This is a genomic window from Nocardiopsis valliformis DSM 45023, assembly GCF_000340985.1.
Lineage (GTDB): Bacteria > Actinomycetota > Actinomycetes > Streptosporangiales > Streptosporangiaceae > Nocardiopsis > Nocardiopsis exhalans.
This window is the reverse complement of sequence record NZ_ANAZ01000008.1, coordinates 115,344-168,110: the sequence shown is the minus strand read 5'-3', so window position 1 is coordinate 168,110 and position 52,767 is coordinate 115,344. Positions and strand designations below refer to the sequence as shown.

Here is a 52,767-nt window from a genome sequence, read left to right as displayed (position 1 = left end):
CAGGCCGGGGTCGGTCACCGTGTGGATCGGAAACGTGTAACCCCCTCGGTAGCGGACGAAGTGGTCCGCCTCTAGCGGCTGTGACCAGCGCATTTCGCCCTCGGTCTCGCATGTGGGCTGATCGTCTTCGCCTTGCCCCTCCTGACCGTCATCCGGAAGGCACAGCTGCTCTTGGTCGGGGCTGATCTCGGAGCTGGTGGGGGAGTAGCCCCGCTCCTCCACGTACTCGACCACCGGGCCGGGGGCGGGCCAGGTGATGGGGGTGTCCTCGGGAGGTTCCGAGCAGGCAGTGGCGGCAAGGACGGCAATGGCCAGCAGGGTGCTGGGGAGCGGGGAAGGGCGACGCATGCGAGGCAGAATATCCATGTCCGATCGCCGGGACCGCGGAGGCAACGCCTGGGATCTGCGTGCCCTGTCTCTGCCGCAGGCGACCCCGTCGCGGTTCGATTGAACGCTCTCGCTAGGGTCATCCCGACCGGACGGCAATCGGGATGGAAAGCGTGGCATGGCAGAGCAATCGGAACCCGAGCGCCCCCCGAAGTCTCCGCTTGCGCAGCGTAATCTGACCCCCGACCCGGGGTTGCCCTCGCTGCCACACCCGAGTGTGTACGTGCTGGTTCTCGCGATCTTCGCGGTTCCCCTACTGCCCTGGGCGCTGATCGCCGCGCTGGTGGCGCCGGGATTCGTTGCCGACAACGGTGTGTTCATCGACGGTGAGCCGTGGCTGTTCGCGCCGCTCGGCGAGCTGGTTTCCACATGGGTGTTCTGGACGGTGGGCCTGGGCCTTGCGATGACCGTGGCTCTTTCCTGGGGAACGGCCGCTCGGCTTCTTACGGACGCGACCATGGGGCGTGTGCCGCGGATCAACCCGGCGTTGACGAGGTCGCTGCAAGGGCTGCCCCTGACGCTGGGCGCCGCCGCGCTGACCGGCACGGTGCTGTACGGGGCCGACCGCGCGTTGCTGACGGTGTTCGAGGATGTCCCCGGGTTCTGGCGCTACTTCCTGGGCACGGTGCTCCTGGCCTACCTGGCACCGCTCTGGTACCCGACCGTGTTCGCGCATGTGGGCGAGGGGACGGTGTGGGGAAGCCAGAGCTGGTCCCGCTTGCGTCAGGCAGGGCTGCTCACCGGATGGGAGTCTGTGGGCTGGGTCCTGCTCGCACCGCTGGGCGCGTTGCCTCCGGTACTCATGCTGAACCACGCGCTGTCTCTGCCGTGGGTGCTGTTCGGCGCCCTGGCCGCCCTGCTGGCACTGGCCTCGGCGTTGGTCGGGTTCACCTTCGCGGCACTGCGTACCCGGACTGGTTTTCCCGTCCCCGAACCCCTGGTGACACCGAAGGTGTGGGGCAGCACGGCCGGGGTGCTCGTGGCCTGTGTGATCCTGCCTGCCGGTGTGTACGCCCAGGCGCAACCGGACGATCGCGGGCAGGGCCCGACCATGGAACGGGAGTCGACCGACTTCAGGCTCGGTGTCTTGCCGCAGACCTTCCACCTACCGAAGGACGGGGCCTACGCCGTCGTCGGGGACAGCCTGTTCCTCTGCGAGGACAACAGGTGCGCGGACATCGCTGACGGTGCCAGGTGGACCAGCTCGGAGGGAGGACCGACGAAACCGGACCCGATCGCCGTCGGGGTGTCGGGCAACGCGGTCGTCACCGCTTCCCTGCCGGACACGCGTGGGGACGAAGGTTACGCCGACGGTTCGGTGGTGCTGGAGAACGTGTGTGTCGAGACGATGCCCTGTGCTCTCGGCGGCCCCTGGGAGTTGGAGGCGGCTGCCGAGCCGGAGGGAAGGTGGAACCTGCGGGAGCAGCCGGAGTTCGAGTCCACCGAGCGCACCTGGCAGGGGGAGACCGAGCTCTGGGGAACGGTCAGCGGAGAGCACACACTGGTGGTCGCCACCCTGCCCGTCTCCACCAGCTCCGACGATGCGCACCTGACCCTGTACGGATGCCTGACGCAGGGGTGCTCCGAACCCTTCTCCGCGGTGCTGGACGTGTTGGGGTCCCACCAGCTGAATGACCGCGAGCTCGCCCGGCGCCAGGATCCCGGTGCCCTAAGCCGGAACTACCCGGGACTGGTGGACGCGGCGATCTCCTCCGAGGGAGATCGGGTCAGCGTCACCGTCAGCGAGCCCGCGAACGGGGCCGTGACCCTGTACAGCTGCGAACTACCCGGATGCGATCAGGTTACCGAGACTGAGCTGGTCGCCGCCTCCGCCGCCAGCACGATTGAGAGCCTCTGGCAGTCCAGCGCGAACACGCACATAGGCGCTTCGGTGGAGGTGCGCCCGGACAGGACCCCGGTGGTGGTGTACCTGGACCGTACGGACGGATCGGTGCAGTTGGTGGACTGCGGCGATGGCGCGTGCTCGGACTTCACGACGATCGAGTTGTTCGGCCCCTCCTGGGAACGAACCCCGCCCGCCTTGGCCCTGGATTCGGCCGGGCTGCCGCAGATCGCGACCCATGACGTGGCCTCACGGGAGCTGGTCTACCTGGCGTGCGCGGACGCGGAGTGCGCGGAGTACGAGCGGTCCGTGGTGGACAACATCCCGGCACGCCCCGGGTGGGTGGCGCTGGAAATGGATGAGCGGGACCGTCCTCACCTGGCCTGGTACCGGAATCCCGGCGGGCGCGAGGACGGCACGGTGGAGGTCGCACGCTGCGAGCAGGCCCACTGCGCGGGCTGAACCCGGCCGGACCGCGTCGCTCCAGGAACCCGCCCGGCAGCCTTCCGAAAGTCGGTGTGCCGGGGGGCGGGCCTGGCCTCGATTGCGAACGCTCATACATGGCGCCCATGGCCGCCCCGGAGAGGTTTTCGCGCTCCTCGGGGGTGCCGTATGTGAGTGTGCGCTAGTGGTTGACCGCGTACAGGCGGGCACCCTCGCAGGGCACGCCGGGGGAGGGCTGTTCCGGGCTGGCCTCACCCATCCCGTCGGGCACACAGGCGACCGCGATGGCGATGCCGTTGTCCTGCTCGTCCGCTTCCTCGACCGGGACGGAGATCAATGGAATGGTGCCCAGGCCGGGCGGGCCACGGTGGTAGTCGGTCGCCAGGGCGGTGAAGGGGCCCTCGTCCACGGCCTCCACGTCGAGGAGGCCGCGGTGGAGGCTGCTGGTGAGCGGCGCTTCGGTGAGGTCCTCGTCGAAGGCCCGCCGGTTGCCGGTGGTCCGCTCACCGGTGTCGAAGCGGAAGATGCTGGAGGAGTTGTTTCCGCAGTTTCCGAGGACGACCTCCTGATCTGAGGCGTACTCCAGGTCCCCCTGGCAGTCGAGCAGCAGGACGCTGTCCAGGAAGTCGCCGTCCTGGGTCAGCCGGATGAGACCGCCCTCGAAGTGCAGGATCAGGTGGTCTTCGGTGGCGTTGGCCGAGCGCAGGCCGGTTCCGAGGAAACCGATCCGCTCGCGTTCCTCGGGTTCCCCTGAGGCGGCCTCCTCGTGGAGGTCCTTGGTCCACAGCAACTCACCGGTGGCGGGATCCACCATGCGCAGCAGGGTGTTCTCGGCGTACAGGAGTCCGGCGGGGGTGGCCACCGCGTGGAAGTCTCCGGTTCTGCTCCGGCTGTCGTCGGTGGGCACGGTGCCGGTCGCCGGGTGGGACAGCATGGAGTAGCCCATGAAGAAGTAGTCGCCTTCCAGCGGAAGCGACCAGCGCAGTTCACCGCCGGACTCGCATTCGGTCCGGTCGTTGGCGGCGGGGTCGTCACCGCTCGGATCTTCCATCCCGTCCGCTCCTTCGATTCCTTCGCCCGGCAAGCACAGCTGTGCTTCGTCGGGGCTGATCTCGGAGCTGGTGGGGGAGTATCCGTGCTCCTCCAGGTACATGACCCCCGAATCGGGGCGGGGGCCAGCGGCGGGAGCGTCCTCGGGAAGCACCGAGCAGGCGGTGGCGGTCAGGATGGAAACGGCCAGCAGTACGCAGGGGAGTGGAGAGGGACGGGGCATGCGAGGCAGAATATCCATGCCGGATCGCCGCCCGACCCCCGGGAGGAGGTGCACGTGTTCTTCTTCTATAACAGCCGCTGGGGCTGCATGACGTCCCTGCTAGTCTCGGCAGCTGTGACCTTGCTGCTGCTGTACCTGCTGGGCTGGATCTGACTCGGCCCGGCCCCAGGAGCCCCTCCCTCAGGGATCTTCCTGGCAAAGGCGCTCATCCCGGGACCCCGGGTAGGCCGTCGATGCTGGCGGCGTTGCGTTCGCGCCAGTAGTCGTCGAAGTACTGCGGGTCGCGGCGCTCCTGGGCGCGGTCCAGGATGTCGCGGTCACCACGCAGGTCCATCAGAGGCACGGACCACCCGCAGGAGTCCGAGATCCGTTGGACGTCCACGACGACCACCGAGCGCTGGCCGAGGGTGCGCTCCTTGGTGAATCGGGCGCGCAGTTCGGCGAACTCGGGGTCGGCGGGCAGGACGGCGCGGCCGCGCCCGTGCAGGCGGACGATGTTGGGCGGCCCTTCGAAGGCGCAGAACATCAGCACGACGCGGCCGTTCTCGCGCAGGTGGGCGATGGTCTCGGTGCCCGAGCCGGTGTAGTCGAGGTAGGCCACCCGGTGCTGGTCCAGAACGGCGAAGGTGCCGCCCATGCCCTTGGGGGAGACGTTGACGTGGCCGTCGGCGTCCAGGGGCGCGGTGCCGACGAAGAACACCGGTTGGTTGAGAAGGAACTGTTCCAGCCGGGGGCCGATGGAGTCGTGGATTTTTCCCATGGCGGTCAGTCTGGCACGCGGGTGTTCCCCGGGCCCAGGGCTTATTCGCCGGACGCGTTCACCCCCCGGAGGCGGTGTCGATGCGGTGCTGCATGCCGTCCAGCAGGGCGTCGAGGCCGAACTGGAAGGACTCCCAGGCCTCCTGTTCCAGGTAGGGCTCATCGGGGTCGATGTTGTCGAAGGCACCGCTCTGGGTCATCAGGGCCAGGGTGGGGAAGCGCTCGGCGAAGTCGTCGGAGACCTCCTCCAACTGCGCGGAGCGGGCATACCACCACTCGTCATCGGGCACGCCGGTGACGGTCGCGGAGTGGCGGGCCTCGGCGGCGGTGCGGACCATGCCGCGGAGCAGGTTGAGGATGCTGCCGTAGGCGCCGCTGATGGCCTTGGGCGGCAGTCCGGCGCGGTGCAGCACCGCGGCCATGGATTCGTAGTGCCGGTACTCGTTGGGGCCCAGGACCGGGCGGGCCTGGGAGATCTCCAGGACCCAGGAGTGTCGCAGGTAGAAGCGCCACAGGTCGCCGGCCTGGGCCAGGACTTCTTCGCGCCACCCGGTTTTGTCGGTGGTGGTACCTAGGCTCGGGGTGTGGGGCGACCGGTCTTCCCGCTCGCGGACCAGCTCGGCGAAGGCGTGGTCGTACATGAGGTCGATGAGTTCGTTCTTGCTGGCCACGTAGGTGTACAGGGACATGGCGGTGCGGTCCAGGCGTTCGCCCACGGCGCGCATGGACAGGGCCTGCATGCCCTCGGTGTCGGCGACCTCGATGGCGGTCTCCACCACCAGGTCCACGCTGAGCTGCGATTTGGGGCCGGGGCCAGTGCGTTCGGTTCCTTCGTGGTCACGCCACAGCAGAGCCATGGAGCGGCGCGGGTCACCCTGCCCGGCGTAGATCACCACTTTCATCTCCTTGCGGAATAAACTAATGTTCGCTGGCTGTTAGTTTACCGCATAAGGATTTCTTCGGCCCTCTGAGGAGCAGCTTGTCTTCCGAATCCACCACCACGGCGGACACCCACGACACCATCCAGGTCCGCGGGGCCAGGGAGAACAACCTCGACAACGTCTCCGTCGACATCCCCAAGCGGAGGCTGAGCGTCTTCACCGGGCTGTCCGGCTCGGGTAAGTCCTCGCTGGTCTTCGGCACGATCGCTGCCGAGTCCCAGCGGCTCATCAACGAGACCTATACGGCGTTCCTGCAGTCCTTCATGCCCAGCGTGGGCCGCCCCGACGTGGACTCGCTGCGCAACCTCAGCGCGGCGATCATCGTGGACCAGGAGCGCATGGGCGCCAACTCGCGCTCCACGGTCGGCACCGCCACCGACGCCCACGCCATGCTGCGCATCGTCTACAGCCGAGTGGGCACCCCGCGCCTGGAGCCCTCCAGCGTGTTCAGCTTCAACAACTCCGAGGGCATGTGCCCTGAGTGCGAGGGGCTGGGCCGCACCAACCAGGTCGACCTCGACGAGCTCTACGACCGCGAACTGTCCCTGAACGAGGGCGCCATCACCGTCCCCGGGTTCGCGGTGGACAACTGGTACTGGCAGATCTTCGCGAACTCGGGCCTGCTGGACGCGGACAAGAAGCTGCGCGACTACACCGACCAGGAGTGGCAGGACTTCCTGCACAAGCCGATCACCAAGGTCAAGGTCGGCACCAGCAACCTGACCTACGAGGGCTTGGTCCCCAAGATCAAGCGGACCTACCTGGCCAAGGACCGCGAGAAGATGCAGTCCGCCATCCGCGCCTTCGTGGACCGGGCCGTGGTCTTCTCGGTCTGCCCCGAATGCGAGGGCACCCGGCTCAACGCCGCCGCCCGGGAAGTCAAGGTCAACGGGCGCACCATCACCGAGTGCGCGTCCATGCAGATCAGCGACCTGGCCGAGTTCGTCCGCGAGATCGACGAGCCTGCCGTCAAGCCGCTCGTGGACACACTCGGCCACACCCTAGAGTCGCTGGTGGAGGTGGGACTGGGCTACCTCAGCCTGGAGCGGGAGTCGGGCACGCTGTCCGGCGGTGAGGCCCAACGGGTCAAGATGGTGCGCCATCTCGGCTCCAGCCTCAGCGACGTCACCTACGTCTTCGACGAACCCACCGTGGGCCTGCACCCGCACGACATCGAGCGGATGAACAACCTCCTGCTCAGCCTGCGCGACAAGGGAAACACCGTGCTGGTGGTCGAGCACAAGCCCGAGACCATCGCCATCGCCGACTACGTCGTGGACCTGGGCCCGGGCGCCGGGCCCACCGGCGGCACCGTCACCTACACCGGCGACGTGGCCGGGCTGCGCGCCTCGGGCACCCTGACCGGCGACCACCTGGACCACCGGGCCCAACTGCGGGAGAGCGTGCGCACCCCCACCGGGAGCATCCCGATCCGTGGGGCCAGCACCCACAACCTCCAGGACGTGTCCGTGGACATCCCCCTGGGCGTGCTCACCGTGGTCACCGGGGTGGCGGGTTCGGGCAAGAGCTCACTCATCCACGGGGCGCTGCCCGGCCGCGAGGGCGTGGTGGTCGTCGACCAGTCCGCCATCCGGGGTTCGCGCCGCTCCAATCCGGCCACCTACACCGGGCTGCTGGACCCTATCCGTACCGCCTTCGCCCGCGCCAACAAGGTGAAGTCCTCCCTGTTCAGCGCAAACTCCGAGGGGGCGTGCGCCGAGTGCAAGGGCGCCGGGGTGATCTACACCGACCTGGCCATGATGGCCGGGGTCGCCTCCACCTGCGAGCGGTGCGAGGGGCGCCGGTTCAAGGGCGAGGTGCTCGAACACAAGCTGCGCGGCAAGGACATCAGCCAGGTCCTGGCCATGTCCGTGGTGGAGGCGCGCGACTTCTTCACCTCCGGCCAGGCCCGCACCATTCTGGACCGGATGTACGACGTCGGCCTGGGCTACCTGGGGTTGGGCCAGCCGCTGACCACCCTGTCCGGCGGTGAGCGCCAGCGCCTGAAGCTGGCCATCTCCATGGCCAAGAAGGGTGCGGTGTACGTGCTGGACGAGCCGACCACCGGCCTGCACCTGGCCGACGTGGACCGGCTGCTGGCGCTGCTGGACCGTCTGGTGCGGGACGGCAACACGGTGGTGGTGATCGAGCACCACCAGGCGGTCATGGCCCACGCCGATCACCTGATCGACCTGGGCCCGGGCGCCGGACACGACGGCGGCCACGTGGTCTTCGAGGGCACCCCGGCCGAACTGGTGGAGCGGGGCCAGACCCTGACCGCCCGTCACCTGCGCACCTACCTGGGGCTTTAGGGGCAACAGTTCAGGGAGCAACAGGCAGAGCCGATCGGGGCCGCCGCCGGAGGTCTTCCGGTGGCGGGCCCGTCCTCGTGCCAGGGGTGGAGGTCAGGAGGTCACCGGCGCGGCCTTGCGGGCGCGGGCGATCGTGTAGTGCAGGTCGTTCAGATTGAACAGTGGTTTCATGGTTCTCAGAACAATCGCAGCTGCAATATCAACCAAGAGAGCGTCAGTACTCCGGTTTGACCAATGATGTTTTTCGGTGGTTTTCACGGACAGGCGGGCGATCTAACCGGTAGAGTACCGTACTAGATCGGCATCCTTGTTTTTGGCCTAACGCACGGCCTCGTGCAGTCGACGGACGGAATCCTCCGTTTTTCCTATGCCCCATTCTCTTCGTTATTTTAAAATTTTGCGAACGGAAACGTATGTAACGCTACATGTGATCCCAGGAACAGCGATGATCATATGATGCGGCCATGTTGAGACGTCGACACAGCACGTAGTAGTCGCAGATCGTAAAGGGATCCCAACCCGAAGGAACTGGGCTTTCAACCTCCGTGGTTGAGTGCTGCCTTTACCAGACCCAGCCATCACCACCTAAGGAGGTGACCTTGATGGCTACGTTTCACACAGGACAGAAGACCCACCAAGCCGTGCTTCCTCAGCGGCCTGCTCTGGAATCCGTGCCAGCAGACACTCCCCGGATCGGGAACGAAACGGGGCACGGACACTACTGCCACGCGGTGGTACCCGGTGTGGAACATGGTCGAGGGGAGACCACCAGCACCTCACCTGGTGCCGGTGGCGTCACCCCCGAGCCCGCAGGGGCCGGGGAGCCGCACCGTGAGGTGCGCACCATTCACCCGTTCGTGTTCGTCCTCGACAAACACGGCCGTCCCTTGCAACCCTGCTCACCTGCCAGAGCCCGCAAACTCCTGGCGAAGGGCCGGGCCGTTGTCGCCCGCCGTACCCCGTTCACGATCCGGCTCAAAGACCGCACGGTCGCTGAGTCCGAAGCCGACGGTGTGGAGGTCGGTATCGACCCGTGCTCCCAGCACACCGGCATCGCCGTATTCACCAACCAAGCAGGGGAACGTCGAGGCCGCTTCAGCCTCCAGCTCGAACACCGCGGCGCCCGAATCAAAAAGAAAATGGGCCAGCGCGCCGCATACCGGCGGCGTCGGGGTGCGAACCTGCGCTACCGAGTGCCCCGGTTCGACAACCGCACCCGCCCCAAGGGGTGGTTGCCCCCGTCCCTGAAACACCGGGTGGACACGACTGTCGCGTGGGTGGATCGGCTTAGCCGGTGGGCGCCCGGGCGGGCAGCGCCGCCGTCACCCGCAGGCCGGGGATGAACTACTTCGAGTCCGTGTACCCGCCCGGCGCCTACTCCAGCCAGAACGCCGAGTACGTGCGCCACCAGGGCCACGAGATCGGCAACGTCGTCAGCGGGGTGCTCACCGTGGACCTCGGCTTCGACACCTACGAACTCCACCCGGGTGACTCCATCACCTACCCGTCCACCACCCCGCACCGCATCTCCAACCAGGGCACCCAGGACGCCGTGGCCATCTGGCTCAACCTGGACTGACGCTGTCGGCCGACGTGCCCGAAAAATCGCGGGCGCGCGTCCGGGGCTTTCTGGAATGCTGTCCGGATGCTGATCAGAGAAGCCGAAGCCTCGGACTGGGCCCAGATCTGGCCCTTCATGCACCGGATCGTCGCGGCGGGGGACACCTTCACCTACCCGGCGGACATGGACGAGAAGCAGGCGCACGACGGGTGGCTGCTGGCCTCGCCCGACCGGACGGTGGTCGCGGTGGACGACACCGGGACGGTACTGGGTACCGCCAAGATGAACCGCAACCACATGGGCAACGCCGCGCACATCGCCTCGGCCAGTTACATGGTCGATCCCGCCCACTCTGGGCAGGGGGTGGGCCGGGCTCTGTGTGAGTACTCGCTGGAGTGGGCTCGCGATCAGGGCTACCGGGCCATGCAGTTCAACGCGGTGGTGGAGACCAACACCCGCGCGGTGCGGCTGTACGAGTCACTGGGCTTCGGGGTGGCGGGCACCCTCCAGGAGGGTTTCCGCCACCCCGAGCACGGATACGTGGGGCTGCACATCATGTACCGCACGCTCTGAGCTGACGCTGGGGCGTTCGGCCGGGTCAGGTGTGTTCGTCGAAGCGCTCGCGGGCCCGCTCGACCTCGGGCATGGTGACCGTGGTCCAGCGCAGGAGCGCGTCGATGAGGTCCTGGAGCGTTTTGCCCAGCAGCGAGATCCGGTACTCCACGGCCAGGGGACGCGTGTTCACGACGACCCGGTCCACCATCCCGTTGCGCTCCAGGCGCCGCAGGGTCGCGGTGAGCGACTTCTGGGTGATGACCGGGATCGCCCGGCGAAGCTCGTTGAAGCGGGAAGGGCTTTCACACAGGCGGTCCAGGACCTGCAGCGACCACTTGTCGAGTACCTGGTCGAGGAGTTCGCGGTGCTGCGCGGTGATCTGGGTGGTGGGCTGGGGCGGGGTGGTTTCCGGCATGATACCTAGTCTCGTTGAGGTTCCCTTCGGCTACCAAGTAGACATGGGATACCTACTCGGTGCCAACGGAAGGACTTCCCATGACCGTGCAACTGCTGACCCCCGAGGGCATGTTCCAGCCCGTCCCCTACCATCACGTCTCGATCGGTACCGGGGCCCGCCAGGTGCACGTGGCCGGGCAGATTGCCCGCGACGGTGACAACGGACCCGTCGCCACCGGTGACCTCACCGGCCAGGTCGAACAGGTCCTGCGCAACGCCGCGCGCGGCCTGGCAGGTGCCGGGGCGACCTTCGCCGATGTCGTGCGCCTGCGGTTCTTCCTCACCGACTGGGGCCCCGACACCAGCGAGAAGAAGCTGGGCGAGTTCATGCGGGGCATCGAGAATGTCACCGACGAACTCGGCATCCCGCGGCCGCTGCCTCCCGTGTCGGCCATCGGGGTGAGCTACCTCTTCGAGCCCGACGTCCTCGTCGAGGTTGAGGCCTACGCCGTCCTGGACTGATCCCGGAGGCGGCCCCCGGTTCAGGTGAGACCGGGGGCCGCCCCGCCATACTGGCGCCCATGACGACTCCCGCCATGTCTTCCCCTGACGAACCCGCGCCGTTCTCCCGCGTCAAGATCCGGGTCGGGGCTCTGGTGTTCTGCGGAAACGAGGTCGCCCTGATCCGCCGCGACCGGCCCTCCTCGGTCCACTACACACCGCCCGGCGGCAACGTCGAACCCGGCGAGGACCTGGCGGCCGCTCTCCGCCGCGAACTGGCCGAAGAACTGGATCTGCGCCCGGACCAGGCCAGCGCACCGGAGCTGCTGTGGGTGGTGGACCAGCGGGTCAGCCGCCCCGGACCGACCCCGCCGCCGCGCAAGCTGCACCTGATCTACCGTCTGCACGTGACGTCTGAGGTTCGTCAGGGGCTGGCGGTGGAGGAGTACGACGAACTGCCCGGCGGCGGCCACGAGGTCGGCATCGTCGAATGGGTGGACCACCGCCGGGCCGCGGACCTTCCGCTCTTCCCGCTGATCGGACCGGCCCTGGCCGCCCTGCCCGACCCGCACGCGGTGGTCGCCGACGCCGCTCTGGCGGCGGTCACCGATGACAACTACGTCTGGGTCTAGTACGGGGTGTTCCCAGCGGCCCGAAGAAGCCCTTCGGGTGGGCAGGGCGGCCGGGAGCCGACCGACCCCTAGCTCTCCAGGAGCTTCTTGAGGTCGGCGAGCCAGGTGCGCCAGTCGGTTTTCCACTCGGTGGCGCGCTCGGCGGAGCCGATGCGGGTGTGTTCGATGCCGGCTATCGACTTCGCCTCGCCCTTGGTCTGGAAGGTGGCGGTGATGCGGGTGTCCTCGGGCAGGTCGGCGGTGAACCTCTTGCCCGGCTTGGCCGTGCGCTCGGAAGCCTCCACGGGCAGCCAGCGGGAGCGCAGCTCGGGGTCGGCGAAGGCCGCGAACAGCCGTTCCACCGGGACGTTCACGGTCTTGCTGGCGCTGGCGGCGAAGCCGTCCTTTTTCTGGCCCGGCACCCGCAGACCGCGCTGCTGCTCATAGGCGACGGTGACGGTCTGGGCCCACCAGCCGTTCACGTCGTGCTCCTGGACCAGCCACGCGGCGATCTCGGTGTGCGTGCGGGTGGTGGCCTCCCAGGCGTCCAGCAGCGCGAACCACGTGTCGTAGTCGCGGCCGGTGGCCTCGGCGAGCTTGGCGTCGGAGACGCGTTCGCGGATGGTGGCGGCGCCGGTGCCCGTGGGCTGGTCGGCGGGGGAAGCCGGTGCCGGCTCGGGGTCCGTGATCAGGTGGGCGCGGGCGGCGGTGTAGCTCTCGCCGGTCTTGTCCATGCGGGCGCGCACGCTGCTCTTGAAGGACTTGTTGCTGGTCATGGCGGCTCCTCGGCGGTCCGCGACGAAACCCACGCTCCCGTCGCCCCGCCGGAAGGGCTGCACACGTCAGACCGGCGTCCCGAGAACTCCAGGGTCCCCTTTGCCTCCGCGGGGCCGACGGCGTGGGCGCCGGGGCCGGAGGTTGGGCGCGGGACCGCGCCGCCTTCCACGTTACTCCGGCAGCCGCCGGGCCACCACCCCCGAGCGGTCGGACGGGTCCCGGTCAGCGTGTGCGCCGGGCCCTGAGGACGGTGTCGTGGGTGTGGTGTGAACCAGGCGGCGGGGGGACGACCCGGGGACGGGTCTCATTGACGGTGACGGTCCAGTCCGCGTCCAGGAGTTCGGCGATCTCGGCGGGCTGGTAGTAGTCGGCGGGGACGTGGCCGTCGTCCAGGCGTTCGGGCAGGCCGGTGATGTCGTGTCCGACGAACAGGAGGGTGCCGCCCGGGGCCACGGCGGAGAGCAGGCCGCGCAGTGCGAGGTGGTCGTCCTGTCGGGGAAGCGGGAAGTAGTGGACCGAGACCAGGTCGAAGGCGTTGGCCGGGGGCGGCGCGGTGGTCAGGTCGCCGCGTTTCCACGACACCCGCCCCTTGACGTCCGCTCCAGCTGTGGCCGCGCGCTTCAGGGCGACCTGGGAGATGTCGACCGCGGTGACCAGCCAGCCCCGTCGGGCCAGCCACAGCGCGTCCGCGCCCTCGCCGCAGCCCACGTCGAGCGCCTGTCCGGGCGGCAGGTCGGTCAGTTCCGTGAGCAGGACGCCGTTGGGGTTGCCGCTGAAGAGCTGGGGCTGGCTGCCGTACCTGTTGTCCCAGAACTGTGCGTCCATGATGGGTCTCCTCGGTGGTGGGGCGAACGGGGCGGGTTGGCCCGCTCCGCCACCAAGGTGCCCCGACCGTGGGGGTAGCGGCAAAGTTTGTTGCGGGAACGGCAAAGACGGGGGTCAGGCGGGATGGTCGTAGACCAGGGTGTGGCGCCAGAACAGGCGTCTGCGCACGCGTGCGCCGGGCAGTTCCCGGGCGGCAGCGGCGCGGATCCGGGCGAGGGTCTCCGGTGGTTCCGCGGTGGGCGCGCGCATGTGCGGCGGCGGTTCGGCGGCCGGGGCGGGATGTTTGAGCAGGCCGATGAGCGGGTTGAGCAGGAGTGAGACCAGACCGGTCAGTTGGTCGGCCGGTCCTTCGTCGCGATGGCAGCCCACGACCACCAGCCGCCCGCCGGGGTTCAGGCTGGCGCGCAGCTCGCGCAGGGTCGGTTCCAGGGGCAGGTGGTGCAGGACGGCGACCAGGGTGATGGCGTCCCAGCGCCGTTCGGGGTCTCGGCCCTCGAAGCCCGCCCGGTTGACGGTCACCCCGGGGGTGTCCGCGAAGCGGGCCGAGGCGATGGCGGCGGTGCCCGGATCGGGTTCTAGTCCTATGACCGAATCCGCCCGGCGGCGCAGGAGGGCGAGCAGGTTCCCGGTGCCGCATCCAACGTCCAGGACCTCGCGCGCCCCGCTGGCCGCGACCTTGCGCACCACCCACGGCGCGTAGAGGTCGTTGTGGCTCCACGGATGGCGTTGGTTGAAGCGGTCCAGCCGGGTGATGAGGGTTGTCAGCAGGGACATGCGGTCAGGGTAGAGGCGCACGGGACGTTCGGCTGGCGCGGTCAGGTCCAGCCGAACCGGGCCCAGCCCCCGGCGAGGTTGGCCGACGAGAGGAACCCGAAAGCGCCAACGGGCTGTTCAGGGGCTGTGGAGCGTAGTATGCCGGTTGGCGCTCAGGGCCATGGGGTGGCGGAGAGCTGTTCGATCAGGGGAGGGCCGGTAGTGACCGGAGGGGCGTGGAGGTGGCGCGGGACCATCGACGTCTGGCTGGTGGTCGCCGCGGGCGGAGCCATAGGCGGAATCGCCCGCTACGGGCTGCTCGTGCTGTTCCCGCGTACCGGTACCGGTTTTCCCTGGGCCACGTTCTTCGAGAACGTTGCGGGCTCCTTTGCGATTGGGGTCATGATCGTTCTGATCACCGAGTTCATACGTCCGCACCGGCTCCTGAGGCCTTTTCTGGGGGTAGGGGTACTGGGAGGGTTCACCACCTTCTCCACCTACGCCGTGGACGTGGTCTCCCTGGTGGACGCGGGCGCGCCACGTACCGCCCTGGTCTATTTGTTCGTGACTTTGGCCGCGGCGTTGCCGGCGGCCTGGGCGGGGATGACCCTCACCCGCGCCACCGCTGCCTACCGCCGCAACCGAACCGCACGCAAGGTGAAGGAGCCCCGCTGATGGAGCTGTCCGGACCGGCACTGCGCCTGACCGTCTACATCGGTGACAGCGACACCTGGCACCACAAGCCGCTCTACACCGAGATCGTGCACCGCGCCCACGCCGCTGGGCTCGCCGGAGCCAGCGTCTTCCAGGGGCTGGAGGGGTTCGGGGCCTCCAACCACATCCACACCACGCGGATCGTGTCGCTGTCGCAGGACCTGCCCTTGGCCGTGGTCATCATCGACGAGCCCGAACGCGTGCGCGCTTTCCTGCCCCAGCTCGACGAGCTGGTCACCGAGGGGATGGTCACCTTGGACGAGGTCGAAATCGTCCGCTACACCGGGCGCGGCGGCGAACGGTGATCGCCGAGTTCGCGGTCGTCGGGGCGGGCGCGGCGGTGGGGGCCGTCCTGCGCTACGTGCTCGACCAAGCAGTGCAGCGCCGCAATGACTCGGTGATGCCCTGGGGGACCTTCACCGTCAACGTCATCGGCTCCCTGGTCTTTGGGTTCCTCATGGCGGGGATGCTCGCCGGAGCGGTACCGGAGTTGGTGGTGCTGGCGGTGGGGACCGGCTTGTGCGGGGCACTGACCACCTTCAGTACCTTCAGCTACGAGACGCTGCGTCTGGCCGAGTCCGGGGCCCGCGTGTACGCGCTGGTCAACATCGCCGTCACGGTCCTGGCCGGGTTGGGCGCCGCGGTACTGGGATGGACGGCGGCGCTCGCGGTGTGGCCTCAGCCCTCACCGCTCTGACCTCGGCCCTCCGCGACGGGTGGCCGGAGCCGAAGGCGCCTGCGCCGTCTGGGGAAATCCCCTGGTCCGCCCGCTGCGAGCACCTCTAGGGTCTGGACATGGCCCGACTGCGCGACATCGTCCTGGACTGCCGCCATCCCGCCTCGCTGGCCCGGTTCTGGGCCGCGGCGATGGAGGGGTACGCCGTGGCGCCCTATGACGAGGAGGAGCTGGCCCGGCTGCGCTCGGTAGGGGTGTTCGACCCCGAGGACGACCCCCAGGTGATGGTGGAGGGTCCGCCCGGGAGCCCGTCCTTCTTCTTCCAGAAGGTTCCCGATCCCAAGGCCGTCAAGAACCGCATGCACGTTGACCTGGTCGGCGACGGTGCGGAGCTGGAGCGGCTGCTGGCTCTGGGCGCCTCGGTGGTGGCCCGCCACCCCGATCTGGTGGTGCTGGCCGACCCCGAGGGCAACGAGTTCTGCCTGATCGACGACTAGCTCGCCCCGAGGGCCAGGGGATCCGGTTCAGGGTGTGTTCAGGGCCATCCCCCATGGCATTCTGGCCGTTCGTGTTAGATTCTGGCCATGCAGTCAGAAAATAAGCCAGATGGCCAGAAGCGGTCCTTCATCGAGGAGGCGCGGCGGGCGCAGATCATCGAGGCGGCGATCGAGACCATCGCCGAGGTGGGCTACCCCAACGCCTCCCTGGCCCGGATCGCGCGGACGGCGGGGATCAGCAAAGGCGTGATCTCCTACCACTTCAACGGCAAGGACGAGCTGATGGATCAGGTGGTGACGGGCGTCTACACGGAGATCGCGGAGACGGTCGTCCCCCGGATCCTGGCCCAGGACAGCGCCTCGGCGATGCTGCGCACACACGTGCGGAGCGTGGCCGAGTACGGACTGGCACACCGCGGTCGCCTGGCGGCCGTCGCCCAGGTCTTCATCCACGCGCGTGACGCCGAAGGCAACCCCCGGTTCGGGGGACGCCAGGCCGAACCGCTCTACGAGTCCCTGGAGGGGCTCTACCGGAGAGGCCAGGAGAGCGGGGAGCTCCGCGACTTCGACGCGCGGGTGATGGCGGTCAGCCAACAGGCGTCCATCGACGCCATGTTCGAGTACTGGCGGGTCAACCCCGACCACGACCTGCTCGCGCACGCCGACGAACTGGGCGAACTCCTGGTCCGTGCCACCCGAGCCGACTGAACGCCACTGGCCCTCGCACACCCCGACCAACGAGGGCGTCATGACACAGCAGAAGGCACCACCAACCACCATGGCTCCGGGGCCGACCACCCGGGCGCGCCTGTTCTTCGTCGACAACCTGCGGGTCGTGCTGACCGTCCTGGTCGTCCTGCACCACGCGGCTCTCACCTACAGCAACATCCCGCTCTGGTTCTACATCGAGCCCGCGCAGGACCCCAGCGGGCATGCTCTGGACCTGTTCATCATCCTCAACCAGACCTTCTTCATGGGCATGTTCTTCCTGCTCGCCGGTTACTTCGTACCCGGGGCGGCGGATCGCCGGGGCCGACGCGGGTTCACGCGTGAACGCCTGGTGCGCCTGGGCGTGCCCCTGCTGCTGTTCGTAATCCTGCTGCGCCCTCTGGCCTCGGCGCCCAGTTACACGACACTGCTGGCCACCGAGCCCGACCTGCCGTACTGGCTGTTCTACCTGTTCACGATCGCCCCCGGGCCGCTGTGGTTCGCCGAGGTCCTGCTGGTGATGAGCCTGGTCTACGTGCTGATCCGCCGATTCCGCGAGCGCCGCTCCACCACGGTGGTCGACGTGACCGGGTTCGACGCGGGGGCCGGGGTGGCGGCGCGGGCGGAGCGTCCCGCCAACACCGCCCCGCTGAACTGGTTTGGCATGGGCTGGTTCGTCCCGTTCATGCTCTTCGCGGTGGGCCTGGCCCTGGTCACCATCGCCTGGCGGTACGCCTTCCCCGCCTCGTACTGGCCGATCGTGGGGCTGCCCAGCCCGGGCTACCTGCCCCAGTACGCCGCCCTGTTCGCCCTGGGTGTGTTCGCCTACCGCCGGAACTGGCTGATTCGGCTGCCGAACTCGGCCGGCTGGGGCGGCCTGGCCGTCGCGTTGGTGAGCCTGATCGGCCTGGGGGCGTCGGTGATCGTCCTCGGTGAGGCGGCCATGGTCCCCCGCACCTGGCAGTCGATGGTCGGCGTCCCGGTGGAGACCTTCTTCGCCATGGGCGTGATGTTGGCGCTGGTGGTGTTCTTCCGGCGCTTCCTCAACCGGAGCAACCGCTTCCTGAAGTTCCTCGCCGACAACGCCTTCGCGGTTTACGTCCTTCACTCCGTGGTGCTGGTCTGGGTCGGGGTGGCACTGAGCGGCTGGGAGGCCGGCGCTCTGGTCAAGTTCTTCGGGCTGGCCGCCCTGTCCGTGCCCCTGTGCTGGGCCGTTGCCGGTGCCGTCCGCGCGATCCCGGGGGTCAAGCGCATCCTGTGATCCCGGAACCGGCCTGAGCCCCTCCACCCGTGCCCGCCCTGTTCAGGGTCCCGGGCGCAGGTGGAGTTCGGTGATCTGGGCGTCGCGCGGCAGATCCAGGGCCTGGACGACGGCCCGGGCCAGGGTGGCGGGCTGGATGCACGCCGCGGGGTCGTAGTCGCGTCCGAACGCACCGCGGACCTCGCGCAGCAGTTCGGTGGCGGTTGCGCCGGGGTGGACGCTGGTCACCCGGACCCCGTGCGGTCCCTCCTCCTGGCGCAGGGAGCCCGCCAGCTCGCTCAGGCCCGCCTTGCTCGCGGCGAAGGCCGACCAGTCCGGCACCGCGTGCAGGCCGGGGGAGGCGTTGACCAGGACCACGTGCCCTCGGTTGGCGCGCAGGGCGGGCAGCAGCAGGCGGGTGAGTTCGGCGGCCGAGACCAGGTTGACCGCCAGTACCTCCCACCACAGATCCGCCGGGGAGTCCGCGACCGAGGCGACCGGGGAGACCCCGGCGCAGTGCACGAACGCGTCCAGTTCCGCCAGTTCCGGGAGGTCGGCCACCACATCGGCGAGGGACTCGGGGTGGCGCAGGTCGGCGCGCAGCGGGCGCACCAGCGAATGCTCATCAGAGAGCTCGGCGAGGCGGTCGGCGTCACGGCCCAGAGCCACCACCGTCCTCCCCTTCCGGATCAGAGCCTCCACCAGCGCCGTGCCGATCCCGCCCGTCGCCCCGCTCACCAGGACGGTGCCCCCGGCAGAGGGTGTCTCTCGTGCCTCGTTCGCCTGCATGACGGGCATCCTGGCACATGGCTCAGCCCAGGGCCACGGGTTTGGGGGCGTACGGTCACACCGCTGGAAGGGCCCGTGGCCAGTCGAGAGGAACGCATGCTCGCCGGTGGGCTCTACCGCGCCGACGACCCCGAGAAGCACGCCAAGGACGTGGCCGACCACGCCGGCGAGGCAGGCACGGGGCGACGGATCTTAGGGGCAGCGGGTCAGGTGGGCCGGGGTGACCTCGCAGACCACCTCCCAACCCAGGTGTTCGTACAGGCCGTGGCCGTCCTCGGTGGCCACCAGCAGACCGGTGTACACGCCCTGGGCCCGGGCTGTGCGGCCCAGGGCGTTCATGACCGCCCTGGCCAGGCCGTGCCGCTGGTGCTCGGGTTCGGTGATCACCTTGTCGAAGACCGCCGTGTCCTCGTGGGTCGACATCAGCGCGCTGGCCGCCGTGGTGCCCTCGGGGGTCAGCACCCGGCCCCGGCGGTGGGTGCCGTTGCGGTTGGGCCGGTAGGCGTAGGGCTCCGGTACCGGTACCGGAACGGGTGAGAGTTCCACACACATGAGGTACTCGGGCCCCCCGACCCGCCAGCGCGGGTCCAGGGCCGCGAGGGCCTCCTCCCGCGGTCCGCACACCTTGAGCCAGCTGTCCGGGGCAGACAGGAAACGGGAGAGCTCAGCCGCACGGCGGGCATCGGGCAGTACGTGCCGGACACGGTGGCCGGGCACCCCCACGTCGAGCCGGTGTCCGTGCGGAACCCGTACCGGGGCGGGTACGCCCCGGGTCAGGGCCCAGCCGTGTACCCAGTGTCCGACCAGTCGGCGGACCCGGGAGGAGGCGCGGGAAGAGGACGAGGAGGGGGAGAAGGGGCGACGGGGCGGTGCGGAAGGGCGTGGTGCGCTCGAGGCCATGCCTCCATCCTCCCCACCGGGCCCGCTCCGTGGTCGCCCGTGGCCGAACATGGCCGTCCCCCGGTGTGGCCGCCACCGGGGGACGGGAACCGTGCGCGGGCTCTGGGAGGCCCCTACCCGGTCGTGACCGGCTCGGGGTCGCCGCTGGCGAACTGGGTCCGGTGGAGTTCGGCGTAGCGTCCGCCGCGGGCCAGCAGCTCGGTGTGGGTGCCGCGCTCGACGATCCGTCCGGCCTCGACCACGAGGATGGCGTCGGCGGCGCGGATGGTGGACAGCCGGTGGGCGATGACCAGGGCGGTGCGCCCCTCCAGGGCTTCGGCCAGGGCAGCCTGGACGGCGGCCTCGGAGGTGGAGTCCAGGGCGGAGGTGGCCTCGTCGAGGATGACCACCTCGGGTCCGGCCAGGAGGAGCCGGGCGATGGTCAGGCGCTGGCGTTCGCCGCCGGAGAAGCGGTAGCCGCGTTCGCCGACCACCGTGTCCAGGCCGTCGGGCAGGTCGGCGACCAGGGTGGCCAGGCGGGCGCGGCGCAGGGCGTCCCAGATCTGTTCGTCGCTGGCTTCGGGGGCGCCCAGGCGCAGGTTGGCGCGGATGGACTCGTGGAACAGGTGGCCGTCCTGGGTGACCATGCCCAGGGTGGCTCGGATGGAGTCGAAGGTGAGGTCGCGCACGTCCGTTCCGGCCAGGCGGACGGTGCCCTCGTCGACGTCGTACAGGCGCGGGGTGAGCTGGGCGATGGTGGATTTTCCCGCGCCGGAGGAGCCGACCAGGGCCACGGTCTGGCCGGGTTCGACGCGGAAGGACACCTCGCGCAGGACCGGGCCGTGTTCGGTGGTGTCCAGGGTGGCGACCTCCTCCAGAGAGGCCAGGGAGACCTTGTCGGCGGTGGGGTAGCCGAAGGTGACGTCGTCGAACTCCAGGGAGACCGGTCCGGCGGGGACCGGGCGCGCGTCCGGTTTCTCGTCCACCAGCGGTTCGAGGTCGAGGACTTCGAAGACCCGGCTGAAGCTGACCAGGGCGCTCATGACCTCCACCCGGGCGCTGGCCAGGGCGGTCAAGGGGGCGTACAGGCGGGTGAGGAGCATGCCCATGGCCACGACGGTTCCGGCGTCGAGCTGGCCGCGCAGGGCGTAGAAGCCGCCCAGGCCGTAGACCAGGGCGAGGGCGAGCGCGGAGACCAGGGTCAGGGCGGTGAAGAACACCTCCTGGACCATGGCCGTGCGCACGCCGATGTCGCGGACGCGGCTGGCGCGGCGGGCGAACTCGGCGGACTCCTCGTCGGGTCGGCCGAAGAGCTTGACCAGGGTGGCGCCGGGCGCGGAGAAGCGCTCGGTCATCTGGGTGCCCATGGCGGCGTTGTGGATGGTGCGTTCGCGTTCGATCCTGGCCAGGCGGGCGCCCATGCGGCGGGCGGGCAGGACGAAGACCGGCAGGAGCAGGAGCGCGATCAGGGTGATCTGCCAGGACAGGGTCATCATGACGACCAGGGCCAGGAGCAGGGTGACGAGGTTGCTCATCACCCCGGACAGGACGTCGCTGAAGGCGCGTTGGGCGCCGATGACGTCGTTGTTGAGCCGGCTGACCAGGGCGCCGGTGCGGGTCCGGGTGAAGAAGGCGACCGGCATGCTTTGGACGTGGTCGTAGACGGTGGTGCGCAGGTCCAGGATGAGGCCTTCGCCGATGCGGGCGGACAGCCACCGCACGATCAGGGCCAGTCCGGCTTCGGCGATCGCGACCAGGGCGATGAGCCCGGCCAGGAAGAGGATGGGGTTGAGGGCCGATCCGCCGACGATGGCGTTGACGACCTCACCTGCCAGCAGCGGAGAGGCCACGGCGAGGGCGGCCATGAACACGCTCAGGGCGAGGAACCAGCCGAGTTGGCGGGAGTGGGGGCGGGCGAAGGAGGCGATTCTGCGTAGGACCGGCAGGGAGAAGGGCCGCTGGTCCTCTTGCGCGTGCATTGCGTGGTAGATCGAGTTCCACGCTGCCATTTCCATGCTCATGGGGTTCACCGGTCCGTTCGTTTGGTTACCCCTGAACCGTAAGACCTCAACATTAGTTGAGGTCAACCGCCAAAGAAGATTCCCTTTAATTCCCTTTGCGTCTCTCATTCAGGGAAGGTTAGAGTATTTTTAGGAACTATAGAGAGGTCGCATGGCATGAGTTCGATCTATCGAACCGAGGCTGCGGGGCTACGGCTCCAGGAGCGGTACCGCCAGGCCCTGGCTGACGGACCGGTCCCTGCCCGACAGCTGTACGTGCCCACCCGGGAGGGAAGGACCTTCGTGCTCGCCTGCGGCGCCGAGCAGGCCGCGCCACTGGTGCTGCTGCACGGTTCGGGAGCCAACAGCAGCGCCTGGTTCGCGGACCTGCCCGCCTGGTCGGAGCACTTCCGGGTGTACGCGGTGGACCTGGTCGGCGAACCCGGCCTGAGTGCACCCTCCCGCCCCGACCTGTCCGCCGGCGCCAGCGCACTGTGGCTGGACGACGTCTTCGCGGGGCTCGGTCTGGAGAGCGCCGCGCTGGTGGGGGTGTCCCTGGGTGGCTGGACGGCGCTCGACTACGCGATCCGCCGCCCCGGCCGGCTCACCCGGCTGTCTCTGTTGTGCCCTGGAGGAGTGGGTGCCCAGCGGCAGTGGCGGATACTGGGCGCGGCCCTGCTGAGCCTGTTCGGCCACCGGGGCAAACGCCTGTCCGCCCGGTTGATGACCGGCTTGGACCAAGCCGGGGACCGGGCGGTACTGGAGGCGGTGATCGAGAACTTCGACCAGTTCCGCCCGCGCACCGAACACCTTCCTATCTTCCCGGACGAGGCCCTGCGCGGGCTGGAGCTTCCGATCCAGGTGACCGTGGGCGAGCGCGACCGGATGTTCGACTCCGCCCGAACCGCCCGCCGCTTCGGCGAGTGCGTCCCGCACGCACAGGTGCGGGTGCTGCCCGGGGTCGGCCACGCCGTCATGGGCCAGACCGACCCGCTCCTGGTGTTCCTGCGGGGCTGAGAGCGTCGGACGCCCGAGCGGGGCGGTTCAGCCGCGCTCCGCCCCGCCCCGGCCGACCGTTCCGGCGCTGACCGCGTTGGCGGCCACGATCGCCAGGATCGCCACCCCCTCCACCCAGTGCAGGGTCTGGTCCAGCACCAGCCAGCCCGCCAGCGACGCCATCACCGGATGGACGCTCATGAACAGCCCGAAGAAACGGGCCGGGACCCGGCGCAGCGCGTACAGGTCGCCCAGGAACGGCACCATCGAGGAGAGCACGCCCGCCACGGCCGCGCAGGCCAGTGCCACCAGTGTGGGCGGGTTCAGGTACAGCACGGCGATACCAACCGGCACGAACACCAGCGCCGAGACCCCCGCGGCCGCCGCCGAGCCCTCGATACCCGGCAGGCGCTGCCCCACCGTCCGGTTGAGCAGGATGTAACCCGCCCAGCAAGCGGCCGCGACCAGGGCCAGAGCGATCCCGAAGTAGTCGGTGGAGGGCTGCGGGCGCATCAGGACCACCACCGCGCCACCGGCCACCAGCGCGCACGCCAGGTCGGTCCAGCGGCGCGAGGCGGCCAGGGCCACCGCCAGCGGACCGAGGAACTCCAGGGTGACCGCCAGCCCCAGCCCGATGCGGTCGATGGCCAGGTACAGGGCCAGGTTCATCGACCCGAACACCACCGCCATCGACAGCACCGGCCACCACTGCGCCCACGTGAACGAACGCAGCCGGGGCCGCCCCACCGCCATCAGCACCACGCCCGCCACCCACTGGCGGACGGCCACCACCCCGACCGGTCCGATCACCGGGAAGGCCAGGGCGCCGGTGGCCGCGCCGACCTGGTTGGAGGTGCCGCCCAGCAGCATCACGGCCATGCCCCGCAAGCTCCGCGAACCCGTACCCGTGCCGGTCCCCGTGGTGCCGTGCTCGCTCTGTCCGGTGTCGGTGGAAGTCGTCATGGGGCGAGCATCCGCCCAACTCTCACATACGCAAAATGCATATGAGTGAGCATCTATACGCTGGAGTCATGGATCTCGAACTCCGTCACCTGCGCTGCCTCGTGGCGATCGTGGACACCGGCAGCTTCAGCGACGCCGCTCTCGAACTCGGGGTCTCCCAGGCGGCGGTGTCACGGACCCTGGCCGCGCTGGAGGGCATCCTCGGGGCACGGCTGCTGCACCGCACCAGCCGCAACGTCACCCCGACCACGGCGGGGGTTCAGGTGCTGGCCCGCGCCCGTCACCTGCTGTCCGAGGCCGACAACCTGGTCAGCGAGGCCAGCACCGGGCACACCCGGCTGCGGGTGGGGCACGCCTGGTCGGCGGTGGGCCGCCACACCGCCGAGTTCCAGCGCCGCTGGGCCGACCTATACCCGGACGTGGCCCTGCACCTGATCCGTACCAACACCCCCACCGGCGGGCTGGCCGAAGGGTTGTGCGACCTGGCGGTGGTGCGGGCGGCCTTCGACGGCAAGCGCTTCGACAGCGCGGTGGTCGGGCACGAGCGGCGGCACTGCGCGATGGCCGCCGACGATCCCTGGGCGCGGCGCCGCTCGCTGCGCCTGGCCGAACTCTCCGAAAGACTGCTGCTGTTCGACCGGCGCACCGGGACCACCACCGCCGACCTGTGGTCGGCGGGCGCGCGCCCGGTCATGGAACACGTCAACGACATCGACGACTGGTTGGCGGAGATCGCCACCGGGCGGGCGGTCGGTATCACCCCGGAGAGCACCGCCACCCAGTACCGGCGCGACGGCATCGTCTTCCGGCCGCTGCGTGATGCCCCGCTCATCCCGGTGCGGCTGGTCTGGCGGCGGCACGACCCGCACCCGGCCACGCACGCCGCCGTGGCACTGCTTTCGGAGCTGTACCGGAAGAGTCCGCACGGGGCGAAGGGGCGCTGACGGCCCCGCTGGAAGTGAGGGCTCAGTTCGGCGGTTGCCAGGCCGGGTCGCGGCCGATGAAGGCCATCAGCCGGTCCTGCGCGGAGGCTTCTGGGGACACCGGCACGGCCGGACCGTACTCCCCGCTCTCGCGCAGGATCTGCTCGACCGGTCCCATCTCCGCAAGGACGGCCGCGCAGCGTTCCTGGCCCAGGTCCGGCTCCCGGCCGAGCGCCTTCGCCAGGTCCCAGGAGTGCATCCAGACGTCGGCGGTGTAGAACTCGTCGATCGCCTCGTCCACGGGTTTCTCACCGAGCTCGGGGGCGCTGAGCACGCGCCCCTCAGGGTTTTCGAGGATGTCCTGGATACGGGCGACGTGCTGCCGCCAGGCGCCGACCGGGTCGGCCCCGACGTCCAGTTCCGCAAGCGTGATCCCGGCGCCCTCCAGGAATTCGCCGGGCCACTCGACCAGGTGCCGCACCACGTCGAGCGCCGTCCAGTCCGCGACCGGGCTGGGCCGCTCCCAGTCACCGGCTGAGGCCGATTCAGCCAACTCGGTGATGAGGGCCGCGTCGTCCGCGTGCCGCTGGGCCGGTCCCGTCGAATCCCGCGTCATCTCCGTCTCCTTCCACGACCCGCTCGTGGAACCTGTCGTACCCGTCGTTGGTCCAGGCAGACGCACACGATGAAGGGTCGCCGACCACGAAAGCGGTGCGCGCCCCCATGGCGTGCGTTCCTCTTCGAACCCCGGGTCTGCTCGGCACGTCCCGGGTGGGTCTCTCAGTGGGCGGAGACGAAGCGGCGCCCAGTGGGCTGCTGAACGGGGCCGGAGTGGTCATCCTGGCGCTCGGCCCCGGGGATCTTGGCGGTGAGGACCTGAACGCTGGTGTCCTCCGGGGCCAGCAGCAGCGCGCGGGCGAGGGTGGCCTCGGTCCGGGCGAGGAAGCGCATGACCAGCGGCAGGGTCAGGGCGAACAGCATCCCGCCGACCATGTAGATCACCAGGGTGGCCAGGGCCGGGTACTCGGGCAGGACGAAGGTGCCCACGTCGGTGTAGCCGGGGATGAAGTACAGCGACCATCCCCAGAGCGGGTAGAGCACTCCGCCCAGGGACAGCGCCCACCAGATCACGGAGACGATGAAGGCGACCGCGGCCAGGGGGAGGCGCAGCAGGGCGTGCAGGGCGTCCAGCCAGCTGCGGGAGCAGGAGATCGGGTTCAGTAACTGGCGCAGCGGACCGACGCCCTTGGGCGGTGTCCGGTAGGGCAGACGCATCACCGGTCGGCCGTACAGGTCCGAGAGGCGGATGCGGTCCACGTGCGCCAGGCCCCGGGCCATGACCAGGACCACGGACAGCAGCACCAGACCCACGAAGATCACGGCGGTGCCGATCCCGAGGGCCAGTCCGCTCAGGACGAGGCCGAAGGAGATGACGGCGAGCGGGAAGCCCAGGAGCACGTAGCGGGTGTCACGGCCGAGGCGGGCGAAGAGGGTCGCGTGCATACCTGCGACGCTACGCATGGGCGCATTCCTCGTCAGGGCCGCAGACGTGAGTGTCGGAGGTGGTGCTGGCCCCACCCCGCTACGGGTGTGGTGGCGCCCCTGGGGCTGGAATGGGATCAGTTGAGCAGGGAGTCGAGCACGTCCGTGAATCCCACCTGCCCGAGGCCGTTGATCAGCAGGAAGAAGCCGACGATGCCGATGATCCAGGCCAGGGCCTCACGCGAGCCGGAGTCGATCTTCTCCCGCCAGCGGTCGAGCCTGGGGCGCAGCCGCTCTCCGAAGAGGCGGTGGCCCAGGTAGAGCAGGACCGGGGGCAGCACCATCACCAGGTTGTAGGCGGCCAGCATCGGCACCCAGGTGTGGGCGGCCAGCCCGGCGGTGCCCATGATGCCGATGGCACCGAGGTAGGGGAAGGCGGTTCCGGCCTCCAACAGGCCGGTGGCCAGTCCCAGACCGATCATGGTGGTGGTGCGCAAGGAGGCCGGGCGGCGCGGGGCGCGTTTCTTGGTCGGCATCACCCAGGAGTAGGCGAACAGGCCGCCGCCCAGGATCACCATGGCCCAGCCGGTGGCGGGGTTGTCGGACAGGCCGGAGAGCCGGTCCAGGGCCGCGTTCAGGCCCAGCATCAGCGCACATCCGAGGGTGAAGTAGAAGAGCGCCACCGTGCCCAGGTAGGCGAAGAGGGGGCGGGCGATCGATCGGGCCCCGCTCAGCAGCACGAAGAGCGTGACGCCCAGGGTGGCGGGGCTCAGGGTGTCCAGAAGCGCCAGTCCGGCGACCGGCAGCAGTACTTCCAGGGGTGGCACGGGATCCTCCTCGCTTCTTTTTCACACGACTGTGCTAAAAAGAAAGCGTGCCCAAGATCGTCGACCACGAAGAACGCCGCCGCGAGCTCGCCGAAGCCCTGTGGAGGGTGATCGTCGCCTCCGGCCCGCAGGCCGTGTCCATCCGTAGCGTCGCCGCCGAGGCGGGGCTGTCCCCAGGGGCGCTGCGCCACTACTTCCAGACCCGCGAGGAACTCCTGGTCTTCGCCATGGACCTGTCCGAGCAACGCGTGATCCAGCGGATGCGGGAGTACTCACGCACCCTGGACCCCGACCTGCCCGTCATCGAGCGGGTCGCCGGGTTCGCCGAGCAGATGCTCCCCCTGGACGAAATGCGCCACGCCGAGTTCCGCGCCTGGGAGGCAGCCGGAGCGCTCGGTGAAGGAGACCCCCGACGCGAGGAGCGCTGGACCCAGCAACGCGGCCTCTACCGTCGACTCGTCGGCGCGCTCGGCGGGCTACCGCCCCTGGAGGACCCCGAGCAGGAGCACTCCGATCCCTGGCTGGAGACCTGGGCCGAGTTCCTGCACACCTACGTCGACGGCCTCGCGATCCAGATGATGCTCGCCTCGTCCCAGGTCCCCCCGGAGACCGCCAAGGCACGGCTGCGCGCCTTCCTCGCCCACATCGAGTCCACCCGAGCGGCCGAGGGCGCCGGGTGAGGGAGAGCGGCAAGCGGGTCAGACCGCCTGGAGGTGGAAGTCGGCGTCAACAGCGTCGGAGGCCGCAGGGGATCCGTCGGCGCCGGTCACCGCCTCCACCCGCAGCCCGGCCTCCTCGGCCAGGGACTCGAATTCGGACCGGGTGTACCAGTGCAGTAGCCAGGGGCGTTCCTCCACCGTGCTCTGACCGCCGCGGTGCCGTTCGTAGCGCAGCACGCTCAGCTGGGTGCGCGCCGCCTCGTCCCGTTTCTGGGACACCACCGCCACGCTGAGCTTCGATCCGTCGTCGGCGGTGGCGACCCTGGCCCGACCGAGCTGGTCGGCGGGAAGGGGTTCGGGCACGGCCAGGGGCACCAGTGCCCGGCCGCCCTCGTTCAGGTGGGCGCGGATGCCCCGGAGGAGTGGCGCGGTCACTTCGCGGGCTTGGCCATACTGGAGTGCGCAGTGAAGTGGAACCGAGGGGGAACAGGGCGTGAGCACTATGCACAACGGCGGGGGAGTGCCGGGCGAACGGCCCGAGATCGGGTTCCGGGCCGCGGTGGCCAGCGATGTTCCCGCCCTGGTCGCCCTGGTCAACTCCTGCTACCGGGGCAACAGCTCCCGTCAGGGCTGGACGACCGAGGCTGACCTCCTCGACGGCCAGCGGGTGGATGCCGACGCCATGACCGAAGTACTCGGCCGCACCAACACCCTGGTCCTGGTGGGGGAGTCTGAGGGGGAGATCGTCACCTGCTGCGAGTTGCAGCGCAGCATCAACGGGGCGTACTTCGGGATGTTCTCGGTGCGCCCCGAACTCCAGGGGGCGGGCCTGGGGCGGGTCGTCCTGGCCGAGGCCGAGCGCATGGCTGCCCTGGAATGGGGCTGCCGCCTGATGCGGATGAAGGTCCTCAAGCAGCGGCCCGAGCTGATCGCCTGGTATGAGCGGCGCGGCTACACCAGCACCGGCAAGACCGAGCCCTTCCCCTACGGTGACGAGGCCTTCGGCATGCCCAGACGGGACGACCTGGCCTTCGTCGAACTCACCCGGGAACTGCCCGCCGAACTGTAGGGGCTCGTTCCAGGGGTGCGGGTCAGGCCTGTTCCAGGTTGGCCGACATCCGCTCCAGGACGTTGACGGTGTCCCGGTACTCCTGGTCGCTGACGCCCGCGCACAGCCGGCTGCGTGTCTGCTGGACCTTCGCCAGGAGGTCGTCGTGGGCCCGGTGGCCCTCGGGGGTCAGTTCCAGGGCGACCAGGCCGCTCACCCAGCCGCGCTGGCGCAGGGTCTCCACCGCCGGGGCCACGGTGGACTCGTCCTCGTCCAGGAACGGCGCCAGACGCTGATCCAGTTGGAGCACGGTGCCGGGTTCGCCGTGCAGGGAGTTGAGCGCCTGCCACTGGCGGCGGTCGAGGGACTCCGCGGCCAGGACCCGGTCGAAGTCGTTCTCGATGAGCCGGTCCAGGTGTTTGAGCCAGAATCCGATCGGTAGGTCGGACATGGTTCCTCCGGATAGCCGATGACTGCGTCCCGACAGGTCGAAGATATATCGCCGGTTCACGCCGCGGCCAGCCTCCACGGCGAAAGTCGAAGGCGTGTGTCGGTGGCGATCGCTAACCTGCCGTCCATGTCCGATCTACCCGCTTCACCCCCCGGTCTGCGGATCGTGCGCGGCGACGCGACCGCCCCGCAAGCCCGCGGCCCCAAGATCATCGCCCACGTGTGCAACAACCGGGGTGGCTGGGGGAAGGGCTTCGTGCTGTCCCTGTCCAAACGCTGGCCCGAACCCGAACGCGACTACCGAGCCTGGCACCGCGGGCGTTCCGGCAACGACTTCGCGCTGGGCGCGGTCAGGCTGGTCCCGGTCCGCCCCGACATCCACCTGGTTCTCGGGCAGGGCGCCCGGTCCTTCAGGGGCGGGGTGAATGCCCGCTCCCGCGGAGCGGGTCAGAAACAGGTGGACCACCCCCGGGGCGGTCCACCGTCTCACCCCCTTCCACGGCGCGGCGCACCAGGACCACCAGCCAGGAGTTCAAAGAGCGGTCATCGGCGCGGGCAGCCTCCACGGCCTGGGCGTGAAGATCGTCAGGAAGTCTCAGATTCACATGCTTCATGGGACCATCATTGAGCTAAAGTGGTCTCATGTCCAGGTTCCGGTTGTACCCCAAGCCAGCGCAGGAGAAGGTCATGCTCGACCACTGCGCGCAGGCACGGCACGCCTGGAACCTGGCCTGGCAGGTCAACACCGTCTACCGCAAGGGCGGATCGCGCCTGGGCAGGCCGCCCCGGTTCGCGGGTCTGTGCCAGATGCTGACCGAGGTACGGCGTGCCGACACCACCGGTATGGGGGCTGAGGAGGCTGACTACTTCGGTTGGGTGGCCTCGGGCAACGCTGACATCCAGCAGCAGGCGCTCAAGGACTTCGACCAGGCGCTCGCGAACTTCCTGGGCCGCTCGCACCGGTACCCGAAGCGGCGTAAGAAGTTTCGCAACGAGGGGTTCCGCGTCATCGGCACCGGCAGGGTCCCGGCGTTCACCCCCGCCGGTGAGCCGGTGCTCAACGCCAAGGGCAAACAGGTCCACGCCCGCACGGTGGTGGTACACAAGCTCAACAAGAAGTGGGCCCAGGCCAAGATCCCCGGATGCGGGTGGGTGAAGTTCCGCAACACCCGCCCCCGCCTGCCCGACGCCAAGTCATTCCGGGTGACCTACCGGCACGGCCAGTGGCACGTGGCGTTCGTGACCATCCCCGACCCCACTCCAGCGCCCGGCGATGGTTCGGTGGTGGGTATCGACCGGGGAGTGACCATCACCGCCGCCCTGTCCGACGGACGGATACTGAACTGCCCCGGCCTGTCCACGAAAGAGCTCGCCCAGCGCCGCAAACACGAGCGGCGCGCCGCCCGCGCCTCCAAGGGCAGCCCGCGCAGGCGGGCCGAGTACACCAAAGCCAACCGGTACCGCAGGAAGGAAGCCGACCGGCGTAAGGACTGGTGCGAGAAGACCTCGACCATGCTCGCCCGTTCCTTCGACACCATCCGGTTCGAGGATCTCAAGATCAAGAACATGACCCGCTCGGCCAAGGGGACGGCCGAAGAGCCTGGTAGGCGGGTGGCTCAGAAGACGGGGTTGAACCGGGCGATCCTCGCCCAGGGCTGGGGGCTCCTACGCACCCGGACCGGGCACAAGGCCTCGGGTCGGGTGCAGGACGTGCCCGCCCGAAACACCAGTGTGCGATGCAGTGACTGCGATTGGATCGACAAGAACTCGCGCAAGAGCCAAGCGTCGTTCGTCTGTTCCAACTGCGGTTTCTCCTGCAACGCGGACCTGAACGCCTCACTCAACGTCGCGGCAGGACAGGGCGCAAGCCCCGGGTCCAAGACCTGTGCCGGAGGGACACCACCCCGCAAGGGGATCGAGTGTCCGTGAACCTCAGCGGCTCCCGCTCTTGTGAGCAGGAGCTGTTGGAATCCCCCTTCTTCAGGAGGGGGAGGATGTCAAGTGGCCAACATGGTCGCCCAGAACGGAGTCCGGCACGGCAGCGGCGGGCCGCCGATCCGCTACGAGGCGCTCGCCACCTGCCTGGGCCTGCTGGCCGGGCAGGCCCACGAACTGGGTGCGACGGTGCACATGCCCCGGATCGGCTGCGGCCTGGCGGGAGGCAGTTGGAGCCGCGTGCAGCCGCTGATCGAGGAGCACCTCCTGGACCGGGGCGTGCGCGTCACCGTCTACGACGTGGACTGAGCGTGTGTACGGGACAGAGGAGGAGGGCAGCGGCGCTCACGAAACGCGGCACAGGATCGCGCCGCGGGGGATGACGAACACCCCGTCCGGGTGCTCGCTCCAGCGCTGCCAGCCTGCCGAGATCCACTCCAGGTCCGCCTGGCTCGCGATGCCCTTCTCGACCGCGCGGCGTCCCATGGTCGACTCCAGGATGCGGCGCGACCACATACCGCCCCACCAGGAACGACGGTCGGGCGCGGAGTGGTTCCACACCTCTGCGGTGTAGGTGACGTCCTCGAACCCGGCCGCGTGCGCCCAGGCGAGCATGTGGCGTCCGGCGTCGGGCTCGCCGCCGTTGGCGCGGGCGACCTTCTGGTACAGGTCCATCCAGGAGTCCAGTTCGGGCAGGCGCGGGTACCAGTGCATCGCCGAGTAGTCGCTGTCGCAGGCGGCCACCACGCCGCCGGGCCGGGCCACGCGGCGCATCTCGGCCAGGGCGCGCACCGGGTCAGCCACGTGCTGGAGAACCTGGTGGGCGTGGACGACGTCGAAGGTGTCGTCGGGCAGGTCCAGGTCGTGGACGTCACCAACCAGGAAGTCGATGTTCTCCGCGCCCGCCTCCTCGGCGTTGGCGCGGGCCTGGTCGACCGCCTCGGGGGAGGCGTCCACGGCGGTGATCCGCCCGGGCGCGACCCGGCGGGCGAGGTCGGCGGTGATGCTGCCGGGGCCGCATCCCACGTCCAGCAGGGAGCGCCCGGGGCTCATCTCTCCGAGTGCGTAGGCGGTGGAGTTCTCCGCGTTGCGCCACAGGTAGGAGAGGGTGACCGAGGGGTGCTGTCCGTGGGTGTACTCCGCCATCGCCTGCCGTCCTTCGTGTCGGGGGTTCGATCCGACCTTACCCATTCGTCTCTCTGAATGAGATAGATTTCTCGTATATTGAGATGGTTTCTCTGTGGCGGGTAACCCCCGAGAACACCCCTCCCCGACCGGTGCGCGCGCCACGCCCCGACATGAACAGGCAAGGGGAAGGGAGGAACACCCCTGGGACGCAGTGAGGCCGAAGGCCGCCAACCCGTGCAGAACATCACCGTGGCGCGCTCCGGGGGTGCCGCATCGCCGTACTCGTCGTCGGCGCTCAGGCGGAGGGCAGGCGCTCGGCCAGGGCTTCCAGGTCGGCGACGAACCAGCACTGGTTGCCGCGGTCGCACTCCCGCACGAGATCGCGGAAGGCGTCGCTGGCGGCCATCTGCTGCGAGACGTCCCCGACCACGGCCAGGCGGATCCGGTAGTTGGCGAACTTCTGTAGGAACTCGCCCGCCACTCCGGTACGCAACCGGAAGAAATCGGGGGCGAGGCGTTCGGCGGGCACTGCGACCCAGGCGACTCCGTGGTAGAAGGCGTCGCCCAGCACATCGGCGGCCTCACGCAGCGGAGAGCCCTCCGACGGGCAGAGCATGACCTGGTGCCCGCCGCCCATCCGGCGGGTTTCCGGAAGCGTCTCGGTTGTCGGCTCCGGTTCCGCTACCGCGGCGGGGTGCTGTTCGGGTGTTTTCGCAGAGCTCATGGCTGGTTTCCAGTGAGGGAGTCGATGTATCCCAGGAGCGTGGCGGTGGTGTCCAGGTCGCCCACGATGACCACCTTCAGCCGGGAGCGCTCCGGGTCGTGGACGACCTGGACGTGGGAGCGCCCGCGCTGTTCGGGGCGTCCAGTGACGGTGAGCAGGGTGGTCAGGCGATCGGCGGTGTTCCGGTCGACCCCGTCGACCTGGACCACGGTGGAGGCCTCCGCGTGCGGGGCCTCCTCGGTTGCGGGCGGTTGCTCCCCGGCCAGCGGACCGCCGGTGAACTCCTCCAGGTCCTGGCGTCGGATCCGGTACTGCTTGCCGATCCGGGTGGCCGCCAGGCGCCCCTCGCGGACGTAGGCGCGCACGGTCTTCACGTGCAGGCCCAGAAGGTCGGCGACCTGGTCCACCGAGTAGTACTGCTGGGTCATTCCTCGCCTCACCAGAGCTTTCTTGTTCCCTAAACTTCCCTAAGGGTACTTCATATCAAGGAAGGAATAAGCAGTTTTGAGAGTTCGGTGCGGAGATGAGGAACCGGGTACGGGTGAGGAGAGGGAAACATCCGGGGGAGACGGGGAGAGGGGAAGGCCATGGCCCTCCTGAACAAGATCACGCCGTGCCTGTGGTTCAACGGGCAGGCCGAGCAGGCGGTGACGTTCTACACCAACGTCTTCGAGAACTCACGCGTCCTCAAGACCACCTACTACGGCCCCGGCCTGCCGGTGCCCGAGGGGACCGTGCTGACCATCGAGTTCGAACTGGACGGCAACCCCTTCACCGCACTCAACGGCGGCGGGGAGTTCACCTTCGACGAGGCGGTGTCCTTCCAGATCATCTGCCGTGATCAGGCCGAGTCCGACCACTACTGGGACCGGCTCACCGACGGCGGCCAGGAGAGCCAGTGCGGCTGGCTCCGGGACCGGTTCGGCCTGTCCTGGCAGGTCTTCCCCGAGGAACTGAACACCCTGCTGGAGGACCCCGACCCGGAACGGTCGCACCGGGCCACCCAGGCCATGCTCATGATGCGCCGGATCGACCTGGACGTGGTCCGCCGGGCCGCCAACGGCACCTGAACGCCTGCCGCGGATCCGGCTTCTCAGTGACACAGGTCAGTGACGCAGGTCAGTGGCGCAGGGCGCAGTCGCCGCACAGGCCACCGTCCGGCAACCGGTAGTACAGACAGCAGGTGGTGCGCCGGAACACCGCCTGCCCCGACCGGTCCGTCCCCGTGTAGTGGCCGGTCCCGCTGAGCGAAGGCCGCTCCAACATCAGACGGACCACCTCCTCGGCCTCCGCGTGCTGCTCCGGTCGGGCAACGCCCAGGGCTCGGGCCGCCCCGGCCAGCGCAGCCGCGGTGTTGCCCCGCAGCAGGCCGGGGGAGATCCGCCCGACACCGGCCAACGCCGTTTCGACTCCGGTCAGCACCGACTCCACCACGGTCTCGTCCAACCACTCCGCGACCTCGGCGGGAACCGCGGAGATCGGCTCGGCCCGCTTCTGTGCGGTGCGAAGGGTCAGCGGCCCAGAACGACCGGGGTCGAAAAGCAGCTCCGTGCTCCGCAGGCGCACCCCGTGGCAGAGTGCGACGGCCAGGACCGGGGACAGCAGCCGGGAGGCCAAACCCTGGTGGAAGAGCGACGCGCCCACGCGCCACTCCACATCCTGAACACCGCCGCCCGACAGCGCCCCGAGTCGAGCCCGTACCCGACGGACCTCCTCGGCCACCCGTTTCCCGTCCGCACCGTCCAGCACCGTGACCGGTTCCCACCCCTCTCCCAGGGATTCGGAACCCGTATGCAGCTCCACCTGGAAGAACATGTTGACCCGCCCGACATCTTCGAGCGCCTCCGCCAGCACCGCGACCCCCGCTCATCCAATGAGGACTGCCCCTGCTTGCTCTGCCCCGCCGGCTCAGCAGTGTCGCACAGCAGGACTGGGCAAGCTCTCACACAACGGTGAGCTAGGCCGGTCCCGGGGCAGGGCCGGTAGTGCTGGCACCACCCGTGTTCCTCGTGCTGATGACCTCGTGTCCCGACCTCCGGGAAACCTAGATTGGTTCTGTGAACGGCACACATGAACAGCAGGCGTCAGACGCACAGCGCGGCAGCGGGGGAAAGGACCTCCGACTGACCCGCACCGTCGACGTGCCCTTCCCCGGCGACGCACACGGCAACACCTGGCGGGTGCTCCTGGTCGAGGTCCTGCACCTGATGACCTCCCTGGCGCTGGCCCTGTTCTACCTGCTCCCGGCGACACTGCTGCTGGGAGCCGCGGCCGCCTGGTTCACGCTGGCGCTGTACCTGCCCTGGACCGACCTGTCGGTCGACTTCAGCTTCGGTCGACTCGCCCGTGACACCGTCTGGTTCCTGGTGGTCATGCCGGTGGCCGCCACCCTGCTGGCGCGTTTCGCCTGCCAGGTGCAGCGCGACCGGCTCGCCAACGTGTTCGGGATCGTGGAGACCAGCCCGCCCGACCCCCTTGCCGACGACAACCCCTGGTGGCGTGCCTGGCGCTTCGTCTTCGGCCGTGACGCGTGGTCGATGGTGGTCTACACGACCGTCGCCGGGATCCACGGGCTGTTCGCCGCGGGGCTGGTCGTGGTGTTGGTGGTGTGCGGCGGGGCCGCGGCCGTGGGCGCACTCTTCGGGGTGGTGTACATCCTGGCCCAGGGCTCACCGGGGGACCTGGTGGGGCCGATGGCCCTGGTCGTGGCCGGGCCGTTGGCCGCCGTGATCGGGCTGCGCCTGACCCCGCACATGATCTCCTCCGAGGTCCTCCTGCACCGCCTCCTGCTCTTCGACGCCCCCGAGGTGCGGATACGGCGCCGCCTGCTGCACGTCCAGGACAGCCGTCAGCGCATGGTGGACGAGGCCGAGGCCGAACGCCGACGCATCGAACGCGACCTGCACGACGGCGCCCAGCAGCGGCTGCTCGCCCTGACCATGACCCTGACCCGGGCCCGCGCACGGCTGGCCCACGACCCCGAGGGGGCCGGTGCGCTGATCGCCGAGGCCCAGGCGGAGTCCAAGGAGGTCATGACCGAACTCCGCCAGGTCGCGCGGGGACTGCACCCCAGGGTCCTGACCGACCACGGGCTCGGGGCCGCCCTGCCGGTCGCCGCCGGTCGCTCCCCGGTCCCGGCCCGGTTGGAGGTGGACCTCGACGAGCGCCCCTCGGCGCGGGCCGAGGGCGTGGCCTACTACGTGGTCTGCGAGGCGCTGACCAACGTCGCCAAGCACGCCGGAGCCGAGCAGGTCACCGTGGCGGCCGAACGGGTCGAGGGCCGCGGCCGCCAGGGTGACCTGCTGCGAATCTCCGTCACCGACGACGGGGCCGGGGGAGCCGACCCCGAGGCGGGCACCGGTCTCTACGGGCTGTGGGACCGGGTGGACGCCGTCGATGGGGTACTGACCGTCCACAGCCCGACCGGTGGGGGAACCGTCCTGACCGCGAACATCCCATGGAAGGCGTGACCGTGAGCACGGCCAACACACACGACGGACGGCGGGGGCTGCGCGTCATCATCGCCGAAGACTCCGTGCTGCTGCGCAGCGGCATGGCCCGGCTGCTGGAGGACTCGGGGGTGGAGATCGTCGCGGCGGTGGGGGACGCCGACGCGCTGATCACCGCGGTGGCCGAGTATCCGGACGTGGACCTGTGCCTGATCGACATCCGGATGCCGCCGACCTACTCCGAGGAGGGCATCCAGGCGGCGGTGAAGATCCGCGAGACCCACCCGGAGATGGCGGTGCTGTTGCTGTCCCAGCACGTGGTCAGCCGTTACGCCGCCGACCTGCTCGGCGGCGGGGCGTCCAAGGTGGGCTACCTGCTCAAGGACCGGGTGGCCGACATCGAAGACTTCCTGACCGTGCTGCGCAGAGTGGCCGACGGCGGGGCGGCGATCGACCCCGAAGTGGTCTCGCAGCTGCTGAGCAGGCACCGGGACCGTGCCCTGGAGCGCCTCACCCCGCGTGAGGGCGAGGTTTTGGAGGTGATGGCCCAAGGGCTGAACAACGCCGGGATCGCCGACCGGCTCACCATCACCGAACGGGCCGTGGAGAAGCACATCAGGTCGATCTTCACCAAGCTCGACCTTGGCCAGGACGACCACGACCACCGCAGGGTCCAGGCGGTGCTGCGCTATCTGCGCGGCGCGGACCGTGACTGAGACGAACGAGAAGCGAAGGAGGGCCAAGCCTTCCGAGAGGGGAAAAGGATATGACTTTCAAGGCACGAGGCCTGTACGCCTCATCGAGCAAGGAGCCGGGGCGCTTCCGTCGGGGGCCGTGGCTGCTGCTGGGCGCGGTACTCGTGGTGATCGTGGTGGTGTTCACCGCGCTCTCGGTACTGGGCAACGTGGCCGTGCACCAGACGGACCGCACGGACTCCTTCAGCGGGATCACCGCACTCGAACTGGAGAACTCCACCGGCGGGGACGTCCTGGTGAAGGGCGGTGAGGGGGACGAGGTCGTCGTAGAGCGCAAGCTGAGCGGCAGCCCCCTGTCGGAGCCGGACGAGGACATCGACGCCGAGGGCGGCACGTTGGAGATCGATACGGACTGCTCCGGTTTCCTGTTCTTCAGCTCCTGCTCGGTGCACTACGAGATCACGGTTCCCGCCGGGACCCGGGTGGCGCTGGAGACCATCAGCGGCAAGGTCAGCGTCGATAACCTCGAGGGTGACCTGAGCGTGGAATCCATCAGTGGCCAGGTAGGGGTGACCAGCCCTGTCGGTGAGGTCGATATCGAGACCATTTCGGGGACCATCATGATCAGCGACGCCGAGGGTGCGGTCACGGCCCACAGCACCAGCGGCCGCATCCAGGCCTCCGGTGAGGGCTCCCTGCTCGACGTGGGCTCCACTTCGGGCGAGATCCTCGTTGCGGACTTCAGCGCCGATGAGGTTCGCGCGGAGTCGGTGAGCGGGTCCCTGGAACTCGGCGGCGGGTTCACCACCCTGGAGGCGTCTTCCGTCTCCGGCAGCGTGAACGTCATGACCGACGAGCCCTTCGAGCTGCTCTCGGTGGAGACGGTCAGTGGTCGGGTCGGCGCCACGGTGCCGGACGGGGTCTACGACATCACCGGTGAGTCGGTGTCCGGGAACCGTGACTTCAACGTGGAGGCCTCGTCCGGCGCCGACAGCCGTATCGACGTCAGCACCACCAGCGGCGGGGTGCTGGTCACCGGCAACTAGCCGCGGCCGGCCCCAGTCAGAGGCGGTCCCCGGACTGCGGGAAAACCGGCCTGCTGGCCTGCCTGTCCGCTGACCGGCAAGGCGCCAGGTCAGCGGACTAGATGGTCAGCGGCGTTCGAAGCGCAGCGCCGCCCAGTCCGAGTCGATCGGGACCTGGGCGGTGCTGCGCCAGCCGGCTTCGGTGAGGGCCTCCCAGCCCTGGTCCGGGGTCAGGTTCGTGATGATGGTGCCACCGCGCTGCGGGTAGCACACCCACAGCCTGGTCTTGGGACCGGTGAGCTCCAGGGCCCGCGGGCCCTCCCGGCTGACGGTGCCCCGGTCCAGGGCGAACAGGTGCACGTCGTCGTACTCGGCGCCCTCGATCGGACCGAGGTCGATGTGGATGTCCAGCGGGGGGTCCAGCAGACGCAGATAACGCTCCGGGGCGTTGAGGACGAGCAGCCGGTCTCCGGGCTCGACCCCCAACCTCCGGGCGAGTGTCTCCGACATTCCTCCTCCGTTCACGTGTGCGGCCTTGACGCGTGTGGCCTTCACGCGCGTGGGCCTCCTCGGCCACCGTACGGTTCACCGGCCCCGAAACCGAGGACCTTACCCGCCTCGACCCCGACATGACCGTGTTTTTAGGATGCCAACATGACACAAGACAACAGTGGGATCCGCTGGGGTGTGGTGGGGACCGGCGGTATCGCGCGCTCCTTCATGCAGGGACTCCGGGCCGTCCCCTCGGCCCGGGTGACGGCGGTGGGTTCGCGTACCGGCGCCCGAGCCGAGGAGTTCGGCCAGGAATGGGACATCCCGAACCGGCACGCAAGTTACGAGGCGCTGGCGGCCGACCCGGAGGTGGACGTGGTGTACGTGGCCACGCCCCACCCCTGGCACTATCCAAACACTCTCCTGATGCTGAGCGCGGACAAGCACGTGCTCGTGGAGAAGCCCATGGCGATGAACTCCCTGCAGGTGTCGGAGATGGTGGCGGCCGCGCGGGCAGGCGACCGCTTCCTGATGGAGGCGATGTGGACGCGCTATCTGCCCGCCTCCCGGCTGGCCCGCGAGCTGGTCGCCGACGGGGCGATCGGTGAGCTGTGCTCGGTCTCGGCGGAGTTCGGGATCAATGTCCCCTACGATCCCGACCACCGGCTGTTCAACGCCGACCTGGGCGGCGGGGCCCTGTTGGACCTGGGCGTGTACCCACTGGCGCTGGCCTCGCAGCACCTGGGCGAGCTGACGGTGGTGGGCGCGACCCGCCAGCTGTCCCCGGATCGGATGGTGGACACCCAGACCACGGTGCTGGTGCGCGGGGAGAACGGGGTGAGCGCCACACTGGGCTGCGCCTCGCGCACGGCCCTGCCCAACCGGGCGGTGCTGGCCGGGACGGCCGGATGGATCGAGATTCCCTCCTTCTGGGCCGCCACCGAGTTCGTCCTGCACCGGGAGGGGGCCGAGCCCGAGCGGTTCCACCGGCCCTTCCGGGCCAACGGCTACGAGTACGAGATCGAGGAGGTGTCCCGGTGTCTGGCCACCGGTGAACGCCAGAGCCCGCACATGACCTGGGCGGAGAGCCAGCGGCTGGCCGGGGTCATGGACCAGATCCGGGACGCGGGCGGGCTGGTTTACAGCCCGGCCAACGTCAAAGCCGTCCCCCTGGGATGAGCCCGGCCGCGCCCGCGCCGGTGGGGGTGGCCCGTGAGGTGAGGTTCTCGGGGACCGCACCCGGGACGGGTCGGCCGCCGGCGCGCGGCGCGGGGTGGGGCTGGGCGCCCAGGAGACGGCCCAGCGCGACCCGGGCCAGGGGCAGCACGCTCATACGCGCCACGACCAGGACGGCGTCCTTGGGCCCCACCTCGCGGGCGAAGCGCGTGTCCAGGGCGGGATCGCCGCTGCGCGGGGTCACCCCGTAGATCTCCCCGTCGAACATCCGGTAGGCGTCGCGGACCGTCAGGGTGTCGGGGTCCAGGCGCGGGCCGTCGCCGAGCCAGTCGGCGGCGTCGGTGGCGATCCGGCGGACCAAGTTCGGCACGGGGCGGTCCTGGCGGGGGAAGACCCGGGCCTGTCCCAGGCCCTTGCGCCAGCCCGCGTAGACGGCCGGGTGACGGGTGCGCAGTACTACGTAGGTGTTGGTCAGGGGGTGGGCCAGGACCTCGCGGTTCAGGAAGTGGGTCATCAGGGCGGCGGAGAGCCCGGAGCGCCGGTGCGCGGGGACCACCCCGGCGGCGTCCAAGTACAGGGCTCGGCGGGAGGCGAAGCTGCGCCGGTGGTAGCCGCCCCAGCCGACGGGGACGCCGTCGGGGCCCAGGATGAGGGCCAGGGAGGAGATCTGGTCGAAGAATCCGGAGGCCATCCGGGTGCGCCAGTAGCCGGAGTGGTCGGCCCCGAACGCCCGGGCAGCCAGGTCGCGCAGAGCCAGGTGGAGGCGTTCTCGGCACTCCGGGGCCAGTGCGGTGGGGCTGTCCCAGCGGGCGACGCGGTAGCCGGGCCGCAGAGGACGGATCACCGGGGGAACGCTGAGCTCACGCAGTTCCGGGCAGTGCTGTCGGGTCTGGTCGGGCACGCGGAAGCCCCACTTTCGTTACTCTAAGGAAGTAATTGACTCCTTAACGTAGCGGTTTTGCGGTGGGCTCGGGCCGACTTGGCCCAACCGGAGGTTCCCGGGACTACCCGGACACTGCCCCCACGGCCGCCGAACGCCGCCGGTACAGCTTCCACGCCAGACCCGCGTAAGCGCTCGCGACGATGCCCGCGATCACGTAACGCGAGGTCATCAGATGTTCGGGCGGGTAGAAGACACCGGTGATGTGGTGGTCGATGAAGCCGTTCTCCATGATTTCGCGGCCGGTGTTGAGCCGCGACCAGTTCTCGATGTCGGTGAGGAAACACGGCCACCCGATGATGACGATCCCCAGCGCGTAGGCGGCCACCAGCAGGTGCGGCCAGAACATCCGCGGCCACCGCCAGGAGAGGAAGCCGCCGAAGACCACATAGGCGAAGAACAGGTAGTGGAGAACCATCGCGACGTGGCCGACGAGGAGGTAGGTCAGGTAGCTCATGTGCCGAACCTAGGACGAGAAGGGCTGCCCGCTCATCGGAGTTCCTACCCAGTACCTGTGAGTACACCTACTCATGCGCACGGCCCGGCCTTCCGCAGCACGTCCCTCGGCGAAGCCGAGCGCAAACGGCTCGCCCCCGGTTATTCTCCTTACGAGGACTCGATCAGTGGAGGCAAGATGTGCGCGCAGCCCGTGCCGGACTGGCTCATCCCGCCGACGGAAGGCTTCAGCGCCGAGGACCTGGACAACCTGCCCGACCTGCCTGCGCACACCGAACTGATCGACGGGAGCCTCGTCCTCGTGAGCCCGCAGAAAGGCTTTCACTCCGCAGTTCTGGACCTGCTCACCATCAGGATGCGGCCTGCTCCGGAGCAGTACCGCGTTCGGCGTGAGATGACTGTGACGCTGGGACCGAAACAGCGGCCGGAGCCGGACATGATGGTCGTGGACGCGGACGCTGTCGACAACCAGCAGTCCAGTTTTTCCCCGGAAGTCGTGAAACTCGTGGTCGAAGTGGTGTCGCCGGAATCGATCGAACGCGATCGCCTGCGCAAACCGTTGCTGTACGCGCAAGCCGGGATTCCACACTTCTGGCGGATCGAGGACAACGGAGGCGGACCGGTCGTCTACGTGCACGAGCTGGAGCCCGCCACGCTGTGCTACGTGGTCACCGGCATCTACCACAACCGGCTGAAGGTCGACCTTCCCTACCCCATGGACATCGACCTGAGTGAGTACCGTCAGATGTGAACCGATCAGGCCCCGGACCCGTGGGGCCGATCTGTGTCTCGGCCCGTGCGGGTGAGGCGTTTGCCCAGGCGGGCCATCTCCTCGCGGAGTTCCGCGGGCTCCTCGACCTCCATCTCCAGGTCCAGCATGGCCAGGTAGCAAGCCATGGCGACCAGGTCCTCGCCAGCGCACAACAGAACACAGGAGCGCTCGTCCACGGCCTCGATGGGGCCGTAGTGCGCGGCCGGGCCCTCCAGAGCGGTCTCCGCCGACACCTTGAGGCGGATGCGCGCCTTGACCGGCCACATGTGCAGGTTCATCCGGTCGGCAAGGTAGGCGGCCACCCCCTGTTCGGGCGGGTCACGCGGTGGGACGCGCGGGCCGGTCGGGGTGAGGGGGCGCAACCGGTCCACCCGGAAGGTGCGCCAGTCGTCGCGGTCGGTGTCCCAGGCCACCAGGTACCAGCGCCGCCCCTGGGAGACCAGCCGGTGCGGCTCCACGATCCGGCGGCTGGTGGTGCCGTCGTGGCTTTCGTAGTCAAACCGCAGCCGCTCGCTGTCGCGGCAGGCCGCGGCCACCAGGGTGAGTGTTTCGGAGTCGACCGTGGGTCCCTCACCGGGCATCGGCACGGTGAAGGTTCCCAGCGCGTCCACCCTGCGGCGCAACCGGGAGGGCAGCACCTGGAGGAGTTTGGCCAGTGCGCGCACCGAGGTCTCCTCGATCCCCGAAACCCCGCCCTGGGCCGCCGTGCGCAGCCCCACCGTGACCGCCACGGCCTCGTCGTCGTCCAGCAGTAGCGGGGGCAGGGCCGCACCCGCCCCCAGCTGGTAGCCGCCGCCGGTACCCATGGTCGCCTGGATGGGGTAGCCCAGCTCACGGAGGCGGTCCACGTCGCGCCGGACGGTGCGCGGACTGACCTCGAGGCGCTCGGCCAGGTCCGAGCCGGGCCAGTCCTTGCGGGTCTGGAGCAGGGACAGGAGCTGGAGCAGCCGGGCCGATGTCGACTTCATGCCCCGAGTCTGCCAGGGGTGCAGGTCTGTTTCCGTCCTCTACTCTGAACCGGGCGGGGCACGGCCTACCCGGGAACGCGCCCCGACCGTTAGGGGCCGCCGGCCTGATCTTCGAGGCAGGACCTCAGCGGGCGCACCACCAGGTGGATCAGGGCTGCCACCAGCTGGAGCGCGGCGGCCGCGGCCAGGCACAGGTGCGAGGACGAGTCGGCGAGTGGCCCGGCCAGGGCGGCCCCGGCCGCGAAGGCGCTGAGCTTCAGGCTGGCGGCGGTGGTGAACACCTGGGTGCGCAGACGCTCGGGCGCCTCGCGGTGGCGGAGGGCGAACAGGCCGGTCAGCTGAGGTCCCTTGGCGGCGCCCACCACCGCGGCGGCCAGGAGCAGCCACGGGGCGGCAGGGATCAGGAGCACCCCCAGCACACCCACCATCTGTACCAGCACACACACCAGAACCACGGTGTCCGAGCGTACCGGCAGGAGGCGCCTGGCCAGGAGCAGGTTGGCCAGCAGCGCGGACCCCGCCATCACCGAGAGCAGCATTGCGCCGCGTTCCGGCCCGCCCAACAGGCTCTCACCGAGCATGGGCGCGCTCACCACGACCATGCCGGTCCCGGCGATGGACACCGTGGTGACCAGGGTGATCCGCAGCAGAGCCCGGTTTCCCAGGACCGATGCTGTTGGCGAATCCGGGTGGGGGTCCGGGGGTGGTTTCCGGTAGTGGGTTCGGGGGCTTGGGGGTGGGGTGGAGGTGTCCGAAACCCGGGCTGACACGTGTCCGTTGCTTCCGTAACCGTCAGGTCCTCGGTGATCTTGCTACCAGTAGCAAGTTCGGCGCTGAACTTGCTACTGGTAGCAAGATCACGCTGAGAGGAGAGGCCGAAACAGGTCCGGGTCCGGCAGGGGTGGCGCTTCGATCGGTCTGTCCACTGGGCCGGGTAGGGGGTGCCCGCCGGGCTGGGGGCGGTGTCTGCGCTGCCGCTGTTCGTCGGGGCGCGCGACCGGCCGCGACACGAGCACCGATCCGCTCCGGGCTGGAGAAGGCACCAGCCAAAGGCCGAGGTAGTTGTTGTTGGGCCCTTGAGGCCCGTTGGGCCCCCTTCGGGGCCGTCTGCCACCCGGACCACTCCTCCCCCGTTTCCCGATAGCCTCCAACCGCCGTCGGGGCGGTGCAGGCTCTCGTCGACCGCACCGCCGACCTCCTCAACACCCTGGCCGCCCCGGACGTGACAGCGGGCGAGGTGGACGCGGCCCTGCGGGCTCACGGCGAGATCGACCCCGTGACCACCGCACAGGACGTGGCGGACCTGCGCGCGGCCGCAGGGCAACTGCGCTCGGTGCTGGCCGCCGACTTCCTGGATTAGGCCGCCGAACAGGTCAACGCCCTGCTCGCCCGTACCGCGTACCCGGCCCGCCTGAGTAACCACGGCGGAGCCTTCAGCTGGCACCTGCACGTGGACAGCGACGATTGAGGAGGCGCCCCTGACCGATTGGTTCCTGGCATCGGCCAGCATGCTGCTGGCGCTGCTGATCAGTGACCGCCAGTACCTACCGGGCGGGGTCTGTGCGGCGCGCGGCTGCGAGCTGGTGTTCATCGACACCGCGAACGGCAGCCACCGCCGGTACTTTTCGCGCCGCTGCGCCACCAGGGAACGGGTGGCCGCCCACCGGGCCCGCCGCTGAACCGGGTTCAGGAGGCGTTCACCGGTCGGCTGAGCAGGTCGAGGCTCAGGTGTTCCGGGGACAGCGACCGTAGGAAGTCCTCGGCGTCGAAGAGCTCCCCGACGGCGTACACACCACCCGCGCCGCGCGCCCGGCCGTCGAGAATCCGCATGGTGGCCTCGGCGACCAGCGGCGCGGTCACCGCGTAGATGTCGCGGCCCGAGGCGCTCGCCCGCCGCTGCTGCCCGTCTCGGTGGACGATCACGTCCACGACGAAGGTCTGCGCCGAGCGCCCGCTGTTGTCGACCGCCCGAGGCACGGGGGTGTCGGGGTCGTGCACGTCGCGCAGGGGCGCCAGGTTCATGTGCGCGCGGATGTCCGGGACGCGCAGGTGCCGGGAGACGGTGACCTGGTCGGCGGTGGAGAACTCGGCGACTTTTTGGACGCCCAGTGGCGCGGGGAAGTCCCAGTCGGTCGTCGCGGGCTGTTCCGAAGGCCTGTGGAAGCAGCCCCCGGAGTACACCACGTGCCGTCCGGTGTTGCGCCGCCCGGTCTTCCGCGTGCCCTGGGTCGGCTGCCAACTGTCCAACCCGAACGCGATGTCGATCGCCTCCGCCTCGGGCCAGTCGCCCATCGCCGCGGTGGCCAGCAGGTCACCCAGGCCACCGTAGAACGCCACCGAAGGAATGATCGCTGTCCCGGCATCCCGAGCCTGGTTCTGCCGGTGCTGGAAGGTCTCCAGTGCCACGGCCTGCTCAGCGCCCACATCCAGGTAGGGGATCCGGGCGCGCAGCGCGGCGTCGAGCAGGGCCGGGGCGGTGTCGGCGAAGGGTCCCGCGCAGTTGACCACTGCCGCCGTACCGGCCAGCGCGCGCTCCAGGGAGGCGGGTTCGTCGACGGAGGCCACCAAGATGGGGGAGTCCGGGTGCTTCTCACCCAGGGAGCGCAGCCGCTCGTGGTCGCGGCCGACCAGAACGGGCGTCAAACCGCGTCGGCGCAGTTCGGCGAGGACGAAGACGGCCGTGTGCCCGTAGGCGCCGAAGACGGCGACTGTTGGGTGGTGAAGGTTCATGGGTCCATGCTCGCCGTTCGGAACCCCCGGCACGAGTGGCTGAAATGACGACATGCGTACACTTTCGGACATGCCTGAGTCCGTGAGGTTGGCGCTGTACGACGGCGCCATGCTGTTCGAGACCGCCGCCGTGCTGGAGGTCTTCGGGGTCGACCGCGGCCTGGTCGACCCCTGGTACGACTTCGGGGTGTGCGGGCCGGAACGGACCCACCTCGGCGGTTGGCTGCGCGTGGACGGCGCATCCGGGTACGACGAACTGGCCAAGGCGGACACCGTGATCGTCGCTGCCTTCGATGACATCGCCGCCGACCCACCGCCTGAACTGGTGACGGCCGTGCGCGCGGCCCACGAGCGGGGCTCCCGGATCGTTTCGCTGTGTACCGGCGCGTTCGTTCTGGCCGCCGCCGGGGTCCTGGACGGTCGTCGGGCCACCACTCACTGGATGCATACCGCCGCGCTCGCCGCCCGCTACCCCCGGGTCCAGGTGGAACCGGACGTGCTCTACACCGACGAGGGCACGGTGCTGACATCGGCGGGCAAGGCGGCCGGGATGGACCTGTGCCTGCACATCGTCCGCACCGACCACGGCGCGGGCGTCGCCAACACGATCGCCCGCCGCCTGGTGGTCCCACCGCACCGCCGGGGCGGCCAGGCCCAGTTCGTCGCTGCGCCAGCGGCCCAGGAGCCCGGTCGGGCGCTCGCCGGTCTGCTCCAGTGGGCGAGCGACCGCCTGGACGAGCCGTTGACCGTGCCGGACCTAGCGACGCAGGCCAACATGAGTACCCGCAACCTCACCCGGCGCTTTGTAGCGGTGACCGGGCTGACCCCGCTGCGCTGGCTGCACCATCAGCGCCTGCACCGCGCCCAGGAGCTGTTGGAGACCACCGACGACGCGGTCGAGCACATCGCTGCTCGCACTGGCATGGGCACCGGGGCAACCCTGCGCAGACACTTCCACCGTGCCCTCGGGGTGCCGCCGGACACCTACCGGCGTACCTTCCGGGAGCGCGGGGACTCCACGGCGGTACCCGATGACTTCAGGAGGTGACGGCGACCGCCTCCACCTCGACCAGTTGGTCGTCGTAGCCCAGTACGGCCACACCCAGCAGGGTGCTGGGCGCGTCGTGCTCGCCCATGTGGGAGCGCACTACCTCCCAGGCCTTCACCAGGTCCTCCTGTCGGGTCGAGGCCACGTACACCGTGGTCTTCACGATGTCGGAAAGTTCGGCGCCCGCCCCGCGCAGCGCGGTGACCAGGTTGCGCATCACCTGATCGGCCTGGCCCGCGTAGTCGCCCACGGCCACCGTGGCGCCGTGCTCGTCCAACGGGCAGGCGCCGGCGGTCCATACCACCCGGGTCGGAGCCTCAGCTGTAGCCGCGTAGGCGTACTCCGCCACTGAGCTCAGTTCCTCGTTCCGGACCAGCTTGACCGCACCGCTCATGGATCCCTCTTCTCCGATCGCCGATGGCCCCGAGGGGCGACGGCCGCTCGTGTTCGTACTACTGGCTGAGAGAGCACAGTGCCAGTTGGTAGCGCACGGCGCCACCCAATATCGCACGGCGGTGAGGGTGGTGGCCGAACCCGGCAGTGTCCAGTCCGTGCTCGTGTGCCTACTCCCGGCGGACGAAGTCGCTGGGCCGCACGCAGTTCTGCTGAGGGTGGGCAGGTGACGGGTGGGCCCTTCCGGGGCAGTGCGTAACCGCCCCGGGCAAGGGCTTACTCGCCGTCGGGGCGGGCGCGGTCGGGGACCAACACGCTCAGGCAGGTCACACAGGCCTCCAACTTCTCGAACTCGGAGATGTCCACCGGCAGCACCCGCCAGTGGTCCGCGGTCAGCTGGTGGATGGTCTCGTGCGCGGCGGCGCTGACCAGGACGTCCCGGCCGCCCAGGGGTAGCACGTGCGCGCCCGGCTCCTCCGGAGGGCGTCGGATCGGCGGCAGCGAGGTGGCCTCGACCAGTTCGGGCAGGCCGATGAGCGATCCGTCGGGCAGCGCGGTCACGGCGGACTTCAGATGCAGGGCCCGCCCCAGCGCGACCCGGTGGACCTTGCGGCCCAGCGGGGCCAGGAGCTGTTCGAGCTGGTCGGCGCCTTCGGTGTTGGTCCGCTCTCCCACACCCAGGTAGACGGTTTCGCCGACCTGGAGGACGTCACCGCCGTCCAGGGTTCCGGGGGCCTCGATCCGGGCTATCCGCAGCCCCAGGGTACGCGCCGCGCGCTCCACGCCCTCGACCTCACCGCGGCGGGCCTGGGCCCCGGGCCGGGTCAGTACCGCCAGGTCCTCGCAGACCACCAGGGGGTCCTCCACGAACACCGAGTCCGGGTGGTCGGGCGCCGGGTCCACCTCGTGCACCCGCCAACCGGCCGAGGCGACCGTCTCCTGGTAGATGGTGTACTGGCGCGCGGCCAGCACCGGGTCCACCGGGGTTCGGGCGATGTGCGTGACGATGCCGTCGGCCAGCCGCGGGCTGGGACGACGCATCAGGGCGACCCCGTATGAGGAGTAACCGTCCATTCGACCTCCTGGAAAGGAAAGAGAGCTGAGGGGGCCGGGCTTCGTGGGAGAAGCCGCAGCGTATCGCGGTCCCCTACCCCGTTTCGCGGACCGGCACGCGGGCCGAACGGCTTGTTCGGGAAGGCCGCTCGGGGCAGGGTGGGTGCCATGGACGTGATCGTTGTGGGTGGTGGGATCGTGGGGGCCAGCGCGGCGTTCCACCTGGCCAAGAAGGGGGTGTCCACGGCGTTGGTGGACTCCTCTCATCTGGGGCAGGCCACGGCGGCCGGGACGGGGATCGTCTTCCCGTGGCCGTTCCCGTGGGACGCACCGCCGCTGTGGGACTTCAAGGCGCGCGCCGCCGAGCACTACCCGGGGCTGATGGCCGAACTGGCCGAGGACGGGCAGGTCACCGGATACGAGGTGGTCGGCGGGATGTCGGTGGACCGCGAGGGGGACGACGCCGGTTTCGAGCTGCTGCGCACGCTTTCCGAGCGCCCCGAGTTCGCGTCCATGGGGCGGGTGGAACACCTGGCCGAGGGGGAGCCCCGACAGCACTTCCCACTGGTGCCCGAACCCTACGGCGGGGTGTACATCGAAGGGCTGGCCCGGCTGAACGGCCGGGTGGCCCGGGCCGCGTTGTTCAACGCCGCCGAGGAGCGGGGGCTGCGCTACTACAAGGGCGACGCCAAGCTGCTGTGGAACGGGCACCGGGTGACCGGGGTGCGGGTGGGTGCCGAGGACCTGGAGGCGTCGACGGTGATCGTGGCGGCTGGGGCATGGTCGGCGGGCCTGCTGGCGGTGGCCGGGGTCGAACTGGGGGTGCACCCGGTGCGCGGGCAGATGACCCACTTCGCGCTCCCTGGCAGGGACACGCGCGGCTGGCCGGTGGTGCGTTTCGGTGAGAGGGACTACTTCGTGAGCGCTTTCGCCCCGGACCGGGTGGTCACCGGCGGCACGGTCGAGCCCGAAGCGGGGTTCGACCGCAGGGTGACCGCCTCGGGAATGCTGCACAATCTGTCCACCACGCTGGAAGTGCTCCCCGGGCTGGCCGATGCCACGGTGGTGGAGACCCGGGTGGGTTTTCGGCCCGGTACCCACGACGGGCTGCAGCTGCTCGGCCCGATCGCGCGGTTGCCCGGTGTACTGGTCGCCACGGGGCTGGGTTCGCAGGGGCTGACCTTCGGTCCGTTCCAGGGGGTGATCGCCGCCCGGCTCGCGATGGGTGAGGACCCCGGTGTGGACCTGTCGGCGTTCGTCCCCGACCGCGTCCAGGAGCAGGGCGGCTCGGTGGCGGGTTGAGTAGGCGTACTCAGGCGTGCGGCGGCGGGGCAGCGCATCATGGGGTCATGAACGCACCGATCCCTCAGCCCCGGTCCACTCCGCAGTTCTATCTGCAGTCGATGATCGCCTTCGCGGTTTCCACCGTGGGGGTCGGCATCGGCATCGTCTACCTTCCCGTCGACCTGTGGATGCGCGCCTTCCTGGGTATGAGCGTGCTGTTCGTGATCACGTCCACGTTCACCCTCGCCAAGTGCGTCCGGGACCGGCAGGAGGACGCCGCTCTGGCCGAACAGGCGCAGTACTACCAGCAGCTGCCGATCTGGCAGGGCGAGCAGCCGCCCGTGCCCAGGGCCTGAGACCAGCCAGGAGGGGAGGGGGCGGGCGCCGCGCGGGGGAGCGCGGCGCCCGTCGGGCACGTCAGCGGAAGGACACCCGTTACCGGGTACCGGTGGACGGGCGTCAGGCGTTGGGCGGAAGAGCGGTTCCAGCGCCCCGCTGGCGTGTCTTGAGCAGGTCGTGGCGCTCACCCGGCAGGGTGGGCTCGCCTGCCCCCTGCACCACGAAACCGGCGTCGGCGATCATCTCCAGGTCGTCCTTGCCTGCCTGGCCCTCACTGGTGAGGTAGTCGCCGAGGAAGATCGAGTTGGCGATGTGCAGCGCCAGGGGCTGCAAGGAGCGCAGGTGGATCTCGCGTCCGCCCGCCAGGCGCACCTCCACGTCGGGGAAGACGAAGCGGGTGGCGGCCAGGATGCGCAGGCAGCGCTGCGGGGTCAGCTCCCAGGTGCCCTCCAGGGGTGTGCCGTCGAAGGGCATGAGGAAGTTGACCGGTACCGAGTCCGGGCCGAGCTCGCGCAGGGCGAACAGGGCGTCGATGAGGTCGTCGTCGCTCTCCTTCATTCCGGCGATCAGCCCGGAGCAGGGGGAGAGCCCGGCGTGCTTGGCCTGTTCGACGGTCTCGACCCGGTCGGCGAACTCATGGGTGGTGCAGATGTCGGAGTAGCGCTCTTCGGAGGTGTTGAGGTTGTGGTTGTAGGCGTCGACCCCGGCGTCGCGGAGCTTGTCGGCCTGCCCGTCGGAGAGCAGTCCGAGGCAGGCGCAGACCTCCACTCCGGGGTACTCGTCCTTGATCCCGGCCACGGCCGGGGCGAGGCGATCCACGTCGCGGTCGGTGGGGCCGCGCCCGCTGGCCACCAGGCACACGCGGCTGGCCCCGGCCTTGACCCCGTGGGAGACGGCCTCACGGGTCTGGTCGGGCTTGAGCCAGGTGTACTTGACGATCTCGGCCTGTGAACCCAGGCGCTGGGAGCAGTAGAAGCAGTCCTCGGGGCACAGGCCGCTCTTCATGTTCACGAGGTAGTTGAGTTTGACACGGCGCTCGAAGTACCGACGTCGGACCCGCGAAGCGGCGGCGACCAGGTCCATCAGGTCGTCGTCAGTACTGGTGAGCACCTCCAGGAGTTCGTCGCGGGTGGGGGTCTCACGGCGAAGGGCCTTCTCGGCCTGGGCGTCGAATGTCGTCACGGGGTTGATCTTGCAGGGTGGGAGCGATCCTGCACAGTGACCGAACCCACCAAAAACCGGTTGAAGTCTTGTTTGCCTGGTGGCGTGTACCGACAGGTAGGTGGCCGGATACGGACACTGATGATCAATGAAATCACCATTAAGCAACTTAGGGCACCCCCTCTGCACACTTATGGAAAGGATTAGTAGTAAAGTCCCCGGCGGTTGTCTGAGGGCCAAGCATCGACGTGTGTTTGGCCTCCTCAGCGTTGCGTTCACGCATGTCCGCGACTCGTGCTGCATCGTGGTGCCAGCCCGGGCTGTCGGGCGTGCCCAGGGGAGGGAGTCCGGAGTGAGTGGAGTCGGCAACGGCCGGAGAGGCGTGTCCGAGGGGGACGCCAGTCTGGTCCACGTCACGATGATCGCGGCGGCGGCCGCGATGGGTGGCTTCTTGTTCGGCTACGACAGTGCGGTCATCAACGGCGCGGTCGACGCGATCCAGCAGCGGTTCGACGTGGGCTCCGGGGTTTTGGGCTTCACCATCGCCGCAGCGCTGCTGGGATGTGTGGTGGGTGCGGCCACGGCCGGCAACCTCGCCGACCGGCTGGGCCGGATCCGGGTCATGCAGATCGCCGGTGCGCTGTTCGCGGTCAGCGCCATCGGCACCGCCCTGCCGTTCTCCATCTGGGACCTGACCGCCTGGCGGATCCTGGGTGGTGTGGCCATCGGTATGGCCTCGGTGATCGCACCGACCTACATCGCCGAGGTCTCACCCGCCGCCTACCGGGGCCGGTTGGCCTCCCTGCAGCAGCTCGCCATCGTGCTGGGCATCGCCTGTTCACAGCTGGTCAACTACGCGATCGCGCAGGCGGCCGACGGCAGCGCGCACAACATGCTGGGGCCCGTACAGGCCTGGCAGTGGATGCTGGGCATCGAGGTCCTGCCCGCCCTGGTCTACCTCGGGCTCAGCCTGGTCATCCCCGAATCGCCCCGGTACCTGGTGCGTGTGGGGCGGGTGGACCGCGCCCGACAGATCCTGCACGAGGTCGAGGGCGGCGGGGAGTCGCGGATCGAGCGGCGGATCGAGGAGATCAAGGTGGCCCTGGGCTCGGAGGTGCGGCCCAGACTGCGCGACCTGACCGGCCGCTACGGCCTGTTGCCGATCGTGTGGATCGGTATGGCGGTCTCGGCGTTCCAGCAGCTGGTGGGGATCAACGTCATCTTCTACTACTCCAGCTCGCTGTGGCAGTCGGTGGGCGTGGCCGAGGCCGACTCGCTGCTGCTGAGCCTGTTCACCTCGGTGGTCAACATCGTGGGTACCGTCATCGCGATCATGCTCGTGGACCGGATCGGCCGCAAACCCCTGCTATTGGTGGGTTCGGCCGGTATGACGGTGGCGCTGGCGACGGCCGCCTACGCGTTCAGCCACGCCACCGGCACCGGTGAGGACGTCGTGCTCCCCTTCGTGTGGGGTGCGGTGGCGCTGACCGCGGCCAGCTCGTTCGTGCTGTTCTTCGCCCTGTCCTGGGGTGTGGTCGTGTGGGTGCTGCTGGGTGAGATGTTCCCGCTGCGCATCCGCGCCGCCGCGATGGCCGTGGCCACCGCGACCCAGTGGCTGACCAACTGGCTGATCACCGTGAGCTTCCCGAGCTTGCGTGACTGGAGCCTGCCGGGGGCGTACGTGATGTACTCCTGCTTCGCGCTCGTGTCGTTCTTCTTCGTGCTGAAATTCGTCAAGGAGACCAAGGGCAAGACCCTGGAGGAGATGAAGGGCTAAGGCTGAGGAAGCATCGGAAGGACCACTGGCCCGCCCGGGTTTCCGGGCGGGCCGATCCGACTCAGGAGGTGGTTGTTCCGGTGAACATCTCGCGTACCTCCTCGGCGGTGGTCTCCTGGAGATCCTCGTCCAGCAGCAGCCACCGGGTGATCCCGATGGACTCCAGGAAGCGCAGGTCGTGGCTGGCGACCAGCAGCGCGCCCTGATAGGCCGCCAAAGCGTTGGTCAACTGCCGCACGCTGGACAGGTCCAGGTTGTTGGTGGGCTCGTCCAGCATCAGCAGCTGCGGTGCCGGTGCGGCGAGCATCGTTGCCGCCAGGGCCGCCCGGAAGCGCTCACCGCCGGACAGGGTTCCGGCGAGCTGCGCGGCCCGGTGGCCCTTGAACAGGAATCGGGCCAACTGGGCGCGGATGTGCTGGGTACTCACTCCAGG

General features: G+C 69.4%; 62 protein-coding genes and 1 pseudogene (2 of these 63 running past the window's edge). 31 read left to right on the top strand and 32 right to left on the bottom strand.

Annotation, left to right across the window (positions count from 1 at the left end; genetic code table 11):
• Positions 1-348: the 5' end (the start) of a hypothetical protein gene (locus D457_RS0108855; protein WP_017580296.1), read on the bottom strand. It extends 690 nt beyond the left edge of the window; only the first 348 of its 1,038 coding nucleotides appear in the window; it begins with the start codon at positions 346-348; its stop codon lies beyond the left edge, outside the window.
• 262 nt (positions 349-610) lie between these two features.
• On the opposite strand from D457_RS0108855, the gene D457_RS0108850 reads away from it, so the two are divergent.
• Positions 611-2,692 carry a hypothetical protein gene (locus D457_RS0108850; RefSeq protein WP_017580295.1) on the top strand — a complete coding sequence of 694 codons (2,082 nt, stop codon included), beginning with the start codon at positions 611-613 and terminating at the stop codon, positions 2,690-2,692.
• Positions 2,693-2,855: 163 nt separating this feature from the next.
• On the opposite strand, the gene D457_RS0108845 is transcribed toward D457_RS0108850, so the two are convergent.
• The 3 genes from D457_RS0108845 to D457_RS0108830 form a co-directional block, all read right to left on the bottom strand.
• Complete coding sequence (locus tag D457_RS0108845) at positions 2,856-3,947, bottom strand: hypothetical protein (RefSeq protein ID WP_017580294.1); 1,092 nt, start codon at positions 3,945-3,947, stop codon at positions 2,856-2,858.
• A 205-nt stretch (positions 3,948-4,152) separates the two neighbouring features.
• The gene (locus tag D457_RS0108835; RefSeq protein ID WP_017580292.1) at positions 4,153-4,707 is read right to left on the bottom strand and encodes a pyridoxamine 5'-phosphate oxidase family protein; all 555 of its coding nucleotides are present in this window, start codon (positions 4,705-4,707) and stop codon (positions 4,153-4,155) included.
• 58 nt (positions 4,708-4,765) lie between these two features.
• A complete protein-coding gene (locus tag D457_RS0108830; RefSeq protein WP_026116475.1) occupies positions 4,766-5,602 on the bottom strand; it encodes a TetR/AcrR family transcriptional regulator in 837 nt (278 codons plus the stop codon).
• Between the two features lie 83 nt (positions 5,603-5,685).
• On the opposite strand from D457_RS0108830, the gene D457_RS0108825 reads away from it, so the two are divergent.
• From D457_RS0108825 to D457_RS0108815, 4 genes and pseudogenes are all read left to right on the top strand, one after another.
• Entirely contained in the window at positions 5,686-7,959 is a 2,274-nt protein-coding gene (locus tag D457_RS0108825) for an ATP-binding cassette domain-containing protein (RefSeq protein ID WP_017580290.1), read from the top strand.
• 602 nt (positions 7,960-8,561) lie between these two features.
• Positions 8,562-9,302 carry an RNA-guided endonuclease IscB gene (iscB, locus tag D457_RS34575; protein ID WP_239646047.1) on the top strand — a complete coding sequence of 247 codons (741 nt, stop codon included), beginning with the start codon at positions 8,562-8,564 and terminating at the stop codon, positions 9,300-9,302.
• Positions 9,293-9,538: pseudogene (locus D457_RS32160) on the top strand (cupin domain-containing protein); the annotation flags it as partial. The gene iscB and the pseudogene D457_RS32160, both read left to right, overlap by 10 nt.
• A gap of 66 nt (positions 9,539-9,604) precedes the next feature.
• Complete coding sequence (locus tag D457_RS0108815; protein ID WP_017580288.1) at positions 9,605-10,093, top strand: GNAT family N-acetyltransferase; 489 nt, start codon at positions 9,605-9,607, stop codon at positions 10,091-10,093.
• 25 nt (positions 10,094-10,118) lie between these two features.
• Here D457_RS0108815 and D457_RS0108810 read toward each other — a convergent pair whose 3' ends face one another.
• Positions 10,119-10,490 carry a winged helix-turn-helix transcriptional regulator gene (locus tag D457_RS0108810; RefSeq protein ID WP_017580287.1) on the bottom strand — a complete coding sequence of 124 codons (372 nt, stop codon included), beginning with the start codon at positions 10,488-10,490 and terminating at the stop codon, positions 10,119-10,121.
• A gap of 80 nt (positions 10,491-10,570) precedes the next feature.
• On the opposite strand from D457_RS0108810, the gene D457_RS0108805 reads away from it, so the two are divergent.
• Positions 10,571-10,993 (top strand): RidA family protein, encoded by a 423-nt coding sequence (locus D457_RS0108805; RefSeq protein ID WP_017580286.1) that lies wholly within the window; start codon positions 10,571-10,573, stop codon positions 10,991-10,993.
• Between the two features lie 59 nt (positions 10,994-11,052).
• Positions 11,053-11,604 (top strand): NUDIX hydrolase, encoded by a 552-nt coding sequence (locus tag D457_RS0108800; protein ID WP_026116474.1) that lies wholly within the window; start codon positions 11,053-11,055, stop codon positions 11,602-11,604.
• A gap of 68 nt (positions 11,605-11,672) precedes the next feature.
• Here D457_RS0108800 and D457_RS0108795 read toward each other — a convergent pair whose 3' ends face one another.
• The 3 genes from D457_RS0108795 to D457_RS0108785 form a co-directional block, all read right to left on the bottom strand.
• On the bottom strand, positions 11,673-12,359 hold the full coding sequence (locus D457_RS0108795; protein WP_017580284.1) for a DUF4287 domain-containing protein: 687 nt from the start codon (positions 12,357-12,359) through the stop codon (positions 11,673-11,675).
• Positions 12,360-12,582: 223 nt separating this feature from the next.
• A complete protein-coding gene (locus D457_RS0108790) occupies positions 12,583-13,185 on the bottom strand; it encodes a class I SAM-dependent methyltransferase (protein ID WP_017580283.1) in 603 nt (200 codons plus the stop codon).
• A gap of 114 nt (positions 13,186-13,299) precedes the next feature.
• Complete coding sequence (locus D457_RS0108785) at positions 13,300-13,959, bottom strand: class I SAM-dependent methyltransferase (RefSeq protein ID WP_026116473.1); 660 nt, start codon at positions 13,957-13,959, stop codon at positions 13,300-13,302.
• A 201-nt stretch (positions 13,960-14,160) separates the two neighbouring features.
• Between D457_RS0108785 and D457_RS0108780 the strand changes: the two genes are divergently transcribed.
• The 6 genes from D457_RS0108780 (at position 14,161) to D457_RS0108755 (ending at position 17,794) form a co-directional block, all read left to right on the top strand.
• The gene (locus D457_RS0108780; RefSeq protein WP_017580281.1) at positions 14,161-14,613 is read left to right on the top strand and encodes a fluoride efflux transporter FluC; all 453 of its coding nucleotides are present in this window, start codon (positions 14,161-14,163) and stop codon (positions 14,611-14,613) included.
• Positions 14,613-14,957: a DUF190 domain-containing protein gene (locus D457_RS0108775; RefSeq protein WP_017580280.1), complete on the top strand. Its 345-nt coding sequence runs from the start codon at positions 14,613-14,615 to the stop codon at positions 14,955-14,957. The genes D457_RS0108780 and D457_RS0108775 overlap by 1 nt, the downstream gene beginning before the upstream one ends.
• Complete coding sequence (crcB, locus tag D457_RS0108770) at positions 14,954-15,349, top strand: fluoride efflux transporter CrcB (RefSeq protein WP_017580279.1); 396 nt, start codon at positions 14,954-14,956, stop codon at positions 15,347-15,349. Before D457_RS0108775 ends, crcB begins: the two co-directional genes overlap by 4 nt.
• 98 nt (positions 15,350-15,447) lie before the next feature.
• Positions 15,448-15,825, top strand: a complete 378-nt coding sequence (locus D457_RS0108765) for a VOC family protein (protein ID WP_017580278.1) — start codon at positions 15,448-15,450, stop codon at positions 15,823-15,825.
• 87 nt (positions 15,826-15,912) lie between these two features.
• Positions 15,913-16,533 carry a TetR/AcrR family transcriptional regulator gene (locus D457_RS0108760; protein WP_017580277.1) on the top strand — a complete coding sequence of 207 codons (621 nt, stop codon included), beginning with the start codon at positions 15,913-15,915 and terminating at the stop codon, positions 16,531-16,533.
• 40 nt (positions 16,534-16,573) lie between these two features.
• Complete coding sequence (locus D457_RS0108755; RefSeq protein ID WP_026116472.1) at positions 16,574-17,794, top strand: acyltransferase family protein; 1,221 nt, start codon at positions 16,574-16,576, stop codon at positions 17,792-17,794.
• 42 nt (positions 17,795-17,836) lie between these two features.
• On the opposite strand, the gene D457_RS0108750 is transcribed toward D457_RS0108755, so the two are convergent.
• The 3 genes from D457_RS0108750 to D457_RS0108740 all read right to left on the bottom strand — a co-directional run bounded on the left by D457_RS0108750 (position 17,837) and on the right by D457_RS0108740 (position 21,462).
• Positions 17,837-18,562 carry an SDR family oxidoreductase gene (locus D457_RS0108750; RefSeq protein ID WP_017580275.1) on the bottom strand — a complete coding sequence of 242 codons (726 nt, stop codon included), beginning with the start codon at positions 18,560-18,562 and terminating at the stop codon, positions 17,837-17,839.
• Positions 18,563-18,754: 192 nt separating this feature from the next.
• Positions 18,755-19,462, bottom strand: a complete 708-nt coding sequence (locus D457_RS0108745) for a GNAT family N-acetyltransferase (protein WP_017580274.1) — start codon at positions 19,460-19,462, stop codon at positions 18,755-18,757.
• Between the two features lie 113 nt (positions 19,463-19,575).
• Entirely contained in the window at positions 19,576-21,462 is a 1,887-nt protein-coding gene (locus D457_RS0108740) for an ABC transporter ATP-binding protein (RefSeq protein ID WP_026116470.1), read from the bottom strand.
• A 156-nt stretch (positions 21,463-21,618) separates the two neighbouring features.
• Between D457_RS0108740 and D457_RS0108735 the strand changes: the two genes are divergently transcribed.
• Positions 21,619-22,458, top strand: coding sequence for an alpha/beta fold hydrolase (locus D457_RS0108735; protein WP_017580272.1), 840 nt, complete (start codon positions 21,619-21,621; stop codon positions 22,456-22,458).
• 27 nt (positions 22,459-22,485) lie between these two features.
• Here the strand turns inward: D457_RS0108735 and D457_RS32155 are convergent, their stop codons facing one another.
• Positions 22,486-23,400, bottom strand: a complete 915-nt coding sequence (locus D457_RS32155) for an EamA family transporter (RefSeq protein WP_017580271.1) — start codon at positions 23,398-23,400, stop codon at positions 22,486-22,488.
• 68 nt (positions 23,401-23,468) lie between these two features.
• On the opposite strand from D457_RS32155, the gene D457_RS0108725 reads away from it, so the two are divergent.
• Positions 23,469-24,344 (top strand): LysR family transcriptional regulator, encoded by an 876-nt coding sequence (locus D457_RS0108725; RefSeq protein ID WP_017580270.1) that lies wholly within the window; start codon positions 23,469-23,471, stop codon positions 24,342-24,344.
• A 22-nt stretch (positions 24,345-24,366) separates the two neighbouring features.
• On the opposite strand, the gene D457_RS0108720 is transcribed toward D457_RS0108725, so the two are convergent.
• From D457_RS0108720 to D457_RS0108710, 3 genes are all read right to left on the bottom strand, one after another.
• Complete coding sequence (locus D457_RS0108720) at positions 24,367-24,939, bottom strand: maleylpyruvate isomerase family mycothiol-dependent enzyme (protein ID WP_017580269.1); 573 nt, start codon at positions 24,937-24,939, stop codon at positions 24,367-24,369.
• Positions 24,940-25,103: 164 nt separating this feature from the next.
• Positions 25,104-25,826 carry a sensor domain-containing protein gene (locus D457_RS0108715; protein ID WP_017580268.1) on the bottom strand — a complete coding sequence of 241 codons (723 nt, stop codon included), beginning with the start codon at positions 25,824-25,826 and terminating at the stop codon, positions 25,104-25,106.
• A gap of 116 nt (positions 25,827-25,942) precedes the next feature.
• Positions 25,943-26,632, bottom strand: a complete 690-nt coding sequence (locus D457_RS0108710; protein ID WP_017580267.1) for a GAP family protein — start codon at positions 26,630-26,632, stop codon at positions 25,943-25,945.
• 47 nt (positions 26,633-26,679) lie between these two features.
• Between D457_RS0108710 and D457_RS0108705 the strand changes: the two genes are divergently transcribed.
• Entirely contained in the window at positions 26,680-27,312 is a 633-nt protein-coding gene (locus D457_RS0108705; protein ID WP_017580266.1) for a TetR/AcrR family transcriptional regulator, read from the top strand.
• 18 nt (positions 27,313-27,330) lie between these two features.
• Here D457_RS0108705 and D457_RS32150 read toward each other — a convergent pair whose 3' ends face one another.
• Positions 27,331-27,726 (bottom strand): hypothetical protein, encoded by a 396-nt coding sequence (locus D457_RS32150; protein ID WP_017580265.1) that lies wholly within the window; start codon positions 27,724-27,726, stop codon positions 27,331-27,333.
• A gap of 67 nt (positions 27,727-27,793) precedes the next feature.
• Between D457_RS32150 and D457_RS0108695 the strand changes: the two genes are divergently transcribed.
• Positions 27,794-28,360, top strand: coding sequence for a GNAT family N-acetyltransferase (locus D457_RS0108695; protein WP_017580264.1), 567 nt, complete (start codon positions 27,794-27,796; stop codon positions 28,358-28,360).
• A gap of 22 nt (positions 28,361-28,382) precedes the next feature.
• Here the strand turns inward: D457_RS0108695 and D457_RS0108690 are convergent, their stop codons facing one another.
• Positions 28,383-28,790 (bottom strand): MarR family winged helix-turn-helix transcriptional regulator, encoded by a 408-nt coding sequence (locus D457_RS0108690; RefSeq protein ID WP_017580263.1) that lies wholly within the window; start codon positions 28,788-28,790, stop codon positions 28,383-28,385.
• Positions 28,791-29,199: 409 nt separating this feature from the next.
• Positions 29,200-29,403 carry a toxin-antitoxin system HicB family antitoxin gene (locus D457_RS37785; protein ID WP_083926697.1) on the bottom strand — a complete coding sequence of 68 codons (204 nt, stop codon included), beginning with the start codon at positions 29,401-29,403 and terminating at the stop codon, positions 29,200-29,202.
• Between the two features lie 28 nt (positions 29,404-29,431).
• On the opposite strand from D457_RS37785, the gene D457_RS32145 reads away from it, so the two are divergent.
• Together D457_RS32145 and D457_RS32140 are read left to right on the top strand one after the other, a co-directional pair.
• Positions 29,432-30,718 (top strand): RNA-guided endonuclease InsQ/TnpB family protein, encoded by a 1,287-nt coding sequence (locus tag D457_RS32145; protein WP_239646045.1) that lies wholly within the window; start codon positions 29,432-29,434, stop codon positions 30,716-30,718.
• Between the two features lie 81 nt (positions 30,719-30,799).
• Positions 30,800-31,033 (top strand): macro domain-containing protein, encoded by a 234-nt coding sequence (locus D457_RS32140; RefSeq protein WP_394297035.1) that lies wholly within the window; start codon positions 30,800-30,802, stop codon positions 31,031-31,033.
• 36 nt (positions 31,034-31,069) lie between these two features.
• On the opposite strand, the gene D457_RS0108675 is transcribed toward D457_RS32140, so the two are convergent.
• The 3 genes from D457_RS0108675 to D457_RS0108665 all read right to left on the bottom strand — a co-directional run bounded on the left by D457_RS0108675 (position 31,070) and on the right by D457_RS0108665 (position 33,004).
• Positions 31,070-31,870: a class I SAM-dependent methyltransferase gene (locus tag D457_RS0108675; RefSeq protein WP_017580260.1), complete on the bottom strand. Its 801-nt coding sequence runs from the start codon at positions 31,868-31,870 to the stop codon at positions 31,070-31,072.
• A gap of 277 nt (positions 31,871-32,147) precedes the next feature.
• Positions 32,148-32,576: a DUF4180 domain-containing protein gene (locus tag D457_RS0108670; RefSeq protein WP_152514182.1), complete on the bottom strand. Its 429-nt coding sequence runs from the start codon at positions 32,574-32,576 to the stop codon at positions 32,148-32,150.
• Positions 32,573-33,004, bottom strand: coding sequence for a helix-turn-helix domain-containing protein (locus tag D457_RS0108665; RefSeq protein WP_017580258.1), 432 nt, complete (start codon positions 33,002-33,004; stop codon positions 32,573-32,575). Before D457_RS0108665 ends, D457_RS0108670 begins: the two co-directional genes overlap by 4 nt.
• A 159-nt stretch (positions 33,005-33,163) precedes the next feature.
• Here D457_RS0108665 and D457_RS0108660 point away from each other — a divergent pair, with 159 nt between their 5' ends.
• Positions 33,164-33,646, top strand: a complete 483-nt coding sequence (locus tag D457_RS0108660; RefSeq protein WP_017580257.1) for a VOC family protein — start codon at positions 33,164-33,166, stop codon at positions 33,644-33,646.
• A gap of 49 nt (positions 33,647-33,695) precedes the next feature.
• On the opposite strand, the gene D457_RS0108655 is transcribed toward D457_RS0108660, so the two are convergent.
• Positions 33,696-34,430, bottom strand: coding sequence for a (2Fe-2S)-binding protein (locus tag D457_RS0108655; protein WP_017580256.1), 735 nt, complete (start codon positions 34,428-34,430; stop codon positions 33,696-33,698).
• Between the two features lie 203 nt (positions 34,431-34,633).
• Here D457_RS0108655 and D457_RS0108650 point away from each other — a divergent pair, with 203 nt between their 5' ends.
• The 3 genes from D457_RS0108650 to D457_RS0108640 are packed head-to-tail and all read left to right on the top strand — an operon-like array spanning position 34,634 to position 37,766.
• Positions 34,634-36,046 carry a sensor histidine kinase gene (locus D457_RS0108650; protein WP_017580255.1) on the top strand — a complete coding sequence of 471 codons (1,413 nt, stop codon included), beginning with the start codon at positions 34,634-34,636 and terminating at the stop codon, positions 36,044-36,046.
• Positions 36,034-36,741, top strand: coding sequence for a response regulator transcription factor (locus D457_RS0108645; protein ID WP_017580254.1), 708 nt, complete (start codon positions 36,034-36,036; stop codon positions 36,739-36,741). Before D457_RS0108650 ends, D457_RS0108645 begins: the two co-directional genes overlap by 13 nt.
• A gap of 50 nt (positions 36,742-36,791) precedes the next feature.
• Positions 36,792-37,766 (top strand): DUF4097 family beta strand repeat-containing protein, encoded by a 975-nt coding sequence (locus D457_RS0108640; RefSeq protein ID WP_017580253.1) that lies wholly within the window; start codon positions 36,792-36,794, stop codon positions 37,764-37,766.
• 105 nt (positions 37,767-37,871) lie between these two features.
• Here D457_RS0108640 and D457_RS0108635 read toward each other — a convergent pair whose 3' ends face one another.
• Positions 37,872-38,255 (bottom strand): hypothetical protein, encoded by a 384-nt coding sequence (locus D457_RS0108635; RefSeq protein WP_017580252.1) that lies wholly within the window; start codon positions 38,253-38,255, stop codon positions 37,872-37,874.
• Between the two features lie 144 nt (positions 38,256-38,399).
• On the opposite strand from D457_RS0108635, the gene D457_RS0108630 reads away from it, so the two are divergent.
• Positions 38,400-39,416, top strand: coding sequence for a Gfo/Idh/MocA family protein (locus tag D457_RS0108630; RefSeq protein WP_017580251.1), 1,017 nt, complete (start codon positions 38,400-38,402; stop codon positions 39,414-39,416).
• On the opposite strand, the gene D457_RS0108625 is transcribed toward D457_RS0108630, so the two are convergent.
• Positions 39,394-40,314 carry a GNAT family N-acetyltransferase gene (locus D457_RS0108625; protein WP_017580250.1) on the bottom strand — a complete coding sequence of 307 codons (921 nt, stop codon included), beginning with the start codon at positions 40,312-40,314 and terminating at the stop codon, positions 39,394-39,396. The genes D457_RS0108630 and D457_RS0108625 overlap by 23 nt on opposite strands.
• Before the next feature lie 103 nt (positions 40,315-40,417).
• On the bottom strand, positions 40,418-40,810 hold the full coding sequence (locus D457_RS0108620; RefSeq protein WP_017580249.1) for a DUF2784 domain-containing protein: 393 nt from the start codon (positions 40,808-40,810) through the stop codon (positions 40,418-40,420).
• Between the two features lie 177 nt (positions 40,811-40,987).
• On the opposite strand from D457_RS0108620, the gene D457_RS0108615 reads away from it, so the two are divergent.
• Positions 40,988-41,560: a Uma2 family endonuclease gene (locus D457_RS0108615; RefSeq protein ID WP_017580248.1), complete on the top strand. Its 573-nt coding sequence runs from the start codon at positions 40,988-40,990 to the stop codon at positions 41,558-41,560.
• 5 nt (positions 41,561-41,565) lie between these two features.
• Here D457_RS0108615 and D457_RS0108610 read toward each other — a convergent pair whose 3' ends face one another.
• Entirely contained in the window at positions 41,566-42,549 is a 984-nt protein-coding gene (locus D457_RS0108610; RefSeq protein ID WP_017580247.1) for a helix-turn-helix transcriptional regulator, read from the bottom strand.
• Between the two features lie 89 nt (positions 42,550-42,638).
• Positions 42,639-43,172 carry a hypothetical protein gene (locus tag D457_RS32135; RefSeq protein ID WP_017580246.1) on the bottom strand — a complete coding sequence of 178 codons (534 nt, stop codon included), beginning with the start codon at positions 43,170-43,172 and terminating at the stop codon, positions 42,639-42,641.
• Between the two features lie 542 nt (positions 43,173-43,714).
• Here D457_RS32135 and D457_RS36930 point away from each other — a divergent pair.
• Together D457_RS36930 and D457_RS36925 are read left to right on the top strand one after the other, a co-directional pair.
• On the top strand, positions 43,715-43,909 hold the full coding sequence (locus tag D457_RS36930) for a hypothetical protein (RefSeq protein ID WP_026116466.1): 195 nt from the start codon (positions 43,715-43,717) through the stop codon (positions 43,907-43,909).
• A gap of 148 nt (positions 43,910-44,057) precedes the next feature.
• The gene (locus D457_RS36925) at positions 44,058-44,228 is read left to right on the top strand and encodes a CGNR zinc finger domain-containing protein (RefSeq protein ID WP_239646044.1); all 171 of its coding nucleotides are present in this window, start codon (positions 44,058-44,060) and stop codon (positions 44,226-44,228) included.
• Between the two features lie 7 nt (positions 44,229-44,235).
• Here the strand turns inward: D457_RS36925 and D457_RS0108590 are convergent, their stop codons facing one another.
• Positions 44,236-45,279: a saccharopine dehydrogenase family protein gene (locus tag D457_RS0108590; protein ID WP_017580245.1), complete on the bottom strand. Its 1,044-nt coding sequence runs from the start codon at positions 45,277-45,279 to the stop codon at positions 44,236-44,238.
• A 70-nt stretch (positions 45,280-45,349) separates the two neighbouring features.
• Between D457_RS0108590 and D457_RS0108585 the strand changes: the two genes are divergently transcribed.
• Positions 45,350-46,327: a helix-turn-helix domain-containing protein gene (locus tag D457_RS0108585; protein WP_017580244.1), complete on the top strand. Its 978-nt coding sequence runs from the start codon at positions 45,350-45,352 to the stop codon at positions 46,325-46,327.
• On the opposite strand, the gene D457_RS0108580 is transcribed toward D457_RS0108585, so the two are convergent.
• Entirely contained in the window at positions 46,317-46,721 is a 405-nt protein-coding gene (locus tag D457_RS0108580; RefSeq protein WP_017580243.1) for a RidA family protein, read from the bottom strand. The two genes, D457_RS0108585 and D457_RS0108580, sit on opposite strands and share 11 nt — an antisense overlap.
• A gap of 275 nt (positions 46,722-46,996) precedes the next feature.
• Positions 46,997-47,794, bottom strand: a complete 798-nt coding sequence (gene ddaH, locus D457_RS0108575; protein ID WP_017580242.1) for a dimethylargininase — start codon at positions 47,792-47,794, stop codon at positions 46,997-46,999.
• A gap of 147 nt (positions 47,795-47,941) precedes the next feature.
• Here ddaH and D457_RS0108570 point away from each other — a divergent pair, with 147 nt between their 5' ends.
• Complete coding sequence (locus D457_RS0108570; RefSeq protein WP_017580241.1) at positions 47,942-49,075, top strand: NAD(P)/FAD-dependent oxidoreductase; 1,134 nt, start codon at positions 47,942-47,944, stop codon at positions 49,073-49,075.
• A gap of 47 nt (positions 49,076-49,122) precedes the next feature.
• Positions 49,123-49,413, top strand: coding sequence for a YiaA/YiaB family inner membrane protein (locus tag D457_RS0108565; protein WP_017580240.1), 291 nt, complete (start codon positions 49,123-49,125; stop codon positions 49,411-49,413).
• A gap of 103 nt (positions 49,414-49,516) precedes the next feature.
• Here D457_RS0108565 and bioB read toward each other — a convergent pair whose 3' ends face one another.
• A complete protein-coding gene (bioB, locus tag D457_RS0108560) occupies positions 49,517-50,578 on the bottom strand; it encodes a biotin synthase BioB (protein WP_017580239.1) in 1,062 nt (353 codons plus the stop codon).
• A gap of 331 nt (positions 50,579-50,909) precedes the next feature.
• Between bioB and D457_RS0108555 the strand changes: the two genes are divergently transcribed.
• On the top strand, positions 50,910-52,334 hold the full coding sequence (locus D457_RS0108555; protein WP_051072891.1) for a sugar porter family MFS transporter: 1,425 nt from the start codon (positions 50,910-50,912) through the stop codon (positions 52,332-52,334).
• A 61-nt stretch (positions 52,335-52,395) separates the two neighbouring features.
• Here D457_RS0108555 and D457_RS0108550 read toward each other — a convergent pair whose 3' ends face one another.
• Positions 52,396-52,767: the final stretch of an ABC-F family ATP-binding cassette domain-containing protein gene (locus D457_RS0108550; protein WP_017580237.1), read on the bottom strand. The gene runs 1,299 nt beyond the window's last position; the window shows 372 of its 1,671 coding nt (coding positions 1,300-1,671); its start codon lies beyond the right edge, outside the window; its stop codon occupies positions 52,396-52,398.

Bases quoted from the DNA above. Each gene is read 5' to 3' on its own strand.
- D457_RS0108725 (WP_017580270.1), top strand. From the start codon at position 23,469: ATGGATCTCGAACTCCGTCACCTGCGCTGCCTCGTGGCGATCGTGGAC.
- D457_RS0108715 (WP_017580268.1), bottom strand. From the start codon at position 25,826: ATGCACGCGACCCTCTTCGCCCGCCTCGGCCGTGACACCCGCTACGTG.
- D457_RS0108735 (WP_017580272.1), top strand. From the start codon at position 21,619: ATGAGTTCGATCTATCGAACCGAGGCTGCGGGGCTACGGCTCCAGGAG.
- D457_RS0108810 (WP_017580287.1), bottom strand. From the start codon at position 10,490: ATGCCGGAAACCACCCCGCCCCAGCCCACCACCCAGATCACCGCGCAG.
- D457_RS0108750 (WP_017580275.1), bottom strand. From the start codon at position 18,562: ATGCAGGCGAACGAGGCACGAGAGACACCCTCTGCCGGGGGCACCGTC.
- D457_RS0108610 (WP_017580247.1), bottom strand. From the start codon at position 42,549: ATGAAGTCGACATCGGCCCGGCTGCTCCAGCTCCTGTCCCTGCTCCAG.
- D457_RS0108645 (WP_017580254.1), top strand. From the start codon at position 36,034: ATGGAAGGCGTGACCGTGAGCACGGCCAACACACACGACGGACGGCGG.
- D457_RS0108565 (WP_017580240.1), top strand. From the start codon at position 49,123: ATGAACGCACCGATCCCTCAGCCCCGGTCCACTCCGCAGTTCTATCTG.
- D457_RS0108635 (WP_017580252.1), bottom strand. From the start codon at position 38,255: ATGTCGGAGACACTCGCCCGGAGGTTGGGGGTCGAGCCCGGAGACCGG.
- D457_RS0108790 (WP_017580283.1), bottom strand. From the start codon at position 13,185: ATGGACGCACAGTTCTGGGACAACAGGTACGGCAGCCAGCCCCAGCTC.
- D457_RS0108630 (WP_017580251.1), top strand. From the start codon at position 38,400: ATGACACAAGACAACAGTGGGATCCGCTGGGGTGTGGTGGGGACCGGC.
- D457_RS0108775 (WP_017580280.1), top strand. From the start codon at position 14,613: ATGGAGCTGTCCGGACCGGCACTGCGCCTGACCGTCTACATCGGTGAC.
- D457_RS0108835 (WP_017580292.1), bottom strand. From the start codon at position 4,707: ATGGGAAAAATCCACGACTCCATCGGCCCCCGGCTGGAACAGTTCCTT.
- D457_RS0108785 (WP_026116473.1), bottom strand. From the start codon at position 13,959: ATGTCCCTGCTGACAACCCTCATCACCCGGCTGGACCGCTTCAACCAA.
- D457_RS0108815 (WP_017580288.1), top strand. From the start codon at position 9,605: ATGCTGATCAGAGAAGCCGAAGCCTCGGACTGGGCCCAGATCTGGCCC.
- D457_RS0108660 (WP_017580257.1), top strand. From the start codon at position 33,164: ATGGCCCTCCTGAACAAGATCACGCCGTGCCTGTGGTTCAACGGGCAG.
- D457_RS0108675 (WP_017580260.1), bottom strand. From the start codon at position 31,870: ATGGCGGAGTACACCCACGGACAGCACCCCTCGGTCACCCTCTCCTAC.
- D457_RS0108585 (WP_017580244.1), top strand. From the start codon at position 45,350: ATGCCTGAGTCCGTGAGGTTGGCGCTGTACGACGGCGCCATGCTGTTC.
- D457_RS37785 (WP_083926697.1), bottom strand. From the start codon at position 29,403: ATGAAGCATGTGAATCTGAGACTTCCTGACGATCTTCACGCCCAGGCC.
- D457_RS0108745 (WP_017580274.1), bottom strand. From the start codon at position 19,462: ATGGCCTCGAGCGCACCACGCCCTTCCGCACCGCCCCGTCGCCCCTTC.
- D457_RS32155 (WP_017580271.1), bottom strand. From the start codon at position 23,400: ATGACGACTTCCACCGACACCGGACAGAGCGAGCACGGCACCACGGGG.
- D457_RS0108720 (WP_017580269.1), bottom strand. From the start codon at position 24,939: ATGACGCGGGATTCGACGGGACCGGCCCAGCGGCACGCGGACGACGCG.
- ddaH (WP_017580242.1), bottom strand. From the start codon at position 47,794: ATGGACGGTTACTCCTCATACGGGGTCGCCCTGATGCGTCGTCCCAGC.
- D457_RS0108695 (WP_017580264.1), top strand. From the start codon at position 27,794: ATGCACAACGGCGGGGGAGTGCCGGGCGAACGGCCCGAGATCGGGTTC.
- iscB (WP_239646047.1), top strand. From the start codon at position 8,562: ATGGCTACGTTTCACACAGGACAGAAGACCCACCAAGCCGTGCTTCCT.
- D457_RS0108670 (WP_152514182.1), bottom strand. From the start codon at position 32,576: ATGAGCTCTGCGAAAACACCCGAACAGCACCCCGCCGCGGTAGCGGAA.
- D457_RS0108615 (WP_017580248.1), top strand. From the start codon at position 40,988: ATGTGCGCGCAGCCCGTGCCGGACTGGCTCATCCCGCCGACGGAAGGC.
- D457_RS0108570 (WP_017580241.1), top strand. From the start codon at position 47,942: ATGGACGTGATCGTTGTGGGTGGTGGGATCGTGGGGGCCAGCGCGGCG.
- D457_RS32145 (WP_239646045.1), top strand. From the start codon at position 29,432: ATGTCCAGGTTCCGGTTGTACCCCAAGCCAGCGCAGGAGAAGGTCATG.
- D457_RS0108580 (WP_017580243.1), bottom strand. From the start codon at position 46,721: ATGAGCGGTGCGGTCAAGCTGGTCCGGAACGAGGAACTGAGCTCAGTG.
- D457_RS0108845 (WP_017580294.1), bottom strand. From the start codon at position 3,947: ATGCCCCGTCCCTCTCCACTCCCCTGCGTACTGCTGGCCGTTTCCATC.
- D457_RS0108640 (WP_017580253.1), top strand. From the start codon at position 36,792: ATGACTTTCAAGGCACGAGGCCTGTACGCCTCATCGAGCAAGGAGCCG.
- D457_RS0108755 (WP_026116472.1), top strand. From the start codon at position 16,574: ATGACACAGCAGAAGGCACCACCAACCACCATGGCTCCGGGGCCGACC.
- D457_RS0108620 (WP_017580249.1), bottom strand. From the start codon at position 40,810: ATGAGCTACCTGACCTACCTCCTCGTCGGCCACGTCGCGATGGTTCTC.
- D457_RS36925 (WP_239646044.1), top strand. From the start codon at position 44,058: ATGCTGCTGGCGCTGCTGATCAGTGACCGCCAGTACCTACCGGGCGGG.
- D457_RS0108590 (WP_017580245.1), bottom strand. From the start codon at position 45,279: ATGAACCTTCACCACCCAACAGTCGCCGTCTTCGGCGCCTACGGGCAC.
- D457_RS32140 (WP_394297035.1), top strand. From the start codon at position 30,800: ATGGTCGCCCAGAACGGAGTCCGGCACGGCAGCGGCGGGCCGCCGATC.
- D457_RS0108795 (WP_017580284.1), bottom strand. From the start codon at position 12,359: ATGACCAGCAACAAGTCCTTCAAGAGCAGCGTGCGCGCCCGCATGGAC.
- D457_RS0108765 (WP_017580278.1), top strand. From the start codon at position 15,448: ATGGCCCGACTGCGCGACATCGTCCTGGACTGCCGCCATCCCGCCTCG.
- D457_RS0108740 (WP_026116470.1), bottom strand. From the start codon at position 21,462: ATGAGCATGGAAATGGCAGCGTGGAACTCGATCTACCACGCAATGCAC.
- D457_RS0108800 (WP_026116474.1), top strand. From the start codon at position 11,053: ATGACGACTCCCGCCATGTCTTCCCCTGACGAACCCGCGCCGTTCTCC.
- D457_RS0108760 (WP_017580277.1), top strand. From the start codon at position 15,913: ATGCAGTCAGAAAATAAGCCAGATGGCCAGAAGCGGTCCTTCATCGAG.
- D457_RS0108690 (WP_017580263.1), bottom strand. From the start codon at position 28,790: ATGTCCGACCTACCGATCGGATTCTGGCTCAAACACCTGGACCGGCTC.
- D457_RS0108665 (WP_017580258.1), bottom strand. From the start codon at position 33,004: ATGACCCAGCAGTACTACTCGGTGGACCAGGTCGCCGACCTTCTGGGC.
- D457_RS0108805 (WP_017580286.1), top strand. From the start codon at position 10,571: ATGACCGTGCAACTGCTGACCCCCGAGGGCATGTTCCAGCCCGTCCCC.